This window comes from Calothrix sp. CBUCES-K 9914 (genome assembly GCF_059640475.1).
The window spans coordinates 1-54913 of the sequence record NZ_JBXXZH010000033.1 but is presented as its reverse complement, the minus strand read 5'-3'; the positions used below and the strand labels follow the sequence as shown (position 1 = coordinate 54913).

Annotated in this window: 62 protein-coding genes; 26 read left to right on the top strand and 36 right to left on the bottom strand. The window is 39.0% G+C overall.

What is annotated here, in order from left to right; genetic code table 11:
- On the bottom strand, positions 1-1044 hold a 1044-nt coding region (locus AC2JBO_RS10370), incomplete at its 3' end, for a serine hydrolase domain-containing protein (protein ID WP_496953565.1).
- 451 nt (positions 1045-1495) lie between these two features.
- Between AC2JBO_RS10370 and AC2JBO_RS10365 the strand changes: the two genes are divergently transcribed.
- Positions 1496-2455 (top strand): aldo/keto reductase, encoded by a 960-nt coding sequence (locus AC2JBO_RS10365; RefSeq protein ID WP_496953564.1) that lies wholly within the window; start codon positions 1496-1498, stop codon positions 2453-2455.
- A 458-nt stretch (positions 2456-2913) separates the two neighbouring features.
- Here the strand turns inward: AC2JBO_RS10365 and AC2JBO_RS10360 are convergent, their stop codons facing one another.
- From AC2JBO_RS10360 to AC2JBO_RS10340, 5 genes are all read right to left on the bottom strand, one after another.
- Entirely contained in the window at positions 2914-3186 is a 273-nt protein-coding gene (locus tag AC2JBO_RS10360; protein WP_496953563.1) for a DUF433 domain-containing protein, read from the bottom strand.
- Between the two features lie 91 nt (positions 3187-3277).
- Complete coding sequence (locus AC2JBO_RS10355) at positions 3278-3679, bottom strand: type II toxin-antitoxin system VapC family toxin (RefSeq protein ID WP_496953562.1); 402 nt, start codon at positions 3677-3679, stop codon at positions 3278-3280.
- Entirely contained in the window at positions 3670-3870 is a 201-nt protein-coding gene (locus tag AC2JBO_RS10350) for a hypothetical protein (RefSeq protein WP_496953561.1), read from the bottom strand. The genes AC2JBO_RS10355 and AC2JBO_RS10350 overlap by 10 nt, the downstream gene beginning before the upstream one ends.
- A 148-nt stretch (positions 3871-4018) precedes the next feature.
- Positions 4019-4177 carry a hypothetical protein gene (locus AC2JBO_RS10345; protein ID WP_496953560.1) on the bottom strand — a complete coding sequence of 53 codons (159 nt, stop codon included), beginning with the start codon at positions 4175-4177 and terminating at the stop codon, positions 4019-4021.
- 93 nt (positions 4178-4270) lie between these two features.
- Positions 4271-4594 carry an NACHT C-terminal alpha/beta 1 domain-containing protein gene (locus tag AC2JBO_RS10340; protein WP_496953559.1) on the bottom strand — a complete coding sequence of 108 codons (324 nt, stop codon included), beginning with the start codon at positions 4592-4594 and terminating at the stop codon, positions 4271-4273.
- 513 nt (positions 4595-5107) lie between these two features.
- On the opposite strand from AC2JBO_RS10340, the gene AC2JBO_RS10335 reads away from it, so the two are divergent.
- From AC2JBO_RS10335 to AC2JBO_RS10310, 6 genes are all read left to right on the top strand, one after another.
- Positions 5108-6052: a hypothetical protein gene (locus tag AC2JBO_RS10335; protein WP_496953558.1), complete on the top strand. Its 945-nt coding sequence runs from the start codon at positions 5108-5110 to the stop codon at positions 6050-6052.
- 15 nt (positions 6053-6067) lie between these two features.
- A complete protein-coding gene (locus AC2JBO_RS10330) occupies positions 6068-7363 on the top strand; it encodes a hypothetical protein (protein ID WP_496953557.1) in 1296 nt (431 codons plus the stop codon).
- Between the two features lie 173 nt (positions 7364-7536).
- On the top strand, positions 7537-7764 hold the full coding sequence (locus AC2JBO_RS10325) for a hypothetical protein (protein ID WP_496953556.1): 228 nt from the start codon (positions 7537-7539) through the stop codon (positions 7762-7764).
- Between the two features lie 125 nt (positions 7765-7889).
- Entirely contained in the window at positions 7890-8810 is a 921-nt protein-coding gene (gene thrB / locus AC2JBO_RS10320; protein WP_496953555.1) for a homoserine kinase, read from the top strand.
- Between the two features lie 116 nt (positions 8811-8926).
- Positions 8927-9433 (top strand): hypothetical protein, encoded by a 507-nt coding sequence (locus AC2JBO_RS10315; protein WP_496953554.1) that lies wholly within the window; start codon positions 8927-8929, stop codon positions 9431-9433.
- Between the two features lie 330 nt (positions 9434-9763).
- Positions 9764-11356, top strand: coding sequence for an NAD(P)H-quinone oxidoreductase subunit 4 (locus AC2JBO_RS10310; RefSeq protein WP_496953553.1), 1593 nt, complete (start codon positions 9764-9766; stop codon positions 11354-11356).
- Between the two features lie 363 nt (positions 11357-11719).
- Here the strand turns inward: AC2JBO_RS10310 and AC2JBO_RS10305 are convergent, their stop codons facing one another.
- From AC2JBO_RS10305 to AC2JBO_RS10295, 3 genes are all read right to left on the bottom strand, one after another.
- Positions 11720-11932 (bottom strand): hypothetical protein, encoded by a 213-nt coding sequence (locus AC2JBO_RS10305; protein ID WP_496953552.1) that lies wholly within the window; start codon positions 11930-11932, stop codon positions 11720-11722.
- Positions 11933-12028: 96 nt separating this feature from the next.
- Positions 12029-15697: a two-partner secretion domain-containing protein gene (locus AC2JBO_RS10300; protein WP_496953551.1), complete on the bottom strand. Its 3669-nt coding sequence runs from the start codon at positions 15695-15697 to the stop codon at positions 12029-12031.
- A gap of 204 nt (positions 15698-15901) precedes the next feature.
- Positions 15902-16222: an SLOG cluster 4 domain-containing protein gene (locus tag AC2JBO_RS10295; protein ID WP_496953550.1), complete on the bottom strand. Its 321-nt coding sequence runs from the start codon at positions 16220-16222 to the stop codon at positions 15902-15904.
- Between the two features lie 592 nt (positions 16223-16814).
- Here AC2JBO_RS10295 and AC2JBO_RS10290 point away from each other — a divergent pair.
- A complete protein-coding gene (locus tag AC2JBO_RS10290) occupies positions 16815-17831 on the top strand; it encodes a hypothetical protein (protein ID WP_496953568.1) in 1017 nt (338 codons plus the stop codon).
- Positions 17832-17929: 98 nt separating this feature from the next.
- A complete protein-coding gene (locus AC2JBO_RS10285) occupies positions 17930-18928 on the top strand; it encodes a phosphotransferase family protein (RefSeq protein ID WP_496953549.1) in 999 nt (332 codons plus the stop codon).
- A gap of 66 nt (positions 18929-18994) precedes the next feature.
- Here the strand turns inward: AC2JBO_RS10285 and AC2JBO_RS10280 are convergent, their stop codons facing one another.
- On the bottom strand, positions 18995-19822 hold the full coding sequence (locus AC2JBO_RS10280; protein ID WP_496953548.1) for a carbohydrate ABC transporter permease: 828 nt from the start codon (positions 19820-19822) through the stop codon (positions 18995-18997).
- Between the two features lie 195 nt (positions 19823-20017).
- Here AC2JBO_RS10280 and AC2JBO_RS10275 point away from each other — a divergent pair, with 195 nt between their 5' ends.
- The 5 genes from AC2JBO_RS10275 (at position 20018) to folE (ending at position 24968) form a co-directional block, all read left to right on the top strand.
- Positions 20018-20710, top strand: a complete 693-nt coding sequence (locus tag AC2JBO_RS10275) for an aldehyde oxygenase (deformylating) (protein WP_496953547.1) — start codon at positions 20018-20020, stop codon at positions 20708-20710.
- 116 nt (positions 20711-20826) lie between these two features.
- Positions 20827-21861, top strand: coding sequence for a long-chain acyl-[acyl-carrier-protein] reductase (locus tag AC2JBO_RS10270; protein WP_496953546.1), 1035 nt, complete (start codon positions 20827-20829; stop codon positions 21859-21861).
- Between the two features lie 68 nt (positions 21862-21929).
- Complete coding sequence (locus tag AC2JBO_RS10265; protein WP_496953545.1) at positions 21930-22910, top strand: acetyl-CoA carboxylase carboxyltransferase subunit alpha; 981 nt, start codon at positions 21930-21932, stop codon at positions 22908-22910.
- A 430-nt stretch (positions 22911-23340) separates the two neighbouring features.
- The gene (locus AC2JBO_RS10260) at positions 23341-24066 is read left to right on the top strand and encodes an SDR family oxidoreductase (RefSeq protein WP_496953567.1); all 726 of its coding nucleotides are present in this window, start codon (positions 23341-23343) and stop codon (positions 24064-24066) included.
- A 203-nt stretch (positions 24067-24269) separates the two neighbouring features.
- Positions 24270-24968 carry a GTP cyclohydrolase I FolE gene (folE, locus tag AC2JBO_RS10255; protein WP_496953544.1) on the top strand — a complete coding sequence of 233 codons (699 nt, stop codon included), beginning with the start codon at positions 24270-24272 and terminating at the stop codon, positions 24966-24968.
- 191 nt (positions 24969-25159) lie between these two features.
- On the opposite strand, the gene AC2JBO_RS10250 is transcribed toward folE, so the two are convergent.
- Positions 25160-25801, bottom strand: a complete 642-nt coding sequence (locus tag AC2JBO_RS10250) for a phosphoribosylanthranilate isomerase (RefSeq protein ID WP_496953543.1) — start codon at positions 25799-25801, stop codon at positions 25160-25162.
- 131 nt (positions 25802-25932) lie between these two features.
- Between AC2JBO_RS10250 and psaK (AC2JBO_RS10245) the strand changes: the two genes are divergently transcribed.
- The 4 genes from psaK (AC2JBO_RS10245) (at position 25933) to AC2JBO_RS10230 (ending at position 28678) form a co-directional block, all read left to right on the top strand.
- Positions 25933-26184, top strand: a complete 252-nt coding sequence (gene psaK, locus AC2JBO_RS10245) for a photosystem I reaction center subunit PsaK (RefSeq protein WP_496953542.1) — start codon at positions 25933-25935, stop codon at positions 26182-26184.
- Between the two features lie 167 nt (positions 26185-26351).
- Entirely contained in the window at positions 26352-26648 is a 297-nt protein-coding gene (gene psaK, locus AC2JBO_RS10240; RefSeq protein WP_496953566.1) for a photosystem I reaction center subunit PsaK, read from the top strand.
- A gap of 124 nt (positions 26649-26772) precedes the next feature.
- Positions 26773-27969: a site-2 protease family protein gene (locus AC2JBO_RS10235; protein WP_496953541.1), complete on the top strand. Its 1197-nt coding sequence runs from the start codon at positions 26773-26775 to the stop codon at positions 27967-27969.
- A 118-nt stretch (positions 27970-28087) separates the two neighbouring features.
- Entirely contained in the window at positions 28088-28678 is a 591-nt protein-coding gene (locus tag AC2JBO_RS10230) for an HD domain-containing protein (protein WP_496953540.1), read from the top strand.
- Here AC2JBO_RS10230 and AC2JBO_RS10225 read toward each other — a convergent pair.
- From AC2JBO_RS10225 to AC2JBO_RS10215, 3 genes are all read right to left on the bottom strand, one after another.
- Positions 28667-29299, bottom strand: coding sequence for a lipoyl protein ligase domain-containing protein (locus AC2JBO_RS10225; RefSeq protein WP_496953539.1), 633 nt, complete (start codon positions 29297-29299; stop codon positions 28667-28669). The genes AC2JBO_RS10230 and AC2JBO_RS10225 overlap by 12 nt on opposite strands.
- A gap of 142 nt (positions 29300-29441) precedes the next feature.
- The gene (locus AC2JBO_RS10220; RefSeq protein WP_496953538.1) at positions 29442-29921 is read right to left on the bottom strand and encodes a YbjN domain-containing protein; all 480 of its coding nucleotides are present in this window, start codon (positions 29919-29921) and stop codon (positions 29442-29444) included.
- Positions 29922-30128: 207 nt separating this feature from the next.
- Positions 30129-30350, bottom strand: coding sequence for a hypothetical protein (locus AC2JBO_RS10215; RefSeq protein ID WP_496953537.1), 222 nt, complete (start codon positions 30348-30350; stop codon positions 30129-30131).
- 90 nt (positions 30351-30440) lie between these two features.
- Between AC2JBO_RS10215 and AC2JBO_RS10210 the strand changes: the two genes are divergently transcribed.
- Positions 30441-31523 carry an aromatic ring-hydroxylating dioxygenase subunit alpha gene (locus AC2JBO_RS10210; RefSeq protein WP_496953536.1) on the top strand — a complete coding sequence of 361 codons (1083 nt, stop codon included), beginning with the start codon at positions 30441-30443 and terminating at the stop codon, positions 31521-31523.
- 54 nt (positions 31524-31577) lie between these two features.
- Here AC2JBO_RS10210 and egtD read toward each other — a convergent pair whose 3' ends face one another.
- The 3 genes from egtD to egtC all read right to left on the bottom strand — a co-directional run bounded on the left by egtD (position 31578) and on the right by egtC (position 34782).
- Positions 31578-32606: an L-histidine N(alpha)-methyltransferase gene (gene egtD, locus AC2JBO_RS10205; protein ID WP_496953535.1), complete on the bottom strand. Its 1029-nt coding sequence runs from the start codon at positions 32604-32606 to the stop codon at positions 31578-31580.
- A gap of 123 nt (positions 32607-32729) precedes the next feature.
- Entirely contained in the window at positions 32730-33965 is a 1236-nt protein-coding gene (gene egtB / locus AC2JBO_RS10200; protein WP_496953534.1) for an ergothioneine biosynthesis protein EgtB, read from the bottom strand.
- Positions 33940-34782 carry an ergothioneine biosynthesis protein EgtC gene (gene egtC / locus AC2JBO_RS10195; protein WP_496953533.1) on the bottom strand — a complete coding sequence of 281 codons (843 nt, stop codon included), beginning with the start codon at positions 34780-34782 and terminating at the stop codon, positions 33940-33942. Before egtC ends, egtB begins: the two co-directional genes overlap by 26 nt.
- Before the next feature lie 237 nt (positions 34783-35019).
- On the opposite strand from egtC, the gene AC2JBO_RS10190 reads away from it, so the two are divergent.
- Positions 35020-35256 (top strand): hypothetical protein, encoded by a 237-nt coding sequence (locus AC2JBO_RS10190; protein ID WP_496953532.1) that lies wholly within the window; start codon positions 35020-35022, stop codon positions 35254-35256.
- Here the strand turns inward: AC2JBO_RS10190 and AC2JBO_RS10185 are convergent.
- The 3 genes from AC2JBO_RS10185 to AC2JBO_RS10175 form a co-directional block, all read right to left on the bottom strand.
- On the bottom strand, positions 35214-35432 hold the full coding sequence (locus tag AC2JBO_RS10185; RefSeq protein WP_496953531.1) for a hypothetical protein: 219 nt from the start codon (positions 35430-35432) through the stop codon (positions 35214-35216). The genes AC2JBO_RS10190 and AC2JBO_RS10185 overlap by 43 nt on opposite strands.
- A gap of 269 nt (positions 35433-35701) precedes the next feature.
- Positions 35702-36097, bottom strand: a complete 396-nt coding sequence (locus AC2JBO_RS10180) for a DUF5615 family PIN-like protein (protein ID WP_496953530.1) — start codon at positions 36095-36097, stop codon at positions 35702-35704.
- Positions 36094-36330 (bottom strand): DUF433 domain-containing protein, encoded by a 237-nt coding sequence (locus tag AC2JBO_RS10175; RefSeq protein ID WP_496953529.1) that lies wholly within the window; start codon positions 36328-36330, stop codon positions 36094-36096. The genes AC2JBO_RS10180 and AC2JBO_RS10175 overlap by 4 nt, the downstream gene beginning before the upstream one ends.
- 106 nt (positions 36331-36436) lie before the next feature.
- On the opposite strand from AC2JBO_RS10175, the gene AC2JBO_RS10170 reads away from it, so the two are divergent.
- Positions 36437-36709: a type II toxin -antitoxin system TacA 1-like antitoxin gene (locus AC2JBO_RS10170; RefSeq protein ID WP_496953528.1), complete on the top strand. Its 273-nt coding sequence runs from the start codon at positions 36437-36439 to the stop codon at positions 36707-36709.
- A 119-nt stretch (positions 36710-36828) separates the two neighbouring features.
- Here AC2JBO_RS10170 and AC2JBO_RS10165 read toward each other — a convergent pair whose 3' ends face one another.
- The gene (locus AC2JBO_RS10165; RefSeq protein WP_496953527.1) at positions 36829-37716 is read right to left on the bottom strand and encodes a DNA cytosine methyltransferase; all 888 of its coding nucleotides are present in this window, start codon (positions 37714-37716) and stop codon (positions 36829-36831) included.
- A 138-nt stretch (positions 37717-37854) separates the two neighbouring features.
- On the opposite strand from AC2JBO_RS10165, the gene AC2JBO_RS10160 reads away from it, so the two are divergent.
- The 4 genes from AC2JBO_RS10160 (at position 37855) to AC2JBO_RS10145 (ending at position 41124) form a co-directional block, all read left to right on the top strand.
- The gene (locus AC2JBO_RS10160) at positions 37855-38088 is read left to right on the top strand and encodes a helix-turn-helix domain-containing protein (RefSeq protein WP_496953526.1); all 234 of its coding nucleotides are present in this window, start codon (positions 37855-37857) and stop codon (positions 38086-38088) included.
- Positions 38088-38885 carry an HNH endonuclease gene (locus AC2JBO_RS10155; protein ID WP_496953525.1) on the top strand — a complete coding sequence of 266 codons (798 nt, stop codon included), beginning with the start codon at positions 38088-38090 and terminating at the stop codon, positions 38883-38885. Before AC2JBO_RS10160 ends, AC2JBO_RS10155 begins: the two co-directional genes overlap by 1 nt.
- Before the next feature lie 314 nt (positions 38886-39199).
- Positions 39200-40423, top strand: a complete 1224-nt coding sequence (locus AC2JBO_RS10150) for an AIPR family protein (RefSeq protein WP_496953524.1) — start codon at positions 39200-39202, stop codon at positions 40421-40423.
- A 239-nt stretch (positions 40424-40662) separates the two neighbouring features.
- Positions 40663-41124: a hypothetical protein gene (locus AC2JBO_RS10145; RefSeq protein WP_496953523.1), complete on the top strand. Its 462-nt coding sequence runs from the start codon at positions 40663-40665 to the stop codon at positions 41122-41124.
- A gap of 67 nt (positions 41125-41191) precedes the next feature.
- Here the strand turns inward: AC2JBO_RS10145 and AC2JBO_RS10140 are convergent, their stop codons facing one another.
- From AC2JBO_RS10140 to AC2JBO_RS10070, 15 genes are all read right to left on the bottom strand, one after another.
- The gene (locus tag AC2JBO_RS10140; protein ID WP_496953522.1) at positions 41192-41767 is read right to left on the bottom strand and encodes a Uma2 family endonuclease; all 576 of its coding nucleotides are present in this window, start codon (positions 41765-41767) and stop codon (positions 41192-41194) included.
- A gap of 111 nt (positions 41768-41878) precedes the next feature.
- Positions 41879-42454: a Uma2 family endonuclease gene (locus AC2JBO_RS10135; protein ID WP_496953521.1), complete on the bottom strand. Its 576-nt coding sequence runs from the start codon at positions 42452-42454 to the stop codon at positions 41879-41881.
- A gap of 8 nt (positions 42455-42462) precedes the next feature.
- Positions 42463-42648, bottom strand: coding sequence for a hypothetical protein (locus AC2JBO_RS10130; RefSeq protein ID WP_496953520.1), 186 nt, complete (start codon positions 42646-42648; stop codon positions 42463-42465).
- Positions 42649-42922: 274 nt separating this feature from the next.
- A complete protein-coding gene (locus AC2JBO_RS10125; RefSeq protein ID WP_496953519.1) occupies positions 42923-43819 on the bottom strand; it encodes a transposase in 897 nt (298 codons plus the stop codon).
- Positions 43820-43858: 39 nt separating this feature from the next.
- Positions 43859-44182: a transposase gene (locus AC2JBO_RS10120; protein WP_496953518.1), complete on the bottom strand. Its 324-nt coding sequence runs from the start codon at positions 44180-44182 to the stop codon at positions 43859-43861.
- A 334-nt stretch (positions 44183-44516) separates the two neighbouring features.
- Positions 44517-48512, bottom strand: a complete 3996-nt coding sequence (locus AC2JBO_RS10115) for a magnesium chelatase subunit H (protein WP_496953517.1) — start codon at positions 48510-48512, stop codon at positions 44517-44519.
- Between the two features lie 776 nt (positions 48513-49288).
- Entirely contained in the window at positions 49289-49447 is a 159-nt protein-coding gene (locus tag AC2JBO_RS10110) for a hypothetical protein (protein ID WP_496953516.1), read from the bottom strand.
- Position 49448: 1 nt separating this feature from the next.
- Positions 49449-49682 (bottom strand): hypothetical protein, encoded by a 234-nt coding sequence (locus tag AC2JBO_RS10105; RefSeq protein WP_496953515.1) that lies wholly within the window; start codon positions 49680-49682, stop codon positions 49449-49451.
- An 85-nt stretch (positions 49683-49767) separates the two neighbouring features.
- Positions 49768-50172: a helix-turn-helix domain-containing protein gene (locus tag AC2JBO_RS10100; protein ID WP_496953514.1), complete on the bottom strand. Its 405-nt coding sequence runs from the start codon at positions 50170-50172 to the stop codon at positions 49768-49770.
- Positions 50156-50455, bottom strand: coding sequence for a type II toxin-antitoxin system HigB family toxin (locus AC2JBO_RS10095; RefSeq protein ID WP_496953513.1), 300 nt, complete (start codon positions 50453-50455; stop codon positions 50156-50158). The genes AC2JBO_RS10100 and AC2JBO_RS10095 overlap by 17 nt, the downstream gene beginning before the upstream one ends.
- Positions 50456-50606: 151 nt before the next feature.
- Entirely contained in the window at positions 50607-51005 is a 399-nt protein-coding gene (locus AC2JBO_RS10090) for a hypothetical protein (protein ID WP_496953512.1), read from the bottom strand.
- 107 nt (positions 51006-51112) lie between these two features.
- Positions 51113-51880, bottom strand: coding sequence for an ATP-binding protein (locus AC2JBO_RS10085; protein WP_496953511.1), 768 nt, complete (start codon positions 51878-51880; stop codon positions 51113-51115).
- Positions 51841-52395 (bottom strand): helix-turn-helix transcriptional regulator, encoded by a 555-nt coding sequence (locus AC2JBO_RS10080; protein WP_496953510.1) that lies wholly within the window; start codon positions 52393-52395, stop codon positions 51841-51843. Before AC2JBO_RS10080 ends, AC2JBO_RS10085 begins: the two co-directional genes overlap by 40 nt.
- A 306-nt stretch (positions 52396-52701) precedes the next feature.
- Positions 52702-52959 carry a type II toxin-antitoxin system Phd/YefM family antitoxin gene (locus AC2JBO_RS10075; protein WP_496953509.1) on the bottom strand — a complete coding sequence of 86 codons (258 nt, stop codon included), beginning with the start codon at positions 52957-52959 and terminating at the stop codon, positions 52702-52704.
- Positions 52956-53264, bottom strand: a complete 309-nt coding sequence (locus AC2JBO_RS10070) for a type II toxin-antitoxin system RelE family toxin (protein ID WP_496953508.1) — start codon at positions 53262-53264, stop codon at positions 52956-52958. Before AC2JBO_RS10070 ends, AC2JBO_RS10075 begins: the two co-directional genes overlap by 4 nt.
- 327 nt (positions 53265-53591) lie before the next feature.
- On the opposite strand from AC2JBO_RS10070, the gene AC2JBO_RS10065 reads away from it, so the two are divergent.
- Positions 53592-54842, top strand: a complete 1251-nt coding sequence (locus AC2JBO_RS10065; protein WP_496953507.1) for a glycosyltransferase family protein — start codon at positions 53592-53594, stop codon at positions 54840-54842.
- Positions 54843-54913 lie beyond the last annotated feature (71 nt).

Sequence of the window (54913 nt, the reverse complement as noted above, 5' to 3'; positions counted from 1 at the left end):
GACAACATTTTTACTAATTTTTAAACCGTTCTGACTATTAGTTAACATCACAATTCCGGCGCCTAAATCTCTAGAAGCAAAAATAACACTTTTGAACGTTACAAGGTCGCCCCAATGCCAAAAGAAATTACCATTAGAAGCTTTTTCTAATCCCCAACCTAAACCCCAATCAAGTTTCTGATTAATGTTAATTTGGGGACTTAGCATATTTTTCAAGCTAGCTTCACTAAGTTTAGGACTATCAACTTTTCCCGGCGCCATCATGGCAATAATAAACTTAGCGTAATCATTAGCAGTAGTGCGTAAACTACCTGCTGCACTAGCTTTTTGAGGTTTACCCATTGGTTTGGGTTTTGCTTGACGGTCATGCCCATCAGAAGCAATTGTATTATAAGCAGGTTGCCAAATATAGCTACTGCTCTTCATTCCCAAGGGGTCTAAGAAGTTTTGCTGTAAATATTGAGCTAAAGGCATTTGAGTAATTTCTTCGATTACGTGTTGTAAATATAGAAAACCCTCTCCAGAATAGGCGAACTTTGTACCAGGCGCCCTCAAAATCTGCAAAGGTTCATCACCACTCCAATTAGGAAAACCAGTAGTATGCGATAAAACTCTTCGCAGTGTGATTAGTTTTAAACGAGGGTCAGAAATATAAGGTTTCGCAGTATAATCAGATAAAGGTGTATCTAATTCAAGCTGACCATGCTCAATCATTTTTAGCGCTGCATAACTAACAAATGGTTTACTCAACGAAGCAGCGGCAAATATAGTTTCATTATTAACAGGTTTTTTAGTAACTTGATTAGTAACACCAAAACCTCGACTCCAGAAAACTTCACCGTTTCTAATCACTGCAACAGAAAGACCAGGTATTAAAGCTTTTCGCATCAGCACAGGAACTTGTGCTTCTAAATTTGTAATCACCTTATCTGCTGCTAAGAGCGAACTATTGCGGAGCAAGCTAGCTAAGGTAAAGCTAGAGAGACCAACTAAAGCAGTTTTTGTAGAATTGAGGAATTGTCTGCGAGATAAAAGTTCGGACATGTGATTTTAGTAATTTATGACTGATGACGTAAGTATGCGTATTCCGGTTTCGTAAAAGTTACCAGAATCAATACTGCGTAGGTTTTGGATAATCCTACTAATCTGTGTCATTAGTTTTGGCTGGTTGGCGCCTTTTTTGAGAAATCACATTGTAGAGTCAGTATTAATTCGGTCTATACTATGTCGCATTTATTACAGTTGTTGCCAGGTCATTTAATTTAAATATATTTTTAATAGCTTGTTAGAAGTCTATTTTATGTCTTTAAGAAGATGAATTTAGCATATCAACTCAATTTTTAACTGTCAGAAAAAGTACTTATAACTTCCGTATGATGAATGTTGATTGCTCTCAATACAATATAGGTTTAATAATATTACTATTTTGGAGGCAAATAGATTTACCTGATAAAACGCAAATAACAACGAGATCTTTGAATGTAAGGAGAACAGAATGTTAGGAAGTACGTCTTCAGAAATGCTATACCGAGAATTGGGCAGTACAGGAGAGAGGGTTTCTGCCATTGGATTGGGTGGTTGGCATATCGGCTTGAACTATGTTGATGAGGAACTGGGTATTCGGATTGTTCGCGCGGCAATTGATCGCGGCATTACTTTTATGGATAACTGTTGGGATTACAACGATGGAGTCAGTGAGACTCGTATGGGGAAAGCGCTGCGCGATGGCTACCGCGACAAAATATTCTTAATGACGAAAATAGACGGTCGTTCCAAGCAAGCAGCTGCAAAACAAATAGACGAATCGCTGCAACGTCTGCAAGTCGATTATATTGATCTCGTCCAGCATCACGAAATCATCCGCTTTGAAGACCCGCATCGAGTATTTGACGAAGAGGGGGCAAATGCAGCCTTCATTGAAGCGCGCCAAGCTGGCAAACTGCGATACATTGGCTTCACTGGGCATAAAGACCCATATATTCACCTCCATATGCTCCAAGTTGCATCAGAACATGAGTTTAAATTTGATGCAGTTCAGTTACCGATTAATGTAATGGATGCCCACTATAGAAGTTTCACCAAGCTGGTCGTACCAGAACTAGTCAAACAAAACATTGGTATTCTAGGTATGAAAAGCTTGGCAAACGGTATTATTTTAAACTCAAAGACTGTAACAGCAATTGAGTGCTTGCATTATGCGCTGAATCAGCCTACATCGGTTGTGGTTGCCGGAATTGACAGCATGGAAATTCTCGACCAAGCGTTTGAAGCAGTGCGAACTTTCCAACCTATGAACGATGAAGAAGAGCAAGCGCTATTAGCAAAAACCGCTTCATCAGCAGCGCGCGGAGAATTTGAGCCATTCAAAACCTCATCAATTTTCGATGGCACTGCCCAAAATCCTGATTGGTTAGGAGAGGAGCCACAACGTATCCAACAGTTGATGCCAACGTGATACAAATTTAATACAAATCTGCATATAATAAAACACGTAGGGTGCGTGACGCTATGAACACGCTTTCAATGTAATTATTAAGACTTGTAGCGTCACGCACCAGCTTTGAATTAGCAACTACGCTCATACCCGCCTAGGGTTAAAACCTTAAGTCCATTAAAATGGACTGACTTTTTTAAGTAATATTAAAAACATGCTGAATTAAAATTAAGAATTAATACGTAGAGGTGCTGTTCGGTCAGGTAGGAATGCAGGCTTCATCGCATTGTTTTAAATTCGTTTTATATTTACCAGTATCGATGGCGCCTGTATGAGAAATTCTTCTATACCATAAACGGGTTAAAACTAAACTTTTCAATAAAATCAAAATCTTTCAGATGCTACCCTACGGGAAAACTGCGTTAACGTGCCTCAGCATGACATAAGTTCAGATTTTACCCGTTTGCAGTATATATACTTCATGCTTTTTTCGGGCGCCCAACATTTGGATATGCTTTTACGTACATATGAGCAAACTCTATATCTTCCTCAGATAAGTAAGGATAATCTTCAAGGATGACATTTGGATGCTCTCCTTGTTCAAGCATTACTCCAATACAGCGTACACTAAGCCTCGAACTTGGAAAAACAGTCTCTCCACCCATAATATTTGAGTCGGATACTAACTGTTTTTTCCATTCTTCAAAACGTGTAATTAGTTCTGGCATTTCTGTAGGCAGGAAGTTAAACATTTACTAGCTAAAGCAAATGCTATAGGCGCATCCAACAATCAAGAAACTAAGGCTAAATATTAACAGAACAGGCACCCATTTACCGTAGATTTTACTTGATGTCGGTAATTACCTGAATCAGTCCAGTTTGAAAAGCAGCATCGTAAGTAATAACAGGCAAGTCTTCAAGTTCACCTTGAGCCATAATCATACGGTCAAACGGGTCTCGGTGATCAATTGGTAAACTTCCTGCTCTAAGCGCATGAACCGTAGTAATGGGAAGTTCGATAAATTTAGCTTGGTGCAATATTTGCGAATATTCCTCAACAAGTTCTTTGGCTTCGGGTAGTTTACCGATGCGGTACTTAGTAGCAATTTCCCAAGCGGAAACACTACTAACAATGATGCTATTATCTGGGTTTGCAATGATTTCTCGGCTCGAGGTGCGGAGTTTTGGGTCATCAAAAAGCCACCATAAAAAAATATGGGTATCGATGAGGTAGCTCATTCCCATTGCTGGAGTTCCTCTTCTGGCAGTGGTTCAAAGAAAGCATCACCGAGTTGCCCTTTCAATAAGCCAGGGGTGCGAGGTTGTTTAGGTTCCTGATCTAAACCTAATTTAAAGTCATGAATTAGGTCATAAAGTTCTGCTAATTTATCTTCAGGGATATCTTGCAGTTCTTGAACAATCTTCTGAATCAGCATAAGTCAAATATTGTTAATCAATATTTTTAAGCTTAAGAGTATTATATCCTAATTTTATAAATAAAAATATCACATAGATTTAAATTAATAAAAAGACTTAATTTAGAAAGTAAGCCTTTCTCTACCTTCATTAATTAAATTAACTTGTTTATTGCTTCTTTCGTTGCGGTTGGGCTGCAATTTGGGCATCTAGGTGTGCTATTAGTTTATCCATCATCTCGTTTGCATGAGCTATTTCCGTGCGAGTTTTCCTAAGATTTTCAAGGTGTTTAGCTCTTACTTCTGCTGGTGCAATTAATTTGTCCATTATAATCCTCAGTTATTGTAAGCGTGACTAGGCGCCCTAATCTATCAAACTCCAACATAGATATTACCTGTTGGAGTTTGCATTTTTAGTTTGTTACTCTATTTCGTTAATCCAGCTTTGAATTGCATTGAGTAAATTTGGCTGATTAGGTGGGAATCCTCGTAAGGGTGCTTCTAAAGCCTCGTCAGTTATCCAAGCAATACTCACCACATCAGTTATTTTACGACAAAAAGCTATAAGTTCTGGATTCGGCTGGCAATTATCAAAAATAAGGGCTAATTTTTGCGCTTGCAATTGGTTTTTAACTCTAGGAATAAAACGCTTAAGGTATAACGAGCATTTTGCAAGCAACCAAATCTCCACTACAGAAGGCACAATTAACTCACTGGCACCAAAAAGTTGGCACTGTTGAAGCAAACCGAATCATACAAGCATCCAAAAAACGTGGAACTATTATCCACGAACTTGTTTCAAAGCATCTTTTGGGTCAACCTTATTCCTGCCCTGATTTCGTTAGGCCTTACTGGGACAACTTGCAATACTGCTCGGTTAAGGACATAGCGTAGCCTGAAACCCTCATAATATCGTTGTTTATCATGCGAAAAAAAGCTTAACCGAGCAGTATTGGGACAACTTGTTGTTGAAACTAGACAATATCGATAATATTAGGCTGATTGAAGGAAACTTGTTTCACTGACAACGACTCGTTGTCAAATTGTGTGTTTTGTGGCGTTTTTTTACTAAATCTAGTATAACTACGGAGGTTTAAGACAGACTAAGTATCTTAATTTGTAAATACATAAATTATTTATCTTTATTAAATAAAAACCGTTTACAACATTACAACGATTAAAGGAGTTTTAAGAAATGAGAGAGTTTGGATTAACTCTGGAACAAACTAGAATCATGTTTAGCTACCAATATCAACTAGTGCTAGCAGATATAGAGTATGAAGAAAACTTTGATAAAAAAGCCTTAAAACGAGCATGGTTATCCATCTGGAAAGAGTCAACAGAGCTTTTTCTAAAGTCTCAGCTTTCAAATGAAAGTAATTCCAATTCTTCCTTTCACTTAATCACTGAGAGTGAATTACTTAAACAAATAGTTCAAAAAATTAATGCAGATACTGGAAACAAATTAAGCATTTACTTAATTTTATTAGAAACAACTCTTTTTAAACCATATTATCCTTTGGGCAATAGTGATGATGAAAAATTTAAATATTTAAAAATATCTGATGAGTATAAACTTACACATAAACTAATGGTTTTTGCTAAAACTTTAGGAATAGAGTCAGATATTGTTACACGTTTTAAGTCAAACTATAACGAAGCACTTAAAGGTATAAAAGGTGGTTTAAATCCTTGGTTATTAGGTGTAGTTGGAGCCGTATTACTAGCTATAGTAGCTGCATTTTTCACTCCTGCTATAGCAGCTTTGCTAGCACCTATATTAGCACCAGGTCTAACAGGCGCCGCAGCAGTGTCAGCCGTTTTAGCTGCTCTTGGAGGAGGTGCGATTGCTGCAGGTGGTTTTGGGATGGCAGGTGGCTTTGCAGTGTTGGTTGCTGGTGGTGCAATTCTTGGTGCTGGTGCTGGTGTTGGCGCCGGTGCTGTATTTGCTCAGTCTCCAGACTCAGCTTTAACACAAGCGGCAAAGCTGGAAGTAGTTATGAAAGAAATTGTACAGATTCAGAAAGATATTCGATTGGCTCAAGAAATTATTAAAGAACAAAAGCAAGCGATTCGCGCTCTTGAAGATCAACGAGATGACTTGCTTATTGAAAAAGAAAAGAACAAGCTAAGGATTGAAAATTTAGAAAAAGCAATTGAATATTTAAGAAATGCCTTAAAAAGAAATCAAGATTTACTGTAATTTCTATACTTATTTATGTTTGAAGTATTTGATTGGGATAAAGAGTTTGTAGAATCGTACAACAAAATGAAGGAAATTAACTTAAGTTTTAAAACAATTTATAAGGTTCAATGTCAAGAATCAGATAAATTGAATGAATTAGAGAATGAGATTAAAGAATTAGCTGAAAAGATAGGAGTTTCTTTATCATTAGTAGAAGAAATATTAGGTCAGCATTCCCAGCCATCTTATCAACCAATAAAATTGGAATGGGATGACGAGTTTTTCTTGAACAATAATCTTGTTATTGTTGAGGCGAGAGTTAAGGAAGAGGTTTTAAAAAATCCTGAACTTCTTCCTAGCCTATCGAATCTAGATTATATGATAGTTGGAATATCTGGTTTAGTTGCTGCTATTCTTGACTTTTTGATTGTTAAAATTCCCAAAAATGTTAATTATTTGGGAAAATATCAGCAAGAAGGGAGTAACTTTACACAATGGCTAAAAACACTAGGAGTTGATACAGAAGGAAAATTAAATAATTTTTTTAAATGGTGCGAGGATACTTGTAAAGTTCCTTATGACCAGAGCATAAATCCTAACATTAAAGGCTTTAGCCCCAAAACACATAGATTATTTAGTCTTGGGCATGACCCTTTATTTGGTCTAATATTTGGAACATTAGACATTCTCAATGGTACGATGACAGCTTTTGACGCTAATGGTAAACTCCACATTTTAAAGACATTTGACATGTCGTTGACAGATAAAGCTTTTGCTCCATTGATCTGGTTAGGACATATCGTTTCTGATTTGTGTACTAAAATGGGAATTCCTATACCTGGATGGGCTTTTACTCAACTTTTGCAAATTGGGTCTTTTGGCTCAGACAAGAGAACTATAGCGGAAATTTCTAGGTGGATGTATTTAAATGGTTATGACCTCAGACACTTTGTTTCAATGTCCGTTCCAGTTGCTGTCATCGAGTTAATTGTAAGAAGTTATCACTATTTATCATCTTTAGAAAGCCCAGAGCAGCTTCATAACTCAATACATAAATCTATTGCAACAAAAGAACTTGCTCAAATTCAATCCAAATTAAAACTTCATAAAATGCTGTTTATGGCTCATGCTATAGCAGTAAGTGGAAATGCTCTAAAGGTATTTACATACTCAGGCAATCCGTTGGTAATTAATCTTCCTCAATGGTTGGCTTTTATGAAAGAAAGCCTAAATATGTTACAAGCTGTTACTAGAGATAAAACACCTGAAATAATTGTTCGTAATCGTACAAAAATCAATGATGTATGGGAGGAAATTGAAGGTATATGAGTATTTTTATCTTAGTGCCAGAGGCAAGTATCAAAATGCTTATCACGTTTACTTTCTCTCTTAAAAAATTAAGGGTATTGATTGTCTTTGTCTAAATTTGATTGCAAACTAGGATTTTGAACTTTAATGTTAGAAGAATTAGACAAATCACTTGAGCCATCCGGTTTTTAGTAGTGCAGCAAAAGTTCGAGTTGCAGCGTACATCCCAACAGGGTATCGATACAAACTCTGTAGAAGCTCAAATACAACGTATTCGCACTGCTTTAAAACGCATCACCAACATAAATACTCACATCAATAAGCTGCGCGAAAGTAGTAACACAATTGCATCTGAAGTAGATTCCCTCAAACTTGAAATTAGAGATGCACTTGACTGTATAGAAGACTATATCAATGTATAAAATATAACTTATGTGGGATGGCATCCTTGTCCGTCCTTTTATTTATTTATAGGCAGGCAGGGATGCCTGCTCCACAAGAGGTCAATTACATGGGATGCTATATGATTGATTAGTTATTTTTGTAAATGTCTGTTAATTCTTCGGTTACTGTTACTGTTCCTGCTACTACTGCGAATCTGGGTGCAGGGTTTGATTGCATCGGCACCGCTTTAACGTTACACAACGATTTTAAGTTCACTGTGGTTGATGGTGAGACGCAAATTTTTGTTACTGGCGCCGAAGCTGCGCGCGTGGACACTATACATAAGGATAATCTGCTTTATCAAGCATATGTAAAACTGTATGAGCATCTTGGTAAAACACCCCCTGCTGTAAAAATAGAGATTGGTTTGGGTGTACCTCTCGCGCGTGGTTTAGGAAGTTCTGCGACTGCTATTGTTGGCGGATTAGTAGGCGCCAATGTTCTAGCTGGGGAACCTTTGAGTCAGTCACAGGTGATGGACTTGGCGATATCGATGGAGGGACATCCAGATAATGTTGTTCCTGCGTTGATTGGTGGTTGTCGTCTTGCTGCAACTAGTGTTGATGGTTGGGAAATTTGTGATATCCCTTGGCATGAAAGTATTGTCCCTGTTGTAGCTATTCCTGATTTTGAGCTTTCAACGAAAGAAGCGCGACGAGTGTTACCTACCGAAATTAGCCGCGCGGATGCGATTTTTAATATCTCACATCTTGGTTTGTTGTTACGCGCGCTCGAGACGGGAAAAACAAACTGGTTACGAGCGTCTCTACAAGATAAATTACATCAGCCTTACAGGAAATCACTTATTCAAGGGTATGATGCTGTTAACGCTGCGGCTATAAATGCAGGTGCCTACGGGATGGTAATTAGCGGCGCCGGACCAACTCTACTTGCACTAACTGATACCAGCCATACTATTGATGTTGTGGCAGCTATGGCCACTGCTTGGAAAAATGTTGGTGTTGCTGCACAAGTACGCGCGTTACATATTGATAATGATGGCGCTAAAGTGAGTAACGAGTAATGAGTGCTGAGTGCTGAGTTGAAGAAAATATTTACTTAATATACTCTTTTACCTTTCACTCTCCAACTCCTACCTACTCAGCACTCAGCACTCAGCACTCATAACTAAATATATATATGGAAAAACTTCAAGCTGAACTTGTCGCGCTTCAGATACAGATAGATGCTTTGCGTGAAGAACGTGCGACGCTAACTCCCGTTACATTAAGTGAGAGTGATGACTCACTCCAAAATGTTGTAGAGCTATTACGGCAACAGGCAAGAGAAAACCCTCAACTTGCTGCCGAAATAAAGGGTATTGATGACGCTATTACTGTACTCGAAGCCAAACTTAGACAAAGAAAAGGGCAATTACAGCGACTTCCACCCAGAGTCCAGCGCGCGTTACAAGAGGAACAACTCGAAATTGCCCGTAACAAAGCTAAGATACATGCCCAACGTATTAATGATATAGCCGCTGAACTTGCAGCAGAACTTCATGACCTTAAAGCTTGCGCTGATGAACTTAGTCCCCTTTACTGGCAAGTTTATTACAAACCTTTTATTACGGGCTTTAAGACCATTTCTGTCCCATACGTTCGTTCAGATGGTGAGGTTTGGACAATTGTAAACCGAATCGTGTAAATCCAGGCGCCGTCCCATGATGTAGAGACGTTACATGTAACGTCTCCACAACGTGCGTTTTTACAGGTTTTTGAACAATTTATAAGAAAATTCGGGAAATGTTGACCTGAAGATTGTAAATATATATGAAGAACTTATAAGTTGACCTTAACCGTTGACGTTACATTTCTTTGTGATTACAATGGGTTCGTACCAAAAACAATAGGTATTTATTACTAATATTTAATTGTTTTATGCCTTGAGTTGGATTTTATAGGGATTTGTGCCGTTTACAAAAGTAAACATTTGTTAATAGAATGTAAATAAGTTGAAACAAAACGATTATCAGTTATGAATAGCTTTGATTTTCCTTGGCTGAGTGCCATGATTGGCTTACCGCTAGTAGCGGCGTCGGCGATTCCCTTTATCCCTGATAAAGATGGCAAAACCGTTCGCTGGTACACTTTGGGAGTTGCGTTTGCTGATTTTGCGCTAATGATTGCTGCCTTCTGGCACAATTACGATTTTCAGAGTTCTGGATATCAGCTTGTTGAGAAGTACGCCTGGGTTCCCCAAATTGGCTTAAATTGGTCACTCGCAGTTGATGGAATTTCGATGCCGCTAGTTTTGTTAACTGGCTTAATTAATACTCTCGCAGTTTTCGCGTCTTGGAAGATTACTAACAAGCCGCGATTGTTTTATGCAATGATGCTGTTGATGTACAGCGCTCAAATCGGGGTGTTTACAGCGCAAGATATGCTGCTGTTCTTCTTGATGTGGGAAGTTGAACTCGTTCCTGTATATTTATTGATTTCTATCTGGGGTGGTGCAAAGCGCCGCTACGCTGCTACTAAATTTATTATCTACACAGCTGCTGCTTCTATCTTTATATTGATTGCTGGTTTGGCAATGGCGTTCTCTGGTGATAACTTCACCTTCGACATGGTTGAACTTGGTTTGAAGGAATATCCAATCACTTTAGAATTAGCTCTTTACACTGGTTTCTTAATTGCTTACGGCGTAAAACTTTCTATCTTCCCTTTCCACACTTGGCTTCCTGATGCACATGGCGAGGCGCCTGCACCTGGTTCAATGGTTTTAGCTGGTGTGTTGTTAAAAATGGGTGGTTATGCATTAATCCGCTTCAACATGGAAATGCTCCCCAATGCTCACGTTTACTTTGCTCCTATACTCGCAATTCTTGGTGTAGTTAACATTATCTACGGTGCTTGTTGCGCCTTTGCTCAAACTAACCTCAAACGTCGCTTGGCTTATTCCTCGGTTGCTCACATGGGCTTTGTGTTAATCGGTATCGCTTCTTATACTGAAGTTGGTATTAGCGGTGCCGTTCTGCAAATGGTATCCCACGGTTTGATCGCAGCAGCATTGTTCTTCTTATCTGGTGTAACTTACGAACGTACTCACACCTTGATGATGGACAAAATGGGTGGTATGGGCAAAGTGATGCCTCGTACATTCGCACTGTTTACCGCTGGTTCAATGGCATCACTTGCTTTACCTGGTATGAGCGGTTTCGTCGGAGAGTTGATGGTGTTCCTCGGTATCTCCACCAGCGATGTATATAGCTCAAGCTTCAAAATTGTAGTAGTGTTCTTAAGTGCAGTTGGTGTCATCTTAACTCCTATCTACTTACTCTCGATGTTACGTGAGGTATTCTACGGTAAGAAAAACGAAGAATTACACCTCGACGAATTTGTAGAAGACATCAAACCTCGCGAACTGTTTATCACCGCTTGCTTAATACTTCCTATCATCGGTATCGGTTTATATCCTAAGATTGTCACCCAAGGTTACGATGTGAAGACAGTAGAACTTGCTCAACACGCGCGTGAAGCACTCCCTGTATTTGCCGGACAACAACCAGCTAACTTGTACAGCCAAGTGTTTACGGCGCCTGTAATTGCTCAAAATGTTGCAGACTAGTTCAAAAGAGAGCAAAAGTGCAACTAAATAGTTTGACCACAGAGGTATGGCATAGTGGGGGTGATTTCCTAATCACCCCCCAAAATTTTGTTAGGGCATTGTAGCATAGGCGTCCCGCCTGTGCAGTGTAGTTAATATTTTTACCACAGAGGTACAGAGAACATAGAGGGGAGTGCTTGATTCGCTACTGCATAAGGCGCCGTTGATAAACTTGCTTATAACGAATGAATCTCTTCTATGTATCGAGTCTGCAAAAAACTGTGCTTTTAAGCACGTTATATCGTAGGATGCGTAAAATACAGAGGATTAGGCACTGTTCAGCTTATAATCGATTAACCAAGAGAAAAACAAAATTATCCTGTTTCAATACTCCTGAGCATATACGATATATTTATCTGTTTTACCTCCAACAGCCATATGGGTTTCACCGTTGGTTTCGAGCATGACCAGTGTTTTGCGACGACCATCTAAATTTTTAATAGCTGTTTCTATATCACTCCAATCTTGCGATTCTTCCAATAAGCCTTTATTCTGGTTCCCTTCCCAATCTTCAACTGAATATTTTGAAATGAACATACCAACCTCACTTCAGAACAATAACTTGATGACCACTTGGGCTAATAATTTCTATCTCTTCTAAGTCTAACTGTATATAATTATGACCATTACAGGTTAACTTCCAGTACACGGATTAACAGTCGGGTGCCCACTTGGCACTCCATGCAGCGCCATTGCTACAAGTTCAACATCACCGTTAGCTTTTTTCACCCATCCTTGTGCTTCAATAATTTGCGTATCAGTTTTAGTGGTGCCATTTAAGTTTCTAGTTGGTAGTTTCGCATTAATATTTTGATTATCTAAGGTAGCAAGAGTTGTTAAACTAGCTGTACCTGGTAGTGGTTGTAAGGGACTGGGTGGTAAAGAACCATGTCCAGTAATTGTAAACTCTCCCAAGGAACGACGCGCGTTAGCACCTCTAGAACACATTTGCCCAATTTGATTACTTGCATCAACTATTTCTCCAGGTAATTCAGTAATTCCTTGACCCGGTTGAACTTCGGGTTGAATGATTATGATTTGACCTTGGGCACCGAATGTAGAACTTGCTGTAATATCACTTTGGGATGTTGGTTGTGGGCGGTTTTTAATTCCCAAAATACCTTGGGTAATGATGCTAACTTTACCACCGCTACCTGTATACGCATTAGCTGAGATTTTGCTATTTTCTGAGGGTACAGCTAATATAAATCCTTTATTGGCATTAATACTAATGTTACCACCGTTACCACCTGCTTGTGCGGTTCCCGCAGTTGCTGTAATTTGACTTTTCCGACGCAGTATTAGTAAATCGCGTACATTTAAGGTAATATCTCCACCATCACCCACACTACTAAAGGCGCCTAAACTACCACGATTATCGAGTAACATATTATTTGCCGTAACATCCAAGTTACCTGCTGTACCTGTACCTGTACTAGAAACACTCACGGTGCCTTCATCACTAACTTGTAATTTTGGTGTAGTTAGTCGTATATCTCCTGCTTTACCAAGACTTGCAGATGCAGCTTCAATTGTACCGCTTTGCCCACGAACGTTTATTGAGTCAGTAGCATTTATAATTAAATCTCCTCCATTACCAATGGATGATGGTAATTTATAATAGCTTTCTTTAGTTTCGCCACCAATAGTCAACTTATTTCCGTCAATAGTAAAGGGAATATTTGCTTGTTTGAAAGTGTTGAGAAGTTTGAGAATGTCTGGGTCAGTAAGATCAATAACATTGGGAAACAATGACTTTAATAAATTACCACCACTAGTAATTACTAAATTATCATCTTTAACTGTGCTGGTATAACCATTGCTTGTTTGGGAATAAGGTTGCTGGTTGCCTAGAGTAGAAGAAGCTATTCGCCCATTATCAATATTGACTTGTTGAGCATTAATGTTTAAAGCTCCAGCATTGCCTACACCCCTACTAATAGTCGAAACTTCTGCTCCATTACTAACATTTAAACGTTGAGTATCTATTTTGAGGGCGCCACCTGCTCCAGTTGCCACTAAACCCAAACCTGAAGACAAACTACTAGATGAAAATCCTTTTCCGAAAACGTTTATATCAGTAGCTTTAATAGTTAAATTGCCTGCATCGCCTGTGCTTGCAGTTGATGTTGATATTGTGGCGCCGCCCTGAATGTTTAAACGTGGTGTCTCAATATAGAGATTACCACCTTTACCAGATGAATATAAATTTGTTTCTGTTGTAATTCCACTTGACACAGTTCCACCAAGTACAAACTGTTGCTCTCCTGTTAATTCAATCGCATTATTCGCTTTAATTTTGATATCACCTGCATTGCCTACACTATCTGTTTGAGTAGAAATTTGCGCGCCATCAGTGATAGTAAGGCGACCAGTATTAATTGTAATATCCCCACTGTTTCCCTGACTGCCGAAGTTTGCACTTGAACTAATCAAACTAAAAACCAAACTAGGAGAAGTCTCGCCAAATAATTTAATAGCATCGGTTGCTTGAATTGAGATATTACCACCATTCCCGGCGCCTAATGTAGAGGAATTTATAATACTGCCTTCTTTAAGACTTAACCTTCCAGTTTGAATAGTCAAATTCCCAGCTTGTCCTGTACTTCCAGTATAAGTGCTTGAGTTGATGCTACTGCTATTACTAAGTTCAACAGCATCTTTTACCCTTAATATCACTTCTCCACTATTTGCGGTTCCAAGTGTTGATGATGCAATGGTACTGAAACCATCTAGCGTTAACATACCTGTCTCAATTAAGATATTACCTGATGAAGATGTTGTTGAGATTGAGGTTAATATGCTACTGATATTAGCTAAATTAACCTTATCACTAGCTCGGATTGTAATATTACGAGGTATTTTTGAGCTAGATGAACTAGAAATAATAGCACTTTGATTTTGCATTGTTAACTGTCTTGTATAAATTTCAATATCTACTCCACTATTCGGAATACTTGAGTTACCAAAATTAAATATATTTCCAATTATGCTTTTATTCACTAAATCAACAGAATCTTTAGCTTGAATTTGAATTTTACTTGCTTGCTCCAAATTGGAAGTCGATGCGTTAATAGCAGAACTGTTAGACAATTTTATTGAGTTAGTATTAATTGCAACATAACTAGTATTTTTGCCACCGATGAAAGAAGTATTGAGCGTAATTTTATCGCTGCTTAATCGGGTATTTATACCACCGATAAAAGCAGTATTGAGCATAATATTATCGCTTCTTAATCGGACATTGCCACCATCTACCAAACTAGTTTCTCGAAGTAATAGATTACCCGTTTCAATATTAATATTACCTGCTGCACTTACTTCACTAGGTAGGGCAAAAACTCCTGATTTATTCATTTGAAATTGTGAAGCTTGAATATTAACCTGTTTAATACCAAAACCGCCAATAACTGAAACATCGCTAAAGCTAATATTATTACCTATAAGTTGAACCTCTTTACCATCCGACGTGTTAATTATAGCTTGATTCAGAGAAATATCTCCGCGCGATGCTTCCGCTGGCACGTTCAACTTCAAACCATCATCAGCACTTTCAAGTCCAACAATTCCATTCGTGACTGCTGCTAACTCGACTTTACCACCAGGTGCCTGCAAAACTCCACGATCTAAGTTTATATTGGCGCCTACTAATAACAAACTTTCCCCACTTACTACTCCAAGTCCATCTCTACTGCGTTCTTCTGGAGTACCATTAATAAAGCCTCCTAAAACAGGCGCCGTTGTTTTTGATTGATTTATAATATTTCCGGAATTAGCTATTTGATTTACTAATAAAGCTGAAGGATTAACCGTAAGTAAAGAAGGTGCTTCGGGTTTGGTTGCACTAAAAATTCCTTGATTACCAAATTGTACTCCGTCCGCAGTTGTAGCTACAAATGATTTACCTACATCTAAAGTCGCGTTTGCACCAAATATAATTCCATTCGGGTTAATTAGAAACAAACTTGGTTGAGAACTTCCTAAAGTTCCTAAAGTTCCTAAAATTTCTGAACGACTACCACCTGTTACGCGCGCGAGAATGTTAGTAATGTTAGCACTCGGACTAAAAAAGTATACTCCTCGATTGGCACCAACGTTAAATTGTGAAAAGCTATGAAATAAATTATTGCCTCGAATGGCGCCTCCGTTGATGATATCTACAGGAAGTGGGTCGAGTGAATTGACTATCGAAGCTTCTGTAGCTAATGTGCCGTCAGGTACAATGGTGCTTTGCGCGTTAGCTGTACGAACGCCTAAAATTACTGCTAGAATCGCACCTAATATGCTGCTTATCTTATACAAGGTTTTTCTTTCCTAAGTGATATTAACTACTTTTAGATAAGTTATATATATCACTATCTATAAGCTTTGTAAGTGTACGTATTGAAACTGAAATGGATTATTTGCAATACTTTGCGTGCGTGAGGCAAGAAAAGAGAATTTAAGAATGAATTTATTTTTATATAGTTTTACCGTAATATTACGTAATCAATTGATGTATGTCGCTTAACCCATCCCGCAAGCTATTACTACGTCGGATGATAGGACGTTAATGTTGTTACGTGCGTTGTGCATGTCTGTAAATATGGCAATATCTAAAGCTTCAGAAATACATGAACTGTTATTTCCTGGGAGTATACCTATTGTTAAACCGTTACTTTGTTTTGCTCCTTGACTAGCTGCTTCCATTACACCAATGTTTCTTCCATCTGTCAGTAATACCCATCCTTGTTCAGCAATGCGTTTTCCTAGTTGATAAGCATTTTCGATATCAGTAGGTGTCGCGTTTTCACCTAGTCCCATCACTCCAATGATGACTTTTCGCATATTTTTTGGTTGGTAGAGACGTTACATGTTTAGTTTATATATTTAACATTCATTGATAGGCGCCATATTATTATTAACGTGAATAAAATTCCCCCTAGTTCCCCTTAATAAGGCAGGGCTGATTCGTTCCCTCTCAAATCGGATTTGTCAAGATGGTTAGCTATAAAAATCATAAGTATGGGTAGCAATGAAATAGACTTTTAAGCACATAAATATAAGTGTGATTGTTTATTTTATCGGCGCCTTGGTAGCAAAATTACCAATAAAGATTTGCGCGAAACCCTTGATTTTTCAAGATTTTTAGGGAACGAATCAGCCCTGCGCGTGGAAGGGGGGAATAAGAAGTATTTGAAGCCCCCCTTATTAAGGGGGGTTGGGGGGATCAAACATATAAGTATACATATAAAAATATAGTAATAAATTTATCTACGTTACTTAAAGTAAAAAATATTGCGCTTGTTACTGACTTGAATAGTTTTTATTTTTTAATTTTCAATTAATTTATAGCCATTATTATTGTGGGCAGATTGTGGGATAATAAGCCGATTGCATACCCTAACTAGACAGAACCATCGTGGAATATACTGAATCGATGAACGACCTGGCGGATGCATTACAACAGCCAGTAGACTTTAGCTTTGAGCTTCCTGACCCTGAAGATGATGCGATTTCAGAGTCGGAATTTCAACAGCAGGTAGATATTGCTTGGCAGGTATGCGACCGTTTTGACTTACAGACCGATATTTGGCGAGGACGAATTTTGCGCGCGGTTCGGGATAGAGAAAAAATTGGTGGGGATGGTCGTGGTACTGGGTTCCTACACTGGCTTAAAGAACGTGAAATCAGCAAGAGTCAGGGTTATAACTGGATTCAGTTGGCAAACAGTGCTGATACACTTCTGGCAGAAGGTAAGCTCGAGGAGAAATGTATCAAGAACTTTAGCAAGCGCGCGTTTATTGAGACTGCCAAAGCTGTACCAGAAGTTCAGCATATGATTACTGAAGCAGCGCAAAAAGGTGATAAAATAACCCGTCGCGAGGTTAAGCAGCTAAAAGAAGAGTGGACGGCTATGACTAGCGACTTGTTACCTCAACCTGTTAAGGAAAAAGCTGCTGATAATTCGCTTCCTCCTCGCTATATTGCTCCTTTAGTTCGGGAAATGGAAAAGTTGCCCGAAGTGCATCAAGCTATAATTCAGAAAGAAATCGCTGCTAACCCTGACTTAGATACAATAAAGAGCGCAACTACAGAAGCGCGTAATTTGGCTAAGTACCTTAAAGCTAGTGCCCAAGTTCAAGCATTAACCCAACAAGATATAGATATTGAAACAGCTTTATTAGAAGCGCAGCGCATAGGATGCTTAAATACTGCTGCTGACTTGGTTAACCAAGCTTCACAGCTTGAACAAATTATCGGTAAGCTTTACATGACTTGGAAGCGTGTTGGTAATTTGGCTGACCGTTTGTACGTTGATACTGGCGCCAGTACTCCGCAATTACGCGGGTTGTTGGAATGCATAGAACCGCTCGGAAGTCAACTGATGACTATTCAAATTGGTAGTCCGAACGAACGTACTGTCAGGTTACAAATACAGGAGGAGGAATATTAGCAACGGATACAACGGATGGTTTTTCCTCTGTGTATTCTGCGTCTTTGTGGTAAATAAATTTATTACCACAGAGACACTGTGTACGCAGAGTGAGGAGTATGGAGGTAAGAGTTTTAATGAGAGAAGGTTGGGAAAGAAGTACACCTTGGTTTAATCTAAATGTTGATTCTTTAAGTGAATTTATACAGCCTGTTTTTAAAGGTTTTCGTGTGATTTCTGCTCAAGCTACTCAAGGTGGTTTAGCTAATACTAATTACAGATTAGAGTTATCAAACGCTGCACATCCGATTTTACTTAAAATATTTTCTCGTAACTCAGGCACCGCGCGTAAAGAGTTTACGATTATTCAATTGCTAAAAACCTGTGTTGCTGTTCCTGAATATTTATATTTTGCTGATTCTAATTCAGTTACAGGCCATCCATATGCTTTGATGGAATGGATTGATGGATATATGCTTGATTCGGTTGTTCAAGCGAATACAGAAGATATTGGTAAAATTGCTGCTTCTGTAGGTTCTGTACTGGCTAATATACATTCTTTTAAATTTGAACAAGCTGGATTTTTTGATAATGATTTAGAAGTAGTACAGCCTGTTAATATGGTTGGTGAAGGTTTTTTGAGTTTTATCTACAAGAATTTAATTGAAGGTAATGGATGTAAGCATTTGGGTGATGAACTGACGCAGCAATTTTGGCAGTTTTGCAATACATACGCATATTTGCTTGATGATGTTGATTGTAGTTCAAAGGCACCTTGCTTGGTTCATTCTGATTTTGGCGGGACAAATATCTTACTGAGACGAGGTATAGATAGTTGGGTAGTAGGTGGGGTTATTGATTGGGAGTTTGCTTATAGTGGTTTATCTATGGCTGATATTGGGCATATTTTACGGCCTCCTTTAGATAGCTTACCTGGATGGGAAGATTGTTTTATTCAAGGTTATGTTAATAATGGTGGCTCACTACCGAGTCAGTGGCGCCGTGTTAGTAAGTTGTTAGATTTATTAGCTTGGGTGGATTTTTTGAATCGGGATGTTAGTAGTACAGTTATTAGTTCGGCAAAGCAGGTTTTGATTAATACGATGAATTTTTGGTAATTATTAAGTTGGGTTCATGGGCGCCTCCACCCAACCTACTATCCGTTACATCCGTTGTATCCGTTGCTAATTCTTAATTCCTGTTGCGGCAATACCTTGGATGAATTGCCTTTGACCGATTAGAAATAGAATCATGACTGGCACGGTAGCAATTGTGACTGCTGCCATCATTAATGACCAGTTGTTGGTAAATTGCTCTTGAAATTCGGCTAGTGCTAGCTGGACTGTTCTTAATTCGGGTCGAGTTGTAAATACCAATGGTTTGAATAAGTCATTCCATTCACCGATGAAGGTAAATAAGAATAAAGTTACTAATGCAGGACGCGCGAGGGGTAGCATTACTTGCCATAAGATTTGTAGTCGGTTGGCGCCATCTAGTGCAGCAGCTTCTTCAAGTTCTACTGGAATAGTCAGGAAAAATTGACGCAGTAGAAATATTCCAAACCCGTTTACTGCTGTTGGCAATATTAAGGCACCGTAGGTATTGATTAAATTTCCTGATTTTAATACCAAGAATATTGGTATGACTAGTAATTGAAATGGTATGACTAATGTGGCAAGGACTATTAAAAGCAGCGCTTGCTTACCACGAAATTTTAATCTCGCTAGAGCATAACCAGCTAAAGCGGAGGTAATAATTTGGAACGCGGTAACGGATAGAGCTACTAGTGTCGAATTCCAAAACGCTAAAAGAAACTTACCTCGCTGCCATGCGTCACTGTAGGATACAAGTGACCAACTTTGCCCTGATGCGTTTCCCGGACTTGACCCACCTGGAGCAAAAGAGGTTATAAAAACAACAATTAACGGTAGCAAGACGATAAGTGCTAGAAGTAGGAGTACTCCAAAGCCAAATATATCGTGGTATTTAGGGTTCAGGCTTGGTTTTGGCATTATTCTATTATCTCCAAGCATTTATTCTAATGTCACTCGCAAGCAATAGTTCCCTACAGAAGTTAATCTATAACATAGTGACTTGTTAAGTTAAATTAAATCACAGTGAGCATAAAAGCTATCAGCTCCGCGCTACTAACTACTATTAGCCGGAGAGTTGTATCAAATAATTCACCTCATAGGAGTGAACATAGTATGTCACAGGCGGCAACATTAGAACTAAATTTCAGCAGTGAAGTCTACAAGGACGCTTACAGTCGCATTAATGCGATTGTAATCGAAGGCGAACAAGAAGCACACGAAAACTATATCAAATTAGCCGAGATGCTTCCCGACAGTCATGATGACTTGGTTCGCTTATCGAAGATGGAAAGTCGTCATAAGAAGGGGTTTGAAGCTTGTGGCAAAAATCTCCAAGTTACACCCGATATGGAATTCGCAAAGCTGTTTTTTGCTGATTTACACCGCAATTTCCAAGAAGCAGCAGCCGAAGGAAAGGTTGTTACTTGCTTGTTGATTCAATCATTAATTATTGAATGTTTTGCAATTTCAGCTTACCACATATACATCCCTGTTGCCGACGACTTTGCCCGTAAAATTACTGAAGGTGTTGTTAAAGACGAATACTTGCACTTAAATTTTGGTGAAGTTTGGCTCAAAGAAAACTTTGAAGCATCCAAAGCCGAACTTGAGGAAGCAAATCGTCAAAACCTACCTTTAGTATGGAAAATGCTCAACCAAGTTGCATTGGATGCCGAAAATATGGCAATGGAAAAAGATGCTTTGGTTGAAGATTTTATGATTCAATACGGCGAAGCTCTTGGCAACATCGGTTTCAACACCCGCGAGATCATGCGCTTGTCCGCTTACGGTCTCCGCGCAGTCTAAAATAGTGCTGAGTAAAAAGTGCTGAGTGCTGAGTAAAACAAAACTCTATACTCAGCACTCAGCACTCAGCACTCATAACTTATTACTTTATTTACCCACGCCCAGTATCACAGTACATGTTTGGTCTAATCGGACATTTGACTTCTTTAGAACACGCTCAATCTGTAGCCCTCGAATTAGGCTATCCTGAATACGCCGACCAAGGTTTAGATTTTTGGTGTAGCGCACCACCTCAAATAGTAGATAACATCTCTGTTACTAGTGTTACCGGACAAAAAATTGAGGGAAGATACGTTGAGTCTTGTTTTTTGCCGGAAATGCTTGCTACTCGTAGGATTAAAGCTGCAACCCGCAAAATTTTGAATGCAATGGCTCATGCTCAGAAGCACGGCATCGATATTACTGCTTTAGGTGGGTTTTCTTCAATTATTTTTGAAAACTTTAATTTAGAGCAGCTCCGTCAAGTCCGAAATACGACGCTTGAGTTTACACGGTTCACTACTGGTAACACTCACACTGCTTATATTATTTGTCAGCAGGTTGAACAAGCCTCTAAACAAGTTGGTATTAATTTATCTGAAGCTACGGTTGCTGTTTGCGGCGCCACTGGTGACATCGGTAGTGCTGTTTGTCGCTGGCTTGAGGCAAAAACCGATGTGAAGGAACTTTTACTCATCGCACGTAACCAAGAGCGTTTAGAGCAGTTGCAAGGCGAATTAGGACGCGGAAAAATTATGGCTCTAGAGCAAGCGTTACCTGAAGCTGATATTATAGTTTGGGTCGCTTCGATGCCTAAAGGAGTAGAAATTGACCCAAAAGCTCTTAAGCAACCTTGCTTACTGATTGATGGCGGCTACCCGAAAAATTTGGCAACAAAAGTTCAGCAGTCTGGAGTACATGTCCTAAATGGTGGAATCGTCGAACATTCCTTGGATATTGACTGGAAAATCATGAAAATTGTCAACATGGATATTCCTGGGCGCCAGTTATTTGCTTGTTTTGCTGAGTCGATGCTTCTAGAGTTCGAGAAGTTGCATACTAACTTTTCTTGGGGACGCAATCAGATTACTGTAGAAAAAATGAGCCGTATTGGTCAACTTTCGCTAAAACACGGATTTAAACCGCTTTTAGTGTCTACTTCTAACTCCTAACTCCACTTTTGGTATGGTGGGCACTGCCCACCCTACAGCTACTAACTCCTAACTTTTGATTTTTAAAGATGGCAACTACTGAGCGTAAACCACTACTGCTGGATTTTGAGAAGCCGTTGGCGGAATTGGCAACTAGAATAGACCAAATTCGGCAACTTGCTGAAGAAAATGGCGTGGATGTTTCTGGTCAAATTCGGCAGCTAGAAACGCGCGCTACGCAACTGCGAGAGGAGATTTTCACTAGTCTATCTCCATCACAGCGGTTACAGGTTGCAAGACATCCGCGTCGTCCTAGTACTTTAGATTACATTCAAGCTATCAGTGATGAATGGATGGAGTTGCATGGTGATAGAGGTGGTTTTGATGACCCCGCTATGGTAGGTGGTGTTGGCAGGTTAGATGGGCGCCCAGTAGTTATGTTGGGGCAGCAAAAAGGTCGAGATACCAAGGATAATATTGCTCGAAACTTTGGTATGGCTTTTCCAGGTGGCTATCGCAAAGCTTTACGTTTGATGCAGCACGCTGATAAATTTGGGATGCCAATTCTGACTTTTATTGATACACCCGCAGCTTGGGCAGGTGTTGAAGCTGAACACCAAGGTCAAGGTGAAGCCATCGCTTATAACTTGCGTGAGATGTTCAGCTTTAATGTACCGATTATCTGTACTGTTATTGGTGAAGGTGGTTCTGGTGGTGCCCTAGGTATTGGTGTCGGTGATCGACTTTTGATGTTTGAACATTCGGTTTACTCTGTGGCACCTCCAGAAGCTTGTGCAGCAATTTTGTGGAAAGATGCTTCTAAGTCCCCTCAAGCTGCTACTGCCCTCAAGATGATTTCCCATGATTTGAAGAATTTAGGTATCATCGACCAAATTTTACCTGAACCTACTGGTGGTGCCCATTCCGATCCACTCAAAGCCGCAACCACTCTAAAAAGCGCTTTACTTGATAACTTAGATCAACTCTCCATCATGACACCCGCACAACGGCGCCAATTACGCTACGAAAAATTCCGCAAAATCGGCGTTTTTACTGAAGTTGGTCAATAATATACTTGAATAAACATTTTTTGTTATAATCGCCTATGGTAAGTTAACTTTCTTTAAGAAGTTAATTTAACCATAGGTAGTCTAGTATTTTTGTTCGATTGATTGGCTTTATATACTTGATTATTTTTCTAAACTTAGTAAGGGAAAGATACTCAAGGATTAATAAAAGTCAAAATCAAGCTCTAACTACAGACGTAGATTTAGGTATACAGATTACCTACGGTATAGGAGAATATATTAAAAATGAAGAATAGCATCTGTTTGGAAGCGATTCGACGAATTTTTATAATTTTTTAATCTATGTAACCCTAGCGATACACACATTAGACCTCTTAAAAGAAAGTCCTGGGTATCAACACAGGGAACGAGCTTTTAACAAGAAGTTTATTCGATGGCGATGCGTTTGGGTAGCCAAACAAGTGGAGACAACATGATTGTTGAGCAAAAACGACGCGCCCTTATAACTGGAGCAAGCAGTGGGATTGGTAAGGCAACAGCTTTAGCTTTTGCAAAAGCAGGTATAGATGTTGCTCTACTGAGCCGTTCTCAAAGCAAATTAATGCCAGTAGTCGAAGCAGTGAAACACGCAGGAGTAGAAGCAAAAGCATACGTAGTGGACTTGAGCTTATTAGGCGAAGTTCAAGAAAAAATGCAACATATTGCCCAAGATTTTGGTAATATTGACATTCTTGTAAATAATGCCGGAATGGGATACACAGCTGATTTAAGCGAAACATCTTTATCTGACTGGCAACGGGTAATTGATTTGAATTTAACCAGCGTGTTTGAATGCACTAAGGGAATTTTACCGATAATGCGTGTTCGCGGTGCGGGTACGATTATTAACGTTGTTTCAATCGCTGGTAAACGAGCTTTTCCAAATTGGGGCGCCTACTGCGTTAGTAAAGCTGGCTTGTTAGCGTTGTCGCAAACATTAGCACAAGAAGAGCGTTCCCACGGTATCCGTGTGACTGCGATTTGTCCAGGTTCAGTTAATACAGAACTTTGGGACACCGAAACAGTTCACGCAAACTTTGATCGTTCCAACATGCTTACCCCAGAAATTGTTGCTCAATCAATTCTTTACACTGCACAGCTACCTCTTGCCGCAGTCGTCGATGAATTAACTCTTATGCCAAGCGCTGGAGTTCTTTAAGTAGTGCTGAGTAGAAAGTGCTGAGTTCTGAGTAGAAATTGCTGAGTGCTGAGTAGAAAGTGCTGAGTGCTGAGTTTTTAATCCTAATTCCTAACTCCTAACTCCTAACTCTACTCAGCACTCAGCACTCATCACTCAGCACTCAGCACTCAGCACTCAGCACTCATCACTATTCCGCAGAAACATCACATTACACTTACATCATGACTATAGCTCGTTCCAACGGCTCTCAATCTCCGCTAATTCCTGATTTGACAGATATCATCACTACTAGACCTGACCGTAATACACACAATGGTAAAGTTCCTGATGTGCATCCACCAACTGATGAGCAGATGGAGCAAATGCAGGATGCAGTAAAGAATATTCTTGTAGGTGTTGGCGAAGACCCAGAACGTGAAGGACTGCTTAAAACTCCAAAACGTGTAGCTGAAGCAATGCGCTTCTTAACAAGTGGTTATAGCCAGTCACTTGAAGACCTAGTTAACAATGCCATTTTCGACGAAGGACACAACGAAATGGTGTTGGTTCGTGATATTGACTTCTTCAGTTTGTGTGAACACCACATGTTGCCGTTTATGGGTAGAGCGCATGTTGCTTATATCCCTAACCAAAAAGTCGTCGGACTTAGTAAACTTGCTCGCATTGTTGAAATGTACTCGCGTCGTTTGCAGGTGCAAGAACGTCTTACCCGTCAAATTGCTGAAGCTGTTCAAACAATTTTAGAACCCCAAGGTGTTGCTGTGGTTATGGAAGGCGCCCATATGTGCATGGCTATGCGGGGAGTTCAAAAACCCGGTTCATGGACTGTTACAAGTGCGATGCTTGGCGTATTCCAAGACGAACAAAAGACGCGCGAAGAGTTCTTCAACTTAATCCGTCACCAAGCTTCATTCTTTTAATAGTTGAAAGTGCTGAGTGCTGAGTGCTGAGTAAGAAGTTAGGAGTAAGAAGTAAGAAGTAAGAAGTAAGAAGTTAACATAATTATTTTCTACTCAGCACTCAACACTCAGCACTCAGCACTCAGCACTCAACACTCAGCACTCAGCACTCAACACTCAGCACTCAACACTCAACACTCAGCACTCAGCACTCAGCACTCAACACTCAGCACTCCTAACTTTTCAAACAATTTTGTGACTTTATCTAAATCTTTATCTGCCGGCGCCTTTTCAACACCGCTTGATAAGTCAATCCCATCTGGTTTGACTTGACTCAATGCTGAGGTAATATTGTCTGGTGTTAATCCTCCTGCTAAAAACCAAGGACAACCTGGGTTGAATTCTTCAAGGATTTCCCAATCTAAGGTTTGACCAGTTCCACCTAGCTGTTGAGGATGATAAGCGTCTAATAACAAGGTATCAACATAATCTATAAAAGTTGCGGCATTATTTAAATCTTCCAGATTACGTATTCTTAAGGCTTTAATTATTTCAATATCTGGTAGGGTATTCCGTACTTGTTGACAAAAATTTGGAGATTCATTACCGTGTAATTGAATTCCTGTCAATGAAGAATTATTAGATATATTAGCAATTTCTTTTGGATTTACATTGGCAAAAACTCCGATTTTATCTATATGGGGGGGTAATTTTGCTACAACTGATTGGATTTGCTCAACGGTAACGTAACGTGGAGAAGATTGGACGCAAATAAATCCTAATGCGGTGGCGCCACTCTTTGCAATTGCTTGACCTTGTTGTGGGTCACGAATTCCACAAATTTTAACTCGCATGGTAAATTTTGGTAATTGTAATTGACTTTACAGCAATTCTAAAAAAATAACGAATATTAGCTTTATTGACCATAAAATTTTATAATCATTTTTGACTTAAATTAAGTTTTCATTAGGAGAAAACCGCGCTTATGCCTTCAGCTTTATTGGCAGTTGCAGCTAATATTCCCGCGACACCTGCTTGGAACCCAACTATAGGATTGATTATCAGTCTATGCTCGTTTGTTGCGCTTCTGCTAACCTTAAAGATTGAAAGACCAAACGTTGGACCCAAAATGCCGTTAGTACCTGTTAGCATTCCTACATTTGTAGCTGCTATGTGCTTTGGTCACATTATCGGTATTGGTATTGTTCTGGGACTGACTAACATTGGCGCAATATAGTATAATTGCACTACTATAGTAATGCACATGTTTTGGCATTTGTAATTAGAACTAGAGGGGGAGGTAGTTTCCCCCCCCTTAGATGGACGATTCAAGTCTTTATCCGAAGGAGCATAAAAAACGAGGTTATGTTCGTGTAGGAGAAAAAACCTGTGATTTCCACATTCATGTCTACTTTGACATTTAATTTAATATCGCTTTTGGCAGTTGTCCAACCAACGGTTCCTAATAGTGCTGTTGAATGGAACTGGACTGGTACTATCATTATTGTTGGCGCCAGCTTATTAGCTCTTTTAATTATTCCAAGAACAATCGAGGAACCTCATGTCGGTAATAAAATACCATTACCTTTGCCTTCGGTGTTCAACAACCCTAGCCTCGGTACATTCCTCGCTGCGATGGCAACAGGTCATATAGTTGGCATCGGTGCCGTTTTAGGTTTAACAAACCTTGGTGTCCTCTAAACCCGGCAGTTAATTTTAAATTAAATTAAAATATTAGATGTAGAGACGTTATATGTAACGTCTCTATTGCTGCATTCATTTTTATTTGGTTTATAAAAATATATATTTATTTTTAGGGAAAAATATGCTGTCTAATTGGAAAATTGGTTCTTTGTTCGGAATACCCTTGTATTTAGACCCGTTGTGGTTTGTAATTTTTGGGTTGGCAACGCTGAACTTTGGCTTTGCGTACCAACAATGGGGTGTAAGTTTGGCTTGGGGCACCGCAGTGGTAATGTCATTACTGTTGTTCACCTCAGTTTTGCTACACGAGTTAGGACATAGTTTGGCTGCTAAGTCACAGGGTATTCAAGTTAACTCAATTACGTTATTTTTATTCGGTGGAATTGCGGCAATTGAAGAAGAGTCAAAAACTCCAGGTAAAGCTTTTCAGGTTGCAATTGCCGGACCATTGGTAAGCATTGGTTTATTTCTTTTACTGTGGTTACTCTCTAATACCTTTCCTGATACTACACTTACACACGTCATTCTAAGTGACTTAGGACGGATAAATCTTGTTCTAGCACTATTTAATTTGATTCCTGGTTTACCGTTAGATGGTGGACAAGTGTTAAAAGCAGCACTATGGAAGGCAACGGGTGATAGATTTAAAGCAGTACGCGGCGCCGCTTTATCTGGTAAGATTTTGGGATATACTGCGATTGCGGCTGGTTTAGCTATTGATTATTTTACAAGTGATTTAGGAACAGGGTTATGGATTGCATTATTAGGTTGGTTTGGTATTCGTAACGCGACAAGCTACGACCGCATCACAGTTTTACAAGAAACATTACTAAAAACGAAAGCAACTGAAGCGATGACGCGCGACTTTCGGGTTGTCGATGCGAACCAAACACTGCGCGCGTTTGCTGACTTATATTTATTAGACTTAAATTCACAAGTTTATTTTGCTGAGTCAGATGGACGCTACCGAGGTATGGTAACTATTGACGACTTACGTCAAATTGAGCGTAGCGAGTGGGAAACGCGAACTTTGGAAGCTATAGTTAAAACGCTTTCAGAAATTCCTACTGTTGAAGAAACTGCGACACTAGTAGAAGTAATAAACAAACTCGAAAACGAAAAATTAATTCGCGTCACTGTACTTTCACCAGCAGGCGCCGTTGCTGGTTTAATAGACAGAGGAGATATTATCCAAGCATTAGCAAAAAAACTGAAATTACGAATCACCGAAGCTGAAATCAAACAAGTCAAACAAAATGCAACTTACCCACCAGGACTACAATTAGGAGTAATCGCCAAATCTGTAACGAAGGAATAAACCACGTCATTGTAGAGACGCGATTAATCGCGTCTCTACGTATAAAATTACAAAAACAGCCACAAAGGGCACCAAGTAAGAGATAATAACCAATGGCGTTTTAATTCTACCTGAAAAAGTGCAAAATCATCGTCTTACCCAACAATTACAGTTCATTCTAGAAATCGATAAACTCAAACACATTCTGCGTCAAACACTACTCACCGACGGTTCACGTCGAGAAAACTCTGCTGAACATTCATGGCACATCGCTATTATGGCAATGGTTCTAGCTGAATATGCACCTTCAGGAACTGATTTATCACGCGCGATGAAAATGTTACTTATCCATGACATAGTAGAGATTGACGCAGGGGATACATTCTGCTATGACGTACAAGGATACTTGAATAAAGCCGAACGTGAAATTCAAGCTGCAAACCGAATTTTCGGACTATTACCACAAGACTTGGAACGAGAGTTAAGAGAAATCTGGGAAGAATTCGAGTTGCAAAACACACCTACAGCTAAATTTGCTGCTGCTTTAGATAGAATACAGCCTTTTCTACATAACGGACAAACCAAAGGTGGAACTTGGCGCCTACATAATATTAATCGTACACAAGTGATGAAACGTATGGCGCCAGTTGCGGAAGGCACACCAGAATTATGGGATGCTATACAACAAATGATTAATGATTTTACAGAAGCTGGGTTTTTACAAGTTTAAAGGCTGAATATCAAACTCTGTATCAAAGCAATTACTTGCAGCAGCAACTAAAGTTTTCATAATTGTTTCAGTATCGACATCTACAGACAACCGCGCGTCTGAATTCAATTCTTCACCAAAAACCTGAGAAAATAATTCTGCTGATTGTTGTAACCGTATGGCGCCGTGTTGCAAAATCGCGTTACCCTTCCGTAACTGTGCGCTACCAATTAATTTATATCCATTATTAGTAACTAAGTCCGCACTTGTGGCAGTACCGAAACAACTAGGGTTATGAATATAACCGCGTCCTGCGGTTCCATAATGTAAATCTACACCAAGCTGTTTCCAGCCAGCAATTAAAAATTCACATATTTTTTGATACGCTTGCATCCGAGTGCCATTTATTCCAGATGTTATTACCGCATAAGTTAAATCACCTTGATGTAAAACTGCCCTTCCACCTGTAGGACGTTTAACCAAATCAAGTTTTTGTCCCTTCCATATGATATTTTGCCAATGTTCGGGGTATTTATGCTGGTGATAACCCAAAGAAATAGCAGGTGGCGCCCATGTATAAAATCTTAATACAGGTGGACTGCCTGATAAGTGCTGTTCTAACAACAACTTATCAATAGCCATCTGGGTTATACCCGGTGCTTCAAGTAATGGAATTAAATGCCAGTTCAAATTTAAAGTTAAGAGGTAGGGTGTGTGACGCCATAACAATCGCCAAGTAAAACTAATGAACTAGTAGCGTCACGCACCAGAACAAGGAGCAATATTAAGCTCCAAACTCAGATTGTAAAGCGTCATCGTTGTTATCAGCAATAGTTGCCACAACAGTTATTAATCGTGATACCTCACCAGCAGATAATTCAGCCAAGGTACGTGTTGCTAACACAACTACTTGATTTTCAATAATACCAAAGCGTGATTCAAAGGTGCTCGAGCAGTTCATCTCTAGTAGCTTCCGCATTAACTTCGGTTCATCTTTTGCAGGTAACTTGAGAACCACAGCCCAAACAGTTATTGTATCTTCATCGGTTGTACCTTTTAATTGTACAAACACCTCAACACTACCGTACTTGAACTTCCACAAATATCCACCTTCAGGAGGTTGACTAACCATTGCGCTGTCATCTTGTTCCAGGCTATCGATAACATTCTCAATAACCTCAACATGGTTGATAGATGTACTCTCAGCTATCAAGTTATCAACGCTACCAGTTGCAGCATCTACATTTGTTTGGTAACTTGTCATACTTAAGGCGCCTCACTTTGATCTCACTACACCTACTTTATAGCCTGGTTGTAAACATTAGGTTGAAAACTGCACCACATTGTTACATGGTTAATAGCTCACAGAAAATTGGCGCTTTGATTAAGTTTACTTTAAATATATAATTATTAGTCTTAACCCTCATCTCTGTGTTCTCTGCGTCTCTGTGGTAAAATACAAACCTTGTAATTAATATATATCTTCTCTACGGAAACTCGACTCAGGTTCCCAATTTTTCCACTCCCATGCATTCAATTTGAGTGGTGGTTTGGTAGTACCTACTTCAAGTGGTAGTGGTATTTCGTCAATTAATAAAACAACTCGGTATTTACCTGGGATAATATCTGATGGCAATGTGATCGTTATTTGCTGGTTTTCGGTAACTGTTACAGTTGTCTCAATAGTTCTCACGCAACTTGACTTCTATCTTAAATTCATCCAATTGGTACAATATCAAACAATTACGCTTTCCAAGTAAATTGCTGTATTAATTATTTATATATGTTTTTGCAAGCTGTATCTAGTCGTGATGTTCGTCAACTAGGCATTAATCCTAATCACTGGTACGTTGTCGCGCGCAGTTCTGAGGTAAACACGCAGCCTTTAAGTGTAACTTTATGGAAACAAGCTATTGTTCTTTACCGAGACAGCGAAGGAAAAATCCATGCGTTAGAAGACCGTTGTCCGCATCGCCAAGTTAAATTAAGTCATGGAAAAGTAATAAATAATACAATTGAATGTGCTTATCATGGCTGGCGCCTAAATGAAAACGGTAACTGTGTAGAAGTTCCATACTTAGCAGAAAATCAAAAATTGCCAAGCTGTAAAATTCGTTGTTACCCCGTTCAAGAGCAAGATGGTTTTATCTGGTTATTCCCAGGTGATGTAGAGACGTTACATGTAACGTCTCTACAACAACCACAACCAATGGGTTTACCTGAATGGGTACATTTGAACTATATTACAACTGTTTCTATAATTCGTTGCAAAGCGCATTATTCATATTTAATTGAGAACCTGATGGATATGTATCATGGACATCTACATGAGGACTATCAAGCTTGGGCAGAAGCGGAACTTCAGGATATAAACGAGAATGAGAATCGTGTAGATGCTCATTATACAGCGCAAAGCTACTATAAGATAGATAAAATCTGGTCGATATCACAGTTATTCTTCAAAAAATTACGGTGCCTGCATCCGGAACCTTTAGATGTCAGCTATGTTTATCCGCATTGGACATCGACGTTAGGACAAGATTTTAAAATATATTGTTTGCTGTGTCCAATTAGCGAAACTGAGACTAAAGCATATTTAGTACACTTTACATCGTTGAATGCATTTTGGCGCCTACATAAATTGCCGATATGGTTTCGACGCTTCGTTAAGGATAGGTTGTTTGGCGCCGCACAGAAATTACTTGATGGGTTGGTTGTGCAAGATGTAAAGATGATTGAAGAAGAACAAGTTGCGTATTTACAAAACCCTGAGCGTAAGAATTATGAGTTAAACCGTGCGTTGGTTAGTGTGCAAAGGTTGATGCAAAGTCAAGCTGAAGAAGCTAAGACAAACAACGTAGGATAAGCGTCTCGCCGTCCTTGAGGTTTTCTAGGACAGGCAGGACCGCCTATCCTACGGTTACTGCAACTGACAAAGTAACAAACCAAACCAGTTATTTGGGTCAGTCCAAACTTTTTGTGTAACTAAACCATGTGTACTTAATTGCTGTTTCATGGCTGTAACATCAAACTTACGTGAAATTTCGGTCATGATGGTTTCATCGCGCGCAAATTTCACACTAAAATTAAGTGCCTGTAGCTGCACATTCTGCGACTTTAATGAACGCAAATGCATCTCGATTTGATTTTCAGTTTCGTTGTAAAATGCCCAATGTTCAAACTGTGTTGTATCAAAGTTACCGTTATACAACCAGTTAATATGCTCTAACATGTTCAAGTTAAAAGCAGCGGTTACACCCTGACTGTCATCATATGCAGCTTCTAAAACAGGTTTCGGTTTTTGCAAATCAATACCTAATAAGAAGTACTCACCTGGATGTAATGCCTGAGTAATTTTTGATAAAAACACTTCACACTCTTGCGGATTTAAATTACCCAAAGTACTGCCAATAAAAGCAATCATCCTAGATTTTAACTGTTTTGCTGGAAGTTGCTGTAAAGCTAGTTCATAAGTTCCCGCAAGTGCGCTAATTTCTAGTGTTGGATAATCAAACAATAGTTGTTTTGCACTGTTTTCCAACATTCCAGCACTTACATCTATTGGTAAATACCGCAATGGCAAACCTATATTTTGATAGGCATCGAGTACAATTCGAGTTTTTGTTGAACTACCACTACCTAATTCTACCAGTTCACACTCTCGTGTAATTTCCGCAATCTCACTCGCACATTCTTGTAAAATTGCAGTTTCGGTTCGCGTAACGTAATACTCTGGTAAATCACATATTTGCTCGAATAACTCCGAACCCCTATCATCATAGAAGTAACGCGGAGGTAGTGTTTTTGGTGTTTGCGTTAACCCTTTCACTACATCACTTCCAGCAGTTGTTGTTAGACTAGCAGTTACAGAACGTAAGTGTTGAATTGCTAAACGCTCTTCAATTTGTTGCTGTTTAAGTTGACTGCTGTTAGTATTAGATATTGTCATTGACCCTCCGAATACAACGTTATATTCGCTACTTGTGAATTATTATTTACAAGCATTCTGAATAGTGAAGCACAAAGCAATGTGGCAAAACATCACGCTTGAGCTAGATTAACAGATAAGAAGTTAAACGGAGCTTGCACAGCGAAACCCAGCAAAAATCTGCCGAACATGAGGATAGTACCAATTTCGGAAACTCGCGCGCATTGCCCAAGAGCGTGTTGCCCAACTGGCGCCTTTGAGTACTTTGTGTTTGTGATCAAAGTAAACTTGTGAGTAACCTACATATGGGTAGTGTTGAAATCCTTTATAACCATCAAACCAGGAAGTAGTCCATTCCCACACATTACCTAAAGCGTCATACATCCCATATGCGCTTTGTCCTTTCGGATATGCGTTGACTGGAGTTGTTTGAAAAGAACTTGAAGTCGCATAATTACAAAATTCTTGCGTTGGTTCTTCTTCTCCCCACGGGTATGTACGACTGCGGTTTGCTCTTTCATCCCAACGCGCGGCTTTTTCCCATTCTGCCTCTGTTGGTAGTCGTTTGCCTACAAAGTTCGCATAAGCTTCTGCTTCGTAATAACTCACACCCATTACAGGATGATTATCATAGGCGCCATCATTACACCAATATAAAGGTTGTTTGACTTGCTCTAGTTGTAACCATTTCCAGCCTGCATCCGACCAATACTGAGCATTTTCATAACCTCCAAATTCCATAAATTCACGATATTTTCTCGAAATGGTTGGATACCTGTCTATAAAATAGGTGTCTAAATACACTTTATGTGCTGCACGTTCATTATCTAAGGCATTCGCGGAATTACTCCCCATCTCAAATTCACCCGCAGGAATTTTAATCATGTCGGGGGAAGGAGCAATGGGTAAGGGGTTCGTGGTTCGTGGATGGGGTGAGATTAATTTTTGAACAATGCAAGCTGTTTCACAGTGTTGACTTTCATGTTGAAGCAAAAATCGCAAAAGTCTTTCCTGCGATTCTATATCTATAGTCATTAAATAATCTAGTACTTTCTCACGAACTTTATCCAGGTAATAACGGGTTTCTTCAATGCTAGGTAACTGGACTCGTTGTGATTTTGGTAAACCATCTGCTGCATACAGTTTACGGTATTGTGGAAACATCGGCTGTTGATTGGCGCCGCGTTCCAATAACCATAACGACTCAGTATAAGCAATATGTCCCAGATGCCAACCAACAGGGCTAAAGTCAGGATGTGCTAAACAGCGAAAAGTTTCCTCGTCGAGACTGTCTAACAAAGAAAGCGTTTGCGCGCGACAGTCCTGAAACCCACGTATGAAATAATCTTTTAAACTAAACTTGCTCAATTCTAATATCACAGTCTTCTCCAACACTGATGATGCTCTTTTCTGGACATGCTTGCCAATTACCAGTAAACAATGGTTCCGAAGCAATAATTACTGAGGACGGAAAATTTGGGTCATCTTTAACCCAGTAAAGTGTAGGTGCTGGTTGTTTCGTTGCATAACGTGAAGCAACTAGTCGCTTACCATCGCTAATAACTAAATTAGCTAGTGCATAAGTGTCGTAACTCGGCGCCATTTCTTGAAGTTCAAGCAACGTTGAATGCAAAGCTTGTTCAATAGTTTTATTAGGGTTAGCAGTGAGTTTGTTTAATATCATTGCACAAAAATGCTCTGAGTCAGTGCTTCCAGCAATCCACTGGTAAATTTCATCGCTCAATTGGCTGCGTATAGGTCTATATAAAGTTTTTTTGAACTTATCAATACGACCGTTATGGATAAACGATAAATTCTTGTATTGAAACGGCTGCGAATTACTCATATCAAGCGCTTGACCCGATGTTGCACTACGCACATAAGCTAAGATGTTGTTTGATTCTACGTAGCGGCTAATACTTTGTAGGTTAACATCATTCCAAATAGGTAAAGTGTTTTTGTAAATGAAAGGCTCCGAGTCTTTATCAGTAATGAGTGCTGAGTTCTGAGTTCTGAGTTTGGAGGAGTTCTCAGCACTTTTATTCCTATACCAGGCAATACCGTAGCCATCTGCGTTAACAACACCTGAAAGCATCTCGCGCGGTTGATAGCTTTGGACTATAAGTGAGTGTTCTGGTTCATATAGAAGCGGTTCTAGATTTACAGGGGTTCCAATATAAGCAAGTAAACGGCACATAATTTAATATCGTGAGTTATAGGTTGACATGTTACACATTATTTCTGAGAAGCCCCTGAATACTAGATGAGTATTTCTCTCAGCTTATTTACACAACTTAACATTTTACTGGCGCCAGTCTGGCTTGGAACCCATGGCCAGAAAGAAGTCATCTCAACAAGAATATGATAAACATTGAAACTAGCCCACGCAGGTGGGCTTTGTTCGTATAGCCTACCCTTGTAGGGTACAGGTGTAATGAATAATGCAATTGCGGTAATTTTCCCTTATCGGCACAATGGAACCTGGGTATTCGACGACGAACGGGTGGGACTCGTGCAAGAACCGTTTGTCAGTGGAGTACCCGAAATGATTGACATTTTGGTCAAAGATATTAAGAGCGTTGACGAAGGTTTCAAACTATTATTTTCGGGCAACCCTTTTCCAGGGTATCAAGCTGAGTTACCCAAGCTAATACCAGCCAAACTAGCTTGACCTGCATCTTGCACATACTGTCTATCTATCGCATTTAGCTGGTTACTACGTGCGGATGCACTACCACTAGTTTGAGCATTAACAAAATTATCTCCAGGCAATGCAGTACCAATAAGCAGCGATGTCAGCAACCCAAAAGCAACCAAACCAACGCCCATTAGAATTTTCTTAATCATCTATCAATACCTTGTTATCTATTTTTCCACGTTCCTTAAATAGATAATTTTTACGCTACAGATTCCTCTGTCTTAGGTTCTAGAGTAGGCGCCTGATGGTATGTTACTTTATAGCTATAAAACCAAACGCTAGATAGTGGCACCGTTACTGACCAGTTAACGAAATATAGAGACATTACACGTAGCAAATTGTATGTGATTATTTCAACTAAGTAATTTTCCGAATACGAATAAGTAGTTACGCAAAATTAAATATATATCTTTTTTCCCTATAAGCTCTCCTGAATACTGAATACAGAATTCAGGAGTATATAATTAATTTTGCACAAGCACTTATTTTTCGATGTAATAACAGTGAAAGACCCTATTAGCTCATCACAGTGGTTATTTATTGCATTAGCCACTATCTCTGCTCTATCAGTTGGAGATACACCAAATAATCTAATTAATACAACACCAGCTGCAATACGACCAAGACGAAAGACCAATTCGCCGAAATCTTTATCAAATGTCAATAATATGGCACCTTCACTATTTGCCAGGTTTAGTACATCATCGTCTGAAATTCCCGGCTCCATTTCAACGACATACCAAACGATATGACCATCAAGCCGCAATCGTTCAACGATTTGAGAATCTAAGTTTTCGTCTCCTAAAAACTTCAAGAAGCCTGTTCAATAGTTGGATACACTACATCATATTGTAAAGCCTGAGCCGCAAATGCCAAAGCTGCTTGAATTCCTTCATAGGTAAGTCGTGGATAAGCTTCGAGTATTTGTTCGGTGGTTTCTCCAGCAGCGAGCTTTTCGAGAATTACTTCAACTGTAATACGTGTTCCCGATACTACTGGCTTTCCCATCATCACTTTTGGGTCAGATACGATTTTTTGGTTTTGCATTGGCGCCGCTTACTGATACCTTTTATTTAATTATGCTATTTTGAACAATGGCATGATAACCCTTGTTACAGTATAAGTTACTGATTAGTTAAGGAAACATTCGATTGTGGAATCTACATTTAGCTGGAAACCAGAGCCAATGTTGTTACAAAAATTAATAAATTTTGCTGATTCTACAGGTAAGGCGCCTGAAGCCGTTGTAACTGAAGCATTAAAATTATATCTTGAAAAGCAATCAGAAAAACCTGTTATAGAAAAGATAGTTCTATCTGAACGCGATTGGGATATTTTAATTTCAGCTTTAAAAAATCCTCCCCCATTTTCAGAAGCACTAAAAGCAGCAATAAAAGAGCATCAAGATAAGTATGGAAATTGGTAAATTCAAGAAAATTATAAACTAGTTGACTGAGTTGCTTTGGGGCATTCGATGTCATAACAAATATCCATCAAATTACTAAATTGAGAAGTTATATAAAATAATCTACTATTAAAATACTTTTAATTGTAAATTCTCTCAATCTCTAATACTCGTCTTCCAATCCATTCGCTGATGGCTGGGACAACGGCGTTACCAAGGAGTCTCCCTCGACGACCGTCCAACCGCGAGGAAACCCCATGAGCATTTCCCACTCTGTCCACGTCAAGTTTCTCGCCACAGAGTATTGGTCGGTCTGAATGACCCCCTTGATGTCCTCCAGTTTGGGCACGTAACGTGGGGCAGATACTTTTTGCCAAGGTATAGCCGAAGCCACCGCGACGTTGTACCACAAGCGGATTGTTTCCGACAGCGCTTTGACGAAAATCGGGTCTAGCTTTCTTTTCGCGCGGTTCTCTCGTCGAATTATCCCCATACAGTTCGCTACTGTCAGTAAAGAAGTGATAGGCACGTTCGCTTCTAAAACTTGCGATAAAGAATACTCTGTCTCGGTTGTGGGGTAGCCCCGCATCGACAGCGTTACACGATACCCATCCCCCCAAATACCCGTTCTCTTCCAACGTGTCGATAACTGTCTCAAAAGCTGTTCCTTGCTCTGCTGAGAGTAAACCCGGCACATTTTCCATGACCAACCATTTTGGTTGAACTTCTTTAACCAATTCCATAAACGTGAAGAACAAACCGCTTCGTTCTCCTGTAAGTCCTTTTCGGTCTGTGTTGGCGGTGCTGAGGTCTTGGCATGGCCATCCGGCACACCAAAGTTCAGAGGCAGGGATAGCTGTTGGTACGAGGGTCGTGATGTCGTCATGAAGAGGTAGGTGGCGCCAGTGCCGCTTTAAAATTTGTTGACAAAAGGGGTCTATCTCACATTGAAACACAACATGCATTCCTGCTCTCTCAAATCCAAGGTCAAATCCTCCAATACCAGCAAAGAACGAGGAAACACGCATACAGGATGTTGGTTACACACTTAGATAATAAAGCTAATCATAAATGATTAAATCCTGAAAAGCTACTGTAGACGATTTTCGTCTACAAGAATCTTTGACATGAAATTAACATTTTGCTGTTGCTTCAGAGTGTCAAAAATGGAGAAAAAGCAAAATATAAGTGGTTTAAGAATTCGTCAAGCCAGATTACAACTTGGTCTAGACCAAGTTGAGTTAGCCGCCGCTCTCAATGTTGATTACGGAGTCAAGCTTGAGCAGTCAGATATTTCAGAGATTGAACGCCAAGTGCGTTGTGTCAAAGATTATGAGCTTGATGCTATCTCACGAGTGCTAGATATAGACCCAATTTGGTTGTTACGAGGAGATAGCTAATGACTAATAATCGAAAAGCGCGCGGAAGACAACAATTTTCCTCGCTGGCGCCTGTCAGCGACAAAAATGTTCCAGGCAATGTCAACCGGGACGCATGGTTAGAGGAAGTATGTCAAGCGTTTGTATCTCCAAGTGAGGCGAATAAGTCATATTACAAGGTACTTCTAGAGGAACTTTGGCCTGTTGGTCACGGTATTCCAGGGCCTCTTGTGAAGGAAGAACAATTAAGAGAAGCTATTGAGCGCTATAGAAAAAGTCAGCACTCAAGTAACAAACCCTACAAACCTTATGTAGATGTTTTCCGTCGTCTTCGCGAACTCCAAGGAGAAGAAGGAGTCACAGGTATTGGTAGACAAGGAAAAACATATCAGCTAGTCAGCTTATCTTTGAGCGAAAAAAGAGTTCCAAGAGTCAAACTATCTAATTTAGATTGGCAATCCGTTCTAGAAAAATATAATCATAAATGCGCGGTTTGCGGTCGTTCTGCACCAGCAGTTAGATTACAACATGACCATAAAACTCCTCGATTTAGGGGTGGTGGTAACGAGCTAGATAACTGGCAACCTTTATGTGACGAGTGCAATAACTTTAAGAGTACATCTTGTCGTGGTTGTCAACTTGAGTGTCAACAGTGTAGTTGGGCTTTTCCAGAACGCTTTGCTCCATTACGCCTATCTTCAGATAATATTTATAAGTTAAGGAACTACGCTACTCAAAATAATACAGATCCTCATTTGATACTAAACCAAATTATTGATGAGTTTTTTCAAGATAAATCCGTCAATAATAAACATTAATATTTTTCAGAGCCTAAAAAGTCATCATAAGTTTAGGAGTGATTATATTTTTCCTGCTGAGACTTTAGTTTCTTTCATTACTTGCAATAAATAAGCGTCGTCTAAAGTTAAGTGGATAATGTCAGTTTTACAATCTATATCAAAATCGCCTATTTTTAATGGAGTAATGCCGATATTGCGTATAATTACATCAACCTTTGGGTAGAAATAGCAATTAGATCAAAATTTTATGCTCATGCCTAGCTAGCAGTAAATATACTAATATGTTGTGTATAATAAGTAGGTAAATATTTTTTTGAACTTAAAAAATTATTATGGATAGAATTACTAAAAGTTTGATGGAAGCCTTCCTTAAAGAACATGAAATTGATTCAGAAGGAGAAGCCGCAGATTTTGAAAGATTTTGTAATTATTGTGTGATATCACGGGAATACCCCGAAACATTTAAAGTAGAAGATGTTTGCGTAGGTAGCGAGAATGACACTGGGCTTGACGGTATTGCTATCATTGTAAATGGCAAATTGATAGATTCCATAGAAGAGGTTGATGATTTAATTGATATTAACAAACGCTTAGAAGCAACATTCATATTTATTCAATCTAAGACATCAAACAACTTTGACAGTGGAGAAATGTTGAAGTTTTTTGAAGGAGTTTCAGATTTCTTTACTGAAGAAGAGCCAATGTTGGTGCGTAACGATATGGTCTCATATAAAGCTGAGATTGCTTCACATATATATTCAAAAAGTAATATGATGTTAAGAAGTAGACCGCTTTGTAAACTTTACTATATTACTACAGGTAAATGGTTAGAAGATAAAAATCTAGTTAAACGTATGAATGCTAAAAGTAAAGAAATTGAAGATAAAGGAATTTTTGAAAAAGTTGATATCCAAGCTTTAGGTGCAGATGAGATTAGGAAGCTATATCAAAGTACAAAGTTGGCATTAACGACTGATATAATCTTTGCAAGCAGAGTTGTCCTACCTGAAATTTCGGGAATATCTGAGTCATATATAGGTACACTGCCATTTTCGGAGTTTAAAAAATTAATAATTGATGAATTCGATAATATTAGATTATCTATATTTTATGACAATATTAGAGCTTTTCAGGGAAAAAATGACGTGAATCACGATATTGAGTCTACGTTAAAATCAGGTGGTTTAGATCGATTCTCGGTTTTAAATAACGGGATAACCATTATAGCTAAATCATTAGATACTGTTGGCAATAGATTTAATATTCGTGACTATCAAATAGTTAATGGTTGTCAAACAAGTCATGTTTTATTTAACTGTAGAAAAGTACAAGGTATCGACAATTTACAAATTCCTGTAAAAATAATAGTTACAGATAAGGACGACGTAATTAATAGTATTATTAAAGCTACAAACCACCAAACACCAGTCAAAAAAGAAGAACTAGCTGCTTTATCTGAATTTCAAAAAGAATTAGAACAATGCTATAACTCTTTTGAATCTTCTCACGCTGGAGAAAGTTTGTATTACGAGCGGCGTTCAAAACTAGGGTGTTGACTTTGTGGGAAACGGGCGCCTAAAAGTTCATACAGTTTTTGTGTCTGAAATAAAAGCTCTATAACCCTTATTTTATAAGGTTTTAGCGCTGATACTATAAAACACGTATTATGCATGAGTGAAAATTGCCCAAAAACCATTAGAGTCAACACCCTAGTTCAAAACAGTATCATGATAGAGCAGACGTACCGAAAAATCGCGTTATTACAATTCCGGATCAAATAAAAACTTTCGCAGCTATGTTTCTTGATCAACCCCATAGAGTATCGCGTTCATATGGAGATTTATCTAGAGAAATTGGAAGTAAAATTTTTGGTGTAAATCATAGCCCTATAAGCTACTATACAAGTGCTTTTGCTTACTACCGTCTTGAAAATCTTTTTAATCAAAGAAATAGAAATAAGTTAGACCCTAAATATAAAAAATGTAGATACTACTTGCTTATGGCTTTTAGGCATCTTACAGCAGGAGCTGATATACCAACATTAGATAACCGTCGTAAAATGGAATCATACTGTAATAAGATTATTTCTGTCCTAAACAACCAGCAGGGTTATTTACAGGTTTTTACTAAAGCATGTGAAATTATTGAACAACAATTAAAAGAACAGGGAACGAGTATAGATAATCGCGATGCAATGACAACTGTAAGTTTTGTTGATAACTTTAAGAAGAGATTAGCACAAGAATTTAAGCGTTAAATTTAGGTGGAAAAGAATCACTGCTAAAATCTGTTATTAGTTAGTTTTATAACTAAGATTGAAATATTTACCAAATCGCTGCCAAATTTAAAACAAATCCGGGCAAAACGTCCTCACCTGATAAACTAGTAGGATTATCTAAGACTTCAACTTCTTGCCCAATGCGGTAAATTTCTACTTGCTTTGTCTTACGATTTATCAACCAACCTAAACTGGCACCATTATCTTTATACTCTTTCATCTTTTCTTGAGTTGCTTTCAAACTATCGCTGGGAGAAAGCAACTCAATTACAAAATCAGGGCAAAGAGGTAAAAATCTAGTTTGCTGTTCTGGAGTTAATGCATTCCATCTTTCCAATTTTACCCAGGAAGCATCGGGGGAACGGTCGGCGCCATTACGTAGTTTGAAACCCCCGGAGGAGTCAAATACCATTCCTAATTGGCTTTGCTCATTCCATATCCATAGTTGAGTCGTTAATGAAGCATTACGATTACTGCTTTCTCCTCCGACTGGTGGCATTATAACTAATTCCCCGCTAGCTGTTCTTTCAAACCTTAAGTTTCTATTTGCCTGACATAACTGGAAAAATTGCTCGTCTGTCAGTTCAATAACTGATTGTATATCTATTGTTAGGGCTTCCATAAAATTATTTGGTATTACCAGGTTTGAATAATTTGCGTACACCTTCGTCGTAACCAAGTATTTCTTTGCACCATTAAAGTTGAGTAATTTGGCGCTTGCAAGGTTGTGTTATTACCAGATTGCTACCAAATTCAAAATAAACCCAGGTAGAACATCTTCACCTGATAGACTGGTAGGATTATCTAAAACTTCAACTTCTTGCCCAATACGGTAAATTTCTACTTGCCTGTTCTTACGATTTATCAACCAACCCAAACGCGCGCCATTATCTCTATATTCTTTCATTTTTTCTTGAGTTGCTTTCAAGCTATCACTGGGAGAAAGTAACGCAATGACAAAATCAGGGCAAAGGGGTAAAAATCTAGTTTGCTGTTGTGGAGTTAAAGCATTCCATCGTTCCAATTTTACCCAGGAAGCATCAGGAGAACGGTCGGCGCCGTTAGGTAGTTTAAATCCAGTGGATGAGTCAAATGCAATACCTGTATTATCTGTATCAGACCAATTAAATAATTGTTGAGTTAATCTACCATTTCTATTGCCTGTTTCTCCTCCTGCTGGTGGCATGATAATTAAATCTCCTGTTGCTGTACGTTCAAACCTTAAGTCTCTATTTGCCTGACATAGCTGGAAAAATTGCTCATCTGTCAGTTCAATAACTGATTTTATATCGAGTGTTAGAGCTTCCATAATAATTTTTATTCTCCTAAATCTTTACAAAAAGCTAGGTATTCATCAACTGATTTTTGAAATTCTTCATAAGCCTCATTAATATTCTTGGCTTTAAATGTTACAACATCTTTAATGTCTAACACCCTACCGAAAATAATTCCTGCTTCTAAATCAACTTCGATGCTAGCTGTATATCCCTTATAAGCCATCATAACTCAATTAATTAATACAAATGCATTAATAGCAGTAACTACTTATATGTTATCAAGGCTCAATCCCTACTGCCTTTAAAAATTCCTGTACTGACTTTACTGCTCCTTTAGACCCGTCCGAAAACTTGCAGCCCAATATATACAAGGCTTTGAGACCAGCCCTTGTAGATTCTGTTTCAACGTAGAAATCAGGGTTTGATATAGTTAGTGATAGTTTAGAGCAGAAAAATATATAATCATGTTCAACGCAAACACAATTTTTAGCTAATATGAATTATGTTGATAAGACAAAAGTTCCAATTCGCAGTCTTACGAGTCCACAAACGAGCAAAACTATTTCATTATAAACATCAGCATTGAGTCTAAATCGTTGTGAAGCAACTTGGAAAATCTTTACAAGACGTATTAAATGTTCTACGAATATGCGCTTGCTAGATAGGATTTTATTTTCTTCTTTTTGTTGTTCACTTAATTTTTGCTTCTTTTTTCTTTTATGAGGAGTGGTAATATTTTCACCGCCTTGATACGCTTTATCCCCTTCAAACTCTTGCTCCTTGTCAAATTTTGTTTGCTGTTCTCTAAACAAGTTTATATCTGCCGTTGGTTTGGGAGAACCAACTTTCACATCAATTATATCTTTTCCTTCTGGTAAGGAAACTATCTGATTTTTTATAGTATGCTGTTTTTTCTTTCCAGAAAAGAACTTTTTTTGCTCCTCGTTGTCAGATGGTCTGTCTATTGGCTGTTCCAGGCTATCTACTAACAACTTAAAATTTGTTAATATTTCTTGTACAATCATTAAATCTCCCTCTTTATTTTCAACCTGTTCTAATAAACTAGCAGGTAAAATGTTGCGTAATATTTTTCTCCAGTAATGAAAAGTATCGTTCGCTTCTGTCTTTGATATACCAAAATTTATTCCTAAAACTTCAAATGTTGGTATTTGTCTCAAATAAAACAAGCACAAACATACTTGTTCTGGAATTGATAATATTTCTTTACGTCCACCTCCACGGTGATGTATCCTAACTTTTTTCTCTTCAAGCTTGAGTTGTTCTTTTTCATGGTATTGTTTTGCACGATTTACGAGGTCGGTAAATTGGTCATAGCTAATCCCTAAAAGTTGCTTGGCACGCAAGGGGTACTTTTGTATATAATCGAAGGTATTCATTATTTAATTGAGTTGTGGTAGAGGGATCAATTATACTTTCTACCATTTTTTTGTACCGCTCATCATATTCCGGACGTGTCTATTGTTAGGTTTATCTAATACTACTATTCCATGCACGTGGTTAGGAATTATGACATAGGAGTCTACATAGGTGTATTCAGAATGTTGAGGAATTTCTGCCCAAAATTTTTCTGCTATTTGCCCAATCGGAGAATGTTCTACTTGCCCGTCTATTATATCACCAAAAAACCATTGACGATTATTTGTACAAATGGTTACAAAATACAATCCATTAGAAGCATAATCTCTATTTGATAGCCTGGTCGATTCAACCCTGTATTTGTCTTTAAACTTTGGTTGCATGAAGTTTGGTTTTATAAACAGTATAGAGACGTTATATATGACACCTTGTTTTGTCTCTTTACACGGTTATAACCAAATAAAACAATTAAATGGAATATCTAAACTAAAAATTTAATTTGAGGTTATTTTTTTATTAAAGCTTCATGATTGATGATTAGTTTACATTTTTTAACAATGTAGAGACGCGAAATTTCGCGTCTCTACACGATTGTGATTGATAGCAAGATTTGGTTTGCGGCGCCATGTTTATCGATTTGATGCGCGTTGGTTCGAGATTGTCGTTTTTATCCAAAATGTAAAGACGCGAAATTTCGCGTCTCTACATTATCGCGATTTATTCTATTCCCTCGATTCGGTTTTCAACTTCTTGGTACAATTCGCGGAGACGTTCTAAATTTTCTTCGCTGGTTTCCCAATATCCCCGACCGTTAGCTTCTAACATGGTGGTTACCATTTTGCGGAAGGAGTTGGGGTTCATGTTGAGCAAACGTTCCTGCATTTCTTTGTCTTTCATGAAGGTGTCGTTTGCGTCTTCATATATCCAGTTATCTACGGCACCTGATGTTGCGCTCCATCCTACGGTATTTACTAACCGTTTGGATAGTTCGCGTACTCCTTCGTAACCGTGGTTTAACATTCCTTCGTACCATTTGGGGTTTAGTAATTTGGTACGTGCGTCTAATCTTACGGTTTCGGATAAGCTGCGAACTTGTGCGTTTGCGGTGGTGGTATCTGCCATGTATGATGTTGGCTTTTTACCATCTGCACGCAAAGAAGCGACAACTTTGGTTGGGTCGGAGTCGTAGTAGTGGGATACGTCGGTTACAGAAATTTCCGATGAGTCAAGGTTTTGGAATGTTACCGAAGCTGTTTTGAGGCTTTGCTCAAATATCTTTCTGGAGTTTTCCATCATACCTGGGTTGTCTGCACTAAAGGCAAAAGATTTGCGGTTGAGGTACATTTCCTGTAACTCAGCTTCGCTATCCCATGAACTATTTTCTACTGCCAAGTTAATATTGGACGAGTAGGAACCGGAAGCGTTGGAGAATACGCGCGTAGCTGCTTGACGCAGGTTAATGCCCATTTCTTCAGCTTGCGCTATCGCGTGTTTGCGAATGAAGTTCATCTCCAAAGGTTCGTCTGCTTCTGCTGCCATCTTTACAGCTTGGTCAAGCAGGTTCATTTGGTTAATAAACAGGTCGCGGAATACACCCGAACAGTTGATTACTACGTCGATACGTGGGCGCCCTAATTCAGTTAGAGGTATTAATTCCAACTTGTTAACGCGACCGAGTGCATCAGGAACGGGACGTACACCAACCATCCACATGATTTGTGCTAGTGATTCCCCGTAGGTTTTGATGTTATCTGTTCCCCAGAGTACGCAGGCGATGGTTTCGGGTAGTTGTCCATCGTTTTCTGCCATGTTGCGCGCGAGCAGTCTATCAACAACGATTTTTGCTGATTGTACTGCGGCTTGGGTAGGTATTGACTGCGGGTCAAGGGCGTGAATGTTTTTACCAGTAGGTAATACATCCGGGTTACGAATGGGGTCGCCACCTGGTCCAGGTAGAATATACTCACCTTCTAAACCGCGTAATAATCCTGCAAGTTCTTTATCTGCACAAACTTGTTCGAGGCAAAATTCCAAGTATTCAAATAACTTCTTGATGGCATCGGTATCTACGTTGGTGTAACCACAGTTATGCAATGCTTCTACCCACGGTTCTTTTTTGCCCATGTTGAAGAAGTTGAGTTTGGAAATTAATGATACTCTTCCTTCGGCATCGGTTTGGGCTTTTACAAGTGCAGAAACTGCCGCGCGTGTTGCTAAGGTGATGTTTTGTAATAACTCAACATCTTTGAGAATACCTTTATCGCTGTTTCGATAAATTTCTTCCAAGTCGCGATATATGCTGTTGGCAATGATGCGCGGTAAACCAAGAAGTTCTTCTTCTGCACGGTCTAAACTAGCAATGTTTACAAGTGTTGCTATTGCTTCTTCTGCACTTGGAGGTTTACCAATTACATGCAATCCACAAGGTAATAAGCGTGATTCGATTTCCATCAACTTGCGGTAAACAATGCCTACTATATTATCCCGCTCATTTTGGGACATATCTTTAGCATCGGTTTCTGGCAACTCAATATCTTTATCCAAGTTCACCATCCGGCATTTATCCATGATGGTGTTAACAATGGGGATACCGCGACCACCATCTTTTAAAGTTTGGTACGAAGCGATTAATTCACTGAGTTCTTTTAAACCTTTGTACAAACCAGCGTTTTCAGCAGGTGGAGTTAGGTAAGAAATTGTTTCGGCATAACCGCGACGTTTGGCAATTGTGGCTTCGCTAGGATTATTAGCTGCGTAGTAATACAGGTTGGGGATGTTACCAATTAAATTATCTGGGTAACAGTCACCTGACATACCCATTTGCTTTCCGGGCATGAATTCTAACGAACCGTGAGTCCCAAAGTGAAGTACTGCATCGGCGCCCCAAACCTGTTCTAAATAGGTGTAATATGCGGCAAAACCGTGGTGTGGACTAGCAGAACGCGAGAACAACAACCGCATTGGGTCACCCTCGTAACCAAATGTTGGCTGTACACCAATAAATACATTACCAAAGTGCTTACCGTAAACGAGTAAATTTTGACCGTCGCTGTTGAGGTGTCCAGGTGGTGGTCCCCAGTTTTCTTCCAAGCGTTGCGAGTAAGGTGTTAATTTCTCGTATTCAGGAACAGACATCCGATACGCAACGTTTAGCTCAGGACTGCTGTACTGTGCTTGTACGTCGTGAATAACTGCTTCTAACAAAGCTTTGGGGTCTTCGGGTAAGTCTTGCACGTCGTACCCGTTATCACGAAGTGCTTTCATTACCTCATATATAGAACCAAACACATCAAGGTAAGCGGCAGTACCAACGTTACCTTTATCTGGTGGGAAACTAAATACAGTAATGGCAACTTTCTTGGTTAACTTCGGCTTTCTACGCAGGTTAGCCCATTTCATGGCCCTTCCAGCTATTGCTTCGATTCTGTCTTGCAGCGCTATCGCTTTACCTGTTGTACCATCACGTCCCGACATAATAATCGGTTCAATGGCGCCATCAAGTTCGGGGATCGCAATTTGCAGTGCTACTTGAATAGGGTGTAATCCTAAATCGCTATCTAACCATTCTTCGGTAGTTTGAAATACCAAAGGTAACGCTACCATATACGGACGATTTAAACGCTTCAGCGAGTCAATCGCTTTTGGATGGTCTTGTCTAGCGGGTCCACCAACAAGCGCAAATCCTGTCAAAGAAATTATTGCGTCTACGTGTACCTGCTTAGATGTAGGTTCGTAGAAGTAAGCATCAACTGGCTTAGAAAAGTCTAAACCACCAGCAAATACAGGTATAACCCTGGCGCCGAGTGATTCTAACTCCTGTACCATTGCCACATAGTGAGCATCATCCCCTGTAACAAGGTGGGTACGCTGTAAAACTAAACCAACGCAAGGCGCCAGTGGGTCTTTTAAATCTTTGGAAATATCTTTACGACTGTTATACCAGTTGAGATACTCGCGTACATCCTCATACATGTTAGGCGCCAGAGGGTGCCAAACTCCCATATCAGGATATACAACTGGTTGTTCGTATTGTAGAGACGCGAAATTTCGCGTCTCTACATTGTCTTCTTTTTTAAATACATATTTATCAACCAGCATCAGCAAAAAGTTTTCGAGGTTTTCTGGTGAACCACCCAACCAATACTGAAAACTGAGCATGAAGTTGCGCGCGTCTTGTGCTTTCTCCATAGGTAGGTACTTCAGCACGTTTGGCAGTGTCCGCAATAGCTTGAGCATCCCATCTTGGAAACCGGCGCCGGATTTTTCTTTGCGCTTTCTCATAAATTGGGCAATAGCGCTCTTTGATTGTCCCAACTGCGCCAAAGAAAAGCTACCCATCTTGTTAAGACGCATAACTTCTGGCATCGATGGGAAAACCACTGCTACATCCAACCTGTCTCGAATGGGTTGTACAGCTTCGACGACCTTCTGCGCCAAATCTTCAATGAAAATTAATGAAGCTATAAAAATATTTGCGGTTTCCAACTCCCGCTTAAAGTCCGCGTAATTTTCTGCGTCGCGGAGTTCTTCAATCAAGTATCCGCTTATCTCAATCGCTAAATTCGGGTTGTTTGCGTTGATTTCCCGAACAGCCTGTGATAAAGCACTTTGATACTGAGACTCTAGCACGACATAGACCACCTTGAGTAAATGCCGTCCCCGCAAGTCATCGGGTGCAATATGACGAATGGTGGACTTGACGTGTGTGAACATGCTAATGAAGCTCCTAAGATATGCGTGTTCTCTTTTTGAATTTACCTATGGTTTGCATAAGCAAAGCCAAGGCTCTTTAAGGTTCGGCAATTTTGAGGCACTATTGAAATTTTTATCAGATTTGGCGCCTCAAAAGCTCAATTTGTCGTCTGTTTGACACAAAACGATATAAAAACTGAGACTTTTCGTTACAAAAATTCAGATTATCAAAAAGTAAACACTCACACAAATATTAAATTTTCTTTGCATTCATAAATATTTATATAGCCATATAAATATATGTGTAGCACAGGCATCTTGCCTGTGCAGTAGTTAATGTAATTCTCTTTACCACAGAGACGCAGAGGACACAGAGGCATAAGTTAAAGGGAAATCTACTACTATTTTTACAGGAGACAAGATTCGGTTAGACGAAGCGAAGTCAAAATCGTAACTTTGTTTAAAGCCGAAATGTCGCTTCTAAACTAACTGCATAATAAAAATTTGGACGAGGTTTAGGCGCTGTTACCTAAAATAAACAATTTAATGCTGCTTATTTTTCAATTGAATCCGAGCTTTGCATTGATTGCTGGTATAATACTTTGCAACTAATTAACAAAGCCAAAATAAAAGATATAATGCATGTTATTAGCCGTAAAAAGTTACGAGAATTTAGTGAAATACATGGAGATTGTGATGAGGCACTCAAGGACTGGTATAAAGTTTCTTCTGACGCAAGCTGGTTAATTAGTCTAACCCAACATTATTATAGTTTTTGATAAACGAATTGGTTACTTTTATCTAGCTAGTGTTGGTTTGTGGTTTAAACTATCCATAATTCCATCGTGGAATTTGTTGACTGAAGATAAAATGCCATTTTCTGGGTCGTTAAGTAACGAGTCTTTCACTTCACCCAAATATTTGTCGAGGTTTTCTCTTAAAATTGGTCTTTCCACTTTAACGGTATGATGATCCCAAATGTCCCATGCTAAAACACCTAAACACACCCTTACCATTTTTTCCCAACTTTTCGGCTATTTCCATAGGACTGAAACCACAAAGCAATCCCCGTAAGTGAAGCTTTTCCACTGGTGTCAAACGTTTTCCTTTTGCAGAAGCTAGATCTTCATACAGCGTTTCCAAATCCCACTGGTTGACAGCTTGCCTAAACTGTTCGTCAATCGATGCCATAGTTGGATTTTGAGGAGTTTATAAAATTTTCATCAAGGTAATCCTAGCATGATATTTGATTATTGCTAGAAATACTGGGAAATAATTATAAAACAAACAAATCAGAGTCAACTTTGAAAAAATCTCCTAATGCTTTAGCTTCAGCTTTGCTAATTTCGCGTTTACCATTGACGATTTCTGAAACTGTTTCATTATAACCAATTACTCCGACTAAATCTGACTCTTTTATATCTTTCTGTTCCATTAAAAAAAGTAACATGGAATGAGGCGTAGACGATTGACCTGGAGCATAATATTCTTGCTCAAATTTTTCTATTAAAGTAATTAGCAAATCAAAAAGTTCATCTTCTTCAGGAGTCAAGTTACGTCGATGCATAAGTTCTTCGACTACTGCTAAAGCTTTTTCATTTTCTTCCTCATTTCTAATTAGCCTTGGCTGATACTTCGTTAAAAGCTCTTTGTATTTATCTGAATTAAAAGTAAGGGTCATTTTTCCAGTCCTCCTTATCATATTCAGCGTGAGTCATAATAGACTTTATGTAAATCAATTGCTTTTTGTAATTTATATCCACAACTAGTCTGTATTTATTACCTTTAATATTAAACACAGTAAAATTTCCTACTGCTTCAGCTTTTATAAATAGAGACTGTACATCAATTAAATTACGCCACTCTGCTTTGCTTGCAGCCTTGTACCAGTCGTCAAGAGCCTCACGACAATCAGCGTGTTTTTCACTATATTCTCTAAGGCTTTTATAGCTTATAACATGCATTCTTAATAGTCGAATTATAACCTGATTTTGATAAATTTACAATAACTTCAAAAGCTGCTATTACACCTCAGATATTATCAACTTGCCGTTCGTGGTGTTTTAGGCATAATAGCTTGCTGTTAAAAGGTTGATTTTACGTTTTTATCTCAAATCAAACTTTACCCGTGCGCTGTTCAATATCTTGTAAAGTTTGTAAAACGAGACGTTTCGCTTCTAGCTTCCAACCCCATTTCTGTAAAGCAATTGCTGCGGCGCCACCACCTATAGTAGCAATAAAATCTAGCGGTTGCATAAACGAAATACCCAGCAGTAAACCTAACCCCGCAATACCCCAAAAAGGTAAAGCCACTGTCTGACGCTGATTTAGTACTATATTACTAATTAAGTCGGTTGGCTTTTCTGCGATAAGCGCTTCTTTAATTTCTTTTTGTTCTCTCGCGGAAACAGAAAGACCTATTTTTTGGCGGAGTTTCTCAATTTTACGGGCATCAGTGCTGTACTGGGTTAGCTCATCCTCTGCCATCAAAATCAAACGTTCGTACTGTGACATAGCATTGTTATTAATCTTACTTTGTAGATTAACATTTGATGGTTAGGAACGCGCGTTCCCAGATTCTTTGAATTTCGGTGATTATTTGAGTAACAAATGTAGAGACGTTACATGTAACCCACTTTCCGCACTTCATCGTGTAATACACGTAGATTTCCAATAATTCTCTCAATTGACTCAAGTAAATCACTTAGCTCAACGATTTGCTTGCTTTTTCTTGCAACTCTCATTGCAGCATCAATAACAGCATTTTTAATATCTCGTCCACAAACATCTTCTACTTGAGCAAGTATTTCAAGAGATACATCATATGATAACGGTAGTTTGTTAGGAAGATGTCTTTTCCAAATTTCTCTTCTACAAGTAAAATCTGGCATTAAAAAATGCACATGCCGTACCCGTGTTTCAAATGCTTTATCATAATTTTCAACAAGGTTGGTAGAAAATATTACAACTCCAGAAAATCTTTCCAGACAAATCAATAATTGACTACGCATCGAGTTGATAGCTTGCTCAGAACCCTGCGTAACATTAGTAAGTCGCTTTGAAAGTAAAGAATCTGCTTCATCTATAAATAGTAAAGCATTATCTCGCTCTGCGGCTAAAAAAATTGCCTCAAGGTTTTTCGGACCTTCTCCATGATACATACTCTCAATTTGAGCGTAACTAGCAGCTAAAATTGGTCGTTGAATTTTGGAAGCTATTGCATGGGCAGATAAAGTTTTTCCAGTACCTGGTAAACCATAAAAATTTAGTGCAGTGCGTGGGAAAGGTTCTATTTGTCTTAAACCCCAATCATCAAAAACTTGAGATTCTAACTGAATTAAATCAACAGCTAGCAAAAGGTCGTCTTTGACTTGTTCGGTAATAACCAACTGTTCAAAATCAAATAATGGTTGTACTGCTTTATATTTACCAGCACGCTCTTCAACCGATAAATCATGATTTTGTTTTTGATTCTTAACCTCAGTATTTTTCGTAGAATTGTTATATTAACGATGCTTTTTTCTGGCAATAAATTTTCTACAGCAACTTTAACTGACTGATTCTTATAACCTGCATCATCAAGCCATTCGCCTATATTTCTCCAGTTTTCTATTTTCTCATCACATTTATCTAATAGGCTTTTCACATATCTATATATAGTCGCACATAGGTCAGTTTCTACACCCTTACCATTTTTCCCCAACTTTTCGGCTATTTCCGCAGGACTGAAACCGCACAACAATCCTCGCAAGTGACGCTTCTCTACTGGTGTCAAACCCTTTCCCTTTGCAGAAGCTAAATCTCCATACAGCGTTTCTAAATCCCATTGGTTAACAGCTTGCGCGAATTGTTCGTCAATCGATGCCATAGCTGGATTTTGAAGAATTGATAAAATTTCCGTCAATGTAATCCTAGCATAATATTTGATTATTGCTAGAAATACTTATGAAATGATTATAAAATAAACAAATTCTAGTCAAATTTGAAAAAATATTCTAGTGTTTTAGCTTCAGCTTTGCTAATTTTGCGTTTACCATTGACAACTTCGGAAAAAATTTATTCAGAACCAATTACTCCGACTAAATCTGATTGCTTGATATCTTTTTTTTCCATTAAAAAAGTAACATGAAATGAGGTGTAGACGATTGGACTGGAGCATAATATTCTTGCTCAAATCTATAACTAGAATTATGCGATTTACGAGGTTACTTCAATCCACGTATTTAGCTCTTAGTTCCTCAATACTAATTCCTTTGCCTTGTTTTAAACTTTGACGTGCTTGAGCAATCTCAGTATTAAAGCCTGGTTCACGCAGTAATAACTCTTCCCACCAGTCCTCAGTATAATCTAAGCCAATTAAAATACCTACTGGTTGTCCGTCACGAGTAATAATGACACTTTCTGTTTCTGCTACTTGTAAATATCCTGGCAGATCATTTTTGATCTCATCAATAGGTACTTGTCTCATTCTTCCCTCCTACCAAATTCGGCTAACCACTTCATAGCTTCAGATTTTTCCCGGATGCGGAGAATTTCTACAACTCCTCCATCATCAGTGTAGCTCACATCGTAAAATGTCCGCAGGTCATCAATTCGTAACCGATATTGAGGATGCTGCATCTCCCGAAGACGCTTAATACGACTTTTACTCGTTTTTTCTGGTTCATATCTCAGAAAAGTCTCAATTGCATCTAAAGCTTTTGCTCTATCGCTTGCTTGAAGCGTAGCAATGTCGTTTTCAGCTTCAGGCGAAAAAATAATTTCGTATCTCACGATTGAATATAATTTTGCTAAAAACTTACATGTGTTGTTAAATACAGTTTGCGATTATATCAAGTGCGTTTGTCATTTACTATAGTCTTTGTATAAGATGTTACTTAAAATAAAATTTATAGAGAGTTTTTTGAGAGTGAAATTTTTTGGCGCCTTAAACAAGCTTATTGTAGATTGTTATTCTTAGTGAGAAACCCGGTTTCTGTTGGTAAAATATCGAGATTGTTGTGCTTAGTGTCAAAGAAACCGGGTTTCTTGGGATGGTTGAAACAAAATGTGTGATATATACCTCTTGATTGTTAAGACATAATTCTCGATTATTTACTAATGACTCCAGTAGATATTTTGATTCTCTCGAATGGCCCAGGTGAGGTGACTACTTGGGTGCGTCCTGTGGTTAAGGCATTACGGCGCCTCCTCGGTGATAACCGTGAACAGGTTCGTATATCGGTGGTGCTGTCACCTTGTCCGAATGCTAGCGGTAAGGAAGTTGATATCGCGCGTTCGTATCCTGAAGTTGACCGTGTACAAGGCGCCGAGTATTTCTTTCCATTTTTGCTACGCGGTAAAACTACAGAAAATTGGGATTGGAGAAATAAGGGTGTTGTGGTTTTTTTGGGTGGGGATCAATTTTTCCCTGTTGTAATTGGTAAGAGATTAGGATATAAAACAGTTGTTTATGCTGAGTGGGACGCGCGCTGGCATAATTTAATCGATAAATTCGGTGTGATGAAACCTGAAGTGATACCTAAATCGTCAAAGTATGCGAACAAATTTACTGTAGTTGGCGATTTAATGGCGGAAGCAGGTGCATTAAATAATGATAATCAAATTCAAAATAATACTGATTCTTTAATTATTGGGATTCTTCCTGGTTCTAAAGCTGCGAAGTTGGCACAGGGTGTACCTTTAATACTGGCAATTGCTGAATATGTTTATGCGCGAAAACCGGAGATTAAATTTGTAATTCCTGTGGCTCCGACTTTAGATTTACAAACTTTGGCTTGTTTTGCTGACCCAACACAAAACAAGATTGCTGAATATTTTGACTTTAAAGGCGCCTCTCTAGTTACAACTTCATCTGAACGTTCGATTTTAAAAACAGCGAAAGGATTATGTGTTGAACTATACAAGCAACATCCCGCTTATGATTTGCTGGCGCAGTGTAGCATTTGTTTAACTACAGTAGGTGCCAATACAGCAGAACTTGGTTCGCTAGCTGTGCCGATGATTGTTTTATTACCTACTCAGCAACTTGATGCAATGCGTTCGTGGGATGGTTTGCTGGGTATACTCGCTAATTTGCCAGGTGTTGGCTCAAGTTTTGCCAAGTTAATTAATTGGTGGTTTTTGCGGAAAAAGGGTTTACTCGCATGGCCTAATATTTGGGCAAAACAAGAAATTGTCCCCGAATTAGTCGGGAAACTTCAGCCGCAAGATGTGGCAAATATGGTTTTAGACTATTTAGATAACCCTGATAAATTAGAAGAAGTCAGAAACAAACTGCGAAACGCGCGCGGTCAAGCGGGTGCTGCTGAGAAATTAGCAAGTATCGTGCAGGAGGAAATTAACTCCTAACTCTTAACTCAGCACTCAGCACTCAGCACTCAGCACTCAGCACTCAGCACTCAGCACTCAGCACTCAGCAC

Coding starts and splice junctions, on each gene's coding strand:
- AC2JBO_RS10365 (WP_496953564.1), top strand. CDS start 1,496: ATGTTAGGAAGTACGTCTTCAGAAATGCTATACCGAGAATTGGGCAGT.
- AC2JBO_RS10360 (WP_496953563.1), bottom strand. CDS start 3,186: ATGTTTAACTTCCTGCCTACAGAAATGCCAGAACTAATTACACGTTTT.
- AC2JBO_RS10355 (WP_496953562.1), bottom strand. CDS start 3,679: ATGGGAATGAGCTACCTCATCGATACCCATATTTTTTTATGGTGGCTT.
- AC2JBO_RS10350 (WP_496953561.1), bottom strand. CDS start 3,870: ATGCTGATTCAGAAGATTGTTCAAGAACTGCAAGATATCCCTGAAGAT.
- AC2JBO_RS10345 (WP_496953560.1), bottom strand. CDS start 4,177: ATGGACAAATTAATTGCACCAGCAGAAGTAAGAGCTAAACACCTTGAA.
- AC2JBO_RS10330 (WP_496953557.1), top strand. CDS start 6,068: ATGTTTGAAGTATTTGATTGGGATAAAGAGTTTGTAGAATCGTACAAC.
- thrB (WP_496953555.1), top strand. CDS start 7,890: ATGTCTGTTAATTCTTCGGTTACTGTTACTGTTCCTGCTACTACTGCG.
- AC2JBO_RS10315 (WP_496953554.1), top strand. CDS start 8,927: ATGGAAAAACTTCAAGCTGAACTTGTCGCGCTTCAGATACAGATAGAT.
- AC2JBO_RS10310 (WP_496953553.1), top strand. CDS start 9,764: ATGAATAGCTTTGATTTTCCTTGGCTGAGTGCCATGATTGGCTTACCG.
- AC2JBO_RS10305 (WP_496953552.1), bottom strand. CDS start 11,932: ATGTTCATTTCAAAATATTCAGTTGAAGATTGGGAAGGGAACCAGAAT.
- AC2JBO_RS10295 (WP_496953550.1), bottom strand. CDS start 16,222: ATGCGAAAAGTCATCATTGGAGTGATGGGACTAGGTGAAAACGCGACA.
- AC2JBO_RS10290 (WP_496953568.1), top strand. CDS start 16,815: ATGAACGACCTGGCGGATGCATTACAACAGCCAGTAGACTTTAGCTTT.
- AC2JBO_RS10285 (WP_496953549.1), top strand. CDS start 17,930: ATGGAGGTAAGAGTTTTAATGAGAGAAGGTTGGGAAAGAAGTACACCT.
- AC2JBO_RS10280 (WP_496953548.1), bottom strand. CDS start 19,822: ATGCCAAAACCAAGCCTGAACCCTAAATACCACGATATATTTGGCTTT.
- AC2JBO_RS10275 (WP_496953547.1), top strand. CDS start 20,018: ATGTCACAGGCGGCAACATTAGAACTAAATTTCAGCAGTGAAGTCTAC.
- AC2JBO_RS10270 (WP_496953546.1), top strand. CDS start 20,827: ATGTTTGGTCTAATCGGACATTTGACTTCTTTAGAACACGCTCAATCT.
- AC2JBO_RS10265 (WP_496953545.1), top strand. CDS start 21,930: ATGGCAACTACTGAGCGTAAACCACTACTGCTGGATTTTGAGAAGCCG.
- AC2JBO_RS10260 (WP_496953567.1), top strand. CDS start 23,341: ATGATTGTTGAGCAAAAACGACGCGCCCTTATAACTGGAGCAAGCAGT.
- folE (WP_496953544.1), top strand. CDS start 24,270: ATGACTATAGCTCGTTCCAACGGCTCTCAATCTCCGCTAATTCCTGAT.
- AC2JBO_RS10250 (WP_496953543.1), bottom strand. CDS start 25,801: ATGCGAGTTAAAATTTGTGGAATTCGTGACCCACAACAAGGTCAAGCA.
- psaK (WP_496953542.1), top strand. CDS start 25,933: ATGCCTTCAGCTTTATTGGCAGTTGCAGCTAATATTCCCGCGACACCT.
- psaK (WP_496953566.1), top strand. CDS start 26,352: ATGTCTACTTTGACATTTAATTTAATATCGCTTTTGGCAGTTGTCCAA.
- AC2JBO_RS10235 (WP_496953541.1), top strand. CDS start 26,773: ATGCTGTCTAATTGGAAAATTGGTTCTTTGTTCGGAATACCCTTGTAT.
- AC2JBO_RS10225 (WP_496953539.1), bottom strand. CDS start 29,299: ATGGCTATTGATAAGTTGTTGTTAGAACAGCACTTATCAGGCAGTCCA.
- AC2JBO_RS10220 (WP_496953538.1), bottom strand. CDS start 29,921: ATGACAAGTTACCAAACAAATGTAGATGCTGCAACTGGTAGCGTTGAT.
- AC2JBO_RS10210 (WP_496953536.1), top strand. CDS start 30,441: ATGTTTTTGCAAGCTGTATCTAGTCGTGATGTTCGTCAACTAGGCATT.
- egtD (WP_496953535.1), bottom strand. CDS start 32,606: ATGACAATATCTAATACTAACAGCAGTCAACTTAAACAGCAACAAATT.
- egtC (WP_496953533.1), bottom strand. CDS start 34,782: ATGTGCCGTTTACTTGCTTATATTGGAACCCCTGTAAATCTAGAACCG.
- AC2JBO_RS10190 (WP_496953532.1), top strand. CDS start 35,020: ATGAATAATGCAATTGCGGTAATTTTCCCTTATCGGCACAATGGAACC.
- AC2JBO_RS10185 (WP_496953531.1), bottom strand. CDS start 35,432: ATGATTAAGAAAATTCTAATGGGCGTTGGTTTGGTTGCTTTTGGGTTG.
- AC2JBO_RS10175 (WP_496953529.1), bottom strand. CDS start 36,330: ATGCAAAACCAAAAAATCGTATCTGACCCAAAAGTGATGATGGGAAAG.
- AC2JBO_RS10165 (WP_496953527.1), bottom strand. CDS start 37,716: ATGCGTGTTTCCTCGTTCTTTGCTGGTATTGGAGGATTTGACCTTGGA.
- AC2JBO_RS10160 (WP_496953526.1), top strand. CDS start 37,855: ATGGAGAAAAAGCAAAATATAAGTGGTTTAAGAATTCGTCAAGCCAGA.
- AC2JBO_RS10155 (WP_496953525.1), top strand. CDS start 38,088: ATGACTAATAATCGAAAAGCGCGCGGAAGACAACAATTTTCCTCGCTG.
- AC2JBO_RS10150 (WP_496953524.1), top strand. CDS start 39,200: ATGGATAGAATTACTAAAAGTTTGATGGAAGCCTTCCTTAAAGAACAT.
- AC2JBO_RS10145 (WP_496953523.1), top strand. CDS start 40,663: ATGTTTCTTGATCAACCCCATAGAGTATCGCGTTCATATGGAGATTTA.
- AC2JBO_RS10140 (WP_496953522.1), bottom strand. CDS start 41,767: ATGGAAGCCCTAACAATAGATATACAATCAGTTATTGAACTGACAGAC.
- AC2JBO_RS10135 (WP_496953521.1), bottom strand. CDS start 42,454: ATGGAAGCTCTAACACTCGATATAAAATCAGTTATTGAACTGACAGAT.
- AC2JBO_RS10130 (WP_496953520.1), bottom strand. CDS start 42,648: ATGATGGCTTATAAGGGATATACAGCTAGCATCGAAGTTGATTTAGAA.
- AC2JBO_RS10125 (WP_496953519.1), bottom strand. CDS start 43,819: ATGAATACCTTCGATTATATACAAAAGTACCCCTTGCGTGCCAAGCAA.
- AC2JBO_RS10120 (WP_496953518.1), bottom strand. CDS start 44,182: ATGCAACCAAAGTTTAAAGACAAATACAGGGTTGAATCGACCAGGCTA.
- AC2JBO_RS10115 (WP_496953517.1), bottom strand. CDS start 48,512: ATGTTCACACACGTCAAGTCCACCATTCGTCATATTGCACCCGATGAC.
- AC2JBO_RS10105 (WP_496953515.1), bottom strand. CDS start 49,682: ATGGCATCGATTGACGAACAGTTTAGGCAAGCTGTCAACCAGTGGGAT.
- AC2JBO_RS10100 (WP_496953514.1), bottom strand. CDS start 50,172: ATGACCCTTACTTTTAATTCAGATAAATACAAAGAGCTTTTAACGAAG.
- AC2JBO_RS10095 (WP_496953513.1), bottom strand. CDS start 50,455: ATGCATGTTATAAGCTATAAAAGCCTTAGAGAATATAGTGAAAAACAC.
- AC2JBO_RS10090 (WP_496953512.1), bottom strand. CDS start 51,005: ATGTCACAGTACGAACGTTTGATTTTGATGGCAGAGGATGAGCTAACC.
- AC2JBO_RS10075 (WP_496953509.1), bottom strand. CDS start 52,959: ATGAGACAAGTACCTATTGATGAGATCAAAAATGATCTGCCAGGATAT.
- AC2JBO_RS10065 (WP_496953507.1), top strand. CDS start 53,592: ATGACTCCAGTAGATATTTTGATTCTCTCGAATGGCCCAGGTGAGGTG.